This window comes from Actinophytocola sediminis, from assembly GCF_054779715.1.
The window spans coordinates 1-55,570 of record NZ_BAAGXS010000028.1 but is presented as its reverse complement, the minus strand read 5'-3'; the positions used below and the strand labels follow the sequence as shown (position 1 = coordinate 55,570).

Here is a 55,570-nt window from a genome sequence, read left to right as displayed (position 1 = left end):
GAGCAGGTCGGCCATGGCGAGCGCGGCCCGCCGGCCGGCGGCGAGGAACTCACCGAGACCGGCCATGGTCGGCGGGATCACCTGGAAGGTCAGCCACAGCGCCGCGGCCGCGGCGCCCGCCCGGGAGCACTCCAGGCTGATCTCGCCGAGGTGCAGGTCGCCGTCGGTGAAGTAGGTGTAGGGCGAGTCGTGCCGGTAGAACCGTTCGACGGCCGGGTCGGCGAACAGCACCGCGCCGCAGCCGTAGGGCTGGAGGCCGTGCTTGTGTGGGTCGACCACCACCGAGTCGCAGGACGCGATGGCCCGCCACGGCCGGGGGTCGATGAGGGTGTCGTTGCCGGCCAGCAGGGTGAAGAATCCGCCGTAGGCGGCGTCGACGTGCAGCCGCACGCCGTAGCGCTCGCGCAGGGCGAGCGCGTCGTGGATCGGGTCGACCGCGCCGAGGGCGGTGGTGCCCGCGGTGAGCACGACCGTGCCGACCGTGCCGGTGGCGAGCAGGTCGGCGAGGGCGTCGAGGTCCATCCGGCCGGCGGCGTCGACCGGCACCTGGTGGCCGGTCAGGCCGAGCAGGTGGCACATCCTGGCGTGGGTGTAGTGGCTCTCGGTGCTGAACGCCACGCCCTTGCCCGGGTGGGACTCGCGCGCGACGAACAGTGCCTCCAGGTTGGCCACGGTGCCGCCGCCGGTGAGGTGGCCGAGGTGGTCGTCGAAGCCGAACATCGTGGCGAGGGCGGCGACCGCCTCGCGTTCCATGGTGGCGGTGGCCGGGCCGCCGTCCAGTGCGTGGTTGTTCGGGTTGACCAACATGGTGGTCAGGTAGCCGGCGACCGCGACCGGATGGGGTGGCTTGAGCATCTGGCCGGCGTAGTCGGGGTGGAAGTACGGGTAGTTGTCGGTCAGCCGGGTGGTGAGCTCGGCGAACGCGGTCTGGAAGCGGTCGGGGTCGATCTGCTGGGCGGGATGCTCCTGGTAGCCGGGAAAGCCGCGCTGCCAGCCGTCGATCGCCTCGACACCCTGACGCAGCCAGCCAGCGAGATCGTTCATGGGCCAACAATCGCACGGACCCGGCGAAGGGCGTCTCCCGCAGGTGGGAGACGCCCTTCGCGATCAACTGGGCGGGTCGGCCGGGTGGGTCAGCGGCGAGCGCCGCGGCGGCGCAGCAGGACCAGGAGCGAGCCGCCGCCGAGGAGCAGGGCTGTGCTGAGGAGCACGAGCCAGCCGACGGGGCCACCGGTCTGCGCCAGTCCGGGGGCGGCGGGCGGCGGGCCGCCCTGCGGGCCCGGGCTCGTCGTGCTGTGGCTGGCCGGCGGGGTGCTCGTCGAGCTGTCCGGCGACGTGCTGGACGAACTGCTGGACGACGTGCTGGACGAGGTCGTGGACGAGGTCGTCTCGGTGGTTGACGTGGTCTTCGTCGGCGACGTGGTCGTCGTGGTCGTCGGCGACGTCGTGGTCGTCGTGGTCGGCGATGTCGTCGTCGTGGTCGTCGGTGACGTCGTGGTGGTCGTCGGCTTCGTCGACGTCGTAGTCGTCGTGGTCTTGGTCGGCGACGTGGTGGTCGTCGTCGGCTTCGTCGTGGTCGTGGTCGTCTTGGTCGGCGTGGTCGTCGTCGTGGTGGTCGGCGACGTCGTGGTGGTCGGCGTCGTCGGTGTCGTCGGTGACGTCGTCGTCTGCGAGGTTGTCCTCGTCGGCGAGGTCGTCGTGGTCTGCGAGGACGTCGGCGAGGTCGTCGTCTCCGACGACGTCCAGGTCGGCGACGTCGTCTGCGAGGACGTCCAGGTCGGTGAGGTCGTGGTCTCCGAGGACGTCCACGTCGGTGAGGTCGTGGTCAGCGTCGTCGGCTGCTTCGGCGACGTCGTGTTTCCCGCTGGCCCCTCAACACCGGGGGCGGTGCCAGTAACGCCGAACAACACCACGGCCGCGAAGCCCGTGACGGCAACCGCTCTGGTGGCAATGAGAAACCGGCTCATTTTTAGCTCTCCGCTGTGTGGGTGAACTCAACGGCCCTTTCTAGCACCGGCCGAAATGATTCCTCATTTCAGAAGTCCACTATGTACACAGAAGGATGAACTACCGATCAGACCACGCAGAACTCATTGCCCTCCGGGTCGGCCATCAGGTAATGGTCGGCGCGCCCACTGTCGTCCTCCACGATGCGGCTGACCGTCGCGCCGGCCGCGGTCAGCCGTTCGACCGCGGCGAGTACCTTGGGCCACCGCTGCTCCCACGGGGTCTGCCGGCCACCGCCCACCTTGAGGTCGATGTGCACCCGGTTCTTGACCACCTTGCCCTCGGGCACCTTGACCAACGACAACGTCGGCCCGGTGCCGTCCGGGTCGGACAGGTACGCGCCGTCGTCCCATTCCTCTTCCGGGACACCGAGCTCGGTCAACCAGTCGGCCATGGTCGCGTAGCCGGCCGGCACCGGCATCTCGACATAGCCGAGCGCGAACGACCAGAATTTCGCCAACTCGCCCGGATGGGCGCAGTCAATCGCCAAACCCCATGTGACCTGCATGAATCCAGGCTAGCTCAGGGGTCCGACAATTCACGCCGGCCAGCGGCGCGCGGCCTCGGTGAGCGCGGCGCGCGCCCCGGCGCCGAGTTCGGCCACCAGGTCGGCGGCGGGAATCTCCCTGGCGAACTCGTGCGCCTGGCCCGCCCACAGCGACATCGCCTCCGGGTCGCCGGCCTGGCGCAGCCCCTTGGTCAGGTGGTGCACGTGCGGGTAGGCGGCCGGCGCGGCCGAGGAGTGTTCGGTGATGAACCGGTTGACCAGCCCGCGCGCCGGCCGGCCGGTGAACGCGCGGGTCACCGCCGTCGGCCGCTCGCCGGCCAGCGCCGCCCGGTGTGGCGGGTTCGTGCCGGCCTCCGGGCACGCCAGGAACATCGTGCCCAGCTGCGCCGCCCGCGCGCCGGCGACGAGCACGGCGGCCACGTCCCGGCCGCCGGACAGCCCGCCGGCCGCGATCAGCGGCACGGTCACCGCGGCGGAGATCTTGCGCAGCAACGGAAGCAGCGCGGTGTCGTCGATCGGGTCGGTGTTGTGGAAGGTGCCCCGGTGACCACCGGCCTCGGTGCCCTGCACGCACAACGCGTCCGCGCCGGCGGCGGCCGCGGTCAGCGCCTCGCCGGCGGAGGTCACCGTGACCACGGTGGCGCAGCCGGCCTCCCGCAGTTCGCTCAGCACCGTCGGATCCGGGCAGCCGAAGGTGAAGCTGACCACCGGCACCCGCTCCTCGCGCACCAGCGCGAGCTTGCCGGTCCAGCCGTCGTCGTCGTCCGACGGGTCGGCCAGGGTCACCCGGTAGCGCCGCGCCTCGGCGGCCAGCCGCTCCCGGTAGCCGGCGAGCGCCTTGCCGTCCACAGTGGAGGTGTCGGGGACGAAGATGTTGACCCCGAACGGCTTGCCGGTCAGCTCCCTGGTGGCGCCGATCTGCGCGCGGACGGCGTCCGCGGTGCGGTAGCCGGCGGCGAGGAAGCCGAGCCCGCCCGCGTTGGACACGGCGGCGGCCAGCTCGGGGGTCGACCCGCCACCGGCCATCGGCGCCTGCACGATCGGTTGGGACAACTCGTCAAGGATCATTCAGGGAACTCCTGGTCCAACAGCCTGAGCAGCGGGGTGGCCTTCACCGCGGTCTCGGCGACCTCGCTGTCCGGTTCGGACAGTGCGATGATCGCACCACCGATGCCGTAGGACACTCTGTCCGGCTCGACCACGAGCGTACGGATGACAATACTGAAGTCCGCCGCGCCGTTCGCGGAGAAGTACCCCAACGCGCCCGAGTACACGCCCCGAGGGCCACCCTCGAGCCGGTCGATGATCTCCATCGTGCGGATCTTGGGTGCTCCGGTCATGGATCCACCGGGGAAGGCCGCCCGCACACAGTCCACCGCGCCCCGGTCGGCGCGCAGCCGCGCACGGACCGTGGACACGAGCTGATGCACGGTCGGATGCGATTCCACCGCGAACAGCTCGGTCACGGTCACCGAGCCCAACTCGGCGACCGTGCCGAGATCGTTGCGCACCAGGTCGACGATCATCAGGTTCTCCGCCCGGTCCTTGGCGCTCGCCGCGAGCTCTGCCCGCAGCCGCTGATCGTCTACTTCGGAGTCACCGCGCGGCCGGGTGCCCTTGATCGGTCGCGACTCGACGAGCCCGTCGGGCCACACCCGCAGGAACCGCTCCGGGGACGCGCTGAGCACACTGCGCTCGCCGAGGCGCAGCAGCGCGGCGAACGGTTCCGGGTGCTGGCGGCGCAACCGGCGGTAGGCGGGCCACGGGTCGAGCTTGCCGTCGGCGACGAGTTGGTTGGTGAGGCAGATCTCGTAGCTCTCGCCGGCGGTGATCTCCTGCTGGCACCTGGCGATCAGCCGCTCGTACTCGGCCCGCTCGTGCCGTAGCCGTAACTCGCCGAGCTCGGGGACGGCCGGGTCGTCGCGCAGTGGCCGCAGCCCGCGCAGGGTGGCCTCGGTGTCCGCCAGCCAGGCGAGATTGTCGTTGTGTGCCAAGGCGAGCAGGTGGACCGTGCGTTCCTGGTGGTCGATGACGACCGCCCGGTCCGGGGAGATCATCGCCGCGTCCGGCTGCTCGGCGCGGTGGGCGTTGTCCGCCCCGCACTCGGCTTTCAGCTCGTAGCCGAGGTAGCCGACCCAGCCCAGCGCGAAGTCGAACGGCAGGCCGGGCGGCAGGGTGCTCGGGTGCGCGGCGAGATCGGCGGCCACCCAGTCCACAAAGGATCCGGTGACGACCGTGTCGCCGGCGGCCGAGCGGACGGTGACCTCCCCGGCGGAGACGTCGGCGGTGGCCACCCTGGCGCGCGGACCGCTGGCGTCACCGAGGAAGGAGAACCGCCCGCCGCCCGCGCTGTCGAGCCAGAAGGCCCACGCGGACTCCCGGTACAGCGCGTCGAACACCGCCTCGGCGTCCACGTCCACCGCGATCCGCCGGTGGTGCAACGTGGGCGCCGGTAACGCGGCCGGCCGGGTGCCCGCGGTGATCCGGCCGCGGGTGCCGAGGAAGTTCGCCAGCAGGCGGTGTCCGTGGTCGGTCCGGATCGACTCCGGGTGGAACTGCACCCCCCACTGCGGCCGGGAACGGTGCCCAACGGCCATCAGCACGCCGTCCTCCGCGGTCGCGAGGCCCGTCAGCTCGCCGGGTAACCGGTGCACGGCGAGCGAGTGGTACCTGACCGCGTCGAACGGCGAGGGTAAGCCGGCTAAGATGCCATCGCCGGTGTGCGTGATCCGGGAGACCAACCCGTGGCGCACCTCGGTCGCCGGGCCGACCTCGCCGCCGTAGGCGTGGCAGATCCCCTGGTGCCCAAGGCAGACACCGAGCAGCGGGATGGTCGCCGCGCGGATGATGTCGCCGCACCTGCCGAAGTCCGCGACCCGCTCCGGCCGGCCGGGCCCCGGCGAGATGATCACGTTGTCGTAGTCGGCGAGGTCGCCAAGCGCCCAGCCCGGCTCGTCGTTGCGCACCACGACCGGCCGCACACCGGTGACGGACCCGACGAGGTGGCACAGGTTGAACGTGAACGAGTCGTAGTTGTCGACTATCAGGGTGCGCATCAAGCACGGAGCCTGACCGATCGCCGGTGGTCGCGCAAGGATCCGGACCACACTTGGGCGTGGGACTGGCCGATGACGTGGGCCACCGCTCCCGTCACCGGCCAGGATGGTTCCATGGTGCGGGTCGCCGGGAGGCCAGACAACATCACTCGACCACGGCTCGATGCGGGCGAACCTCAGCGCCGAGCGACAGCCAAGAACAGCGGTAGCGCGACGAACAGCCGACCACGCCGCGCCCGGTCCCGCTGCTCGGCCAGCCAGTGCTCCGGCGCACCGAGCCTGGCCAGCAACGCAAGCCCGGAGGAGTCGGTGTGCACCGCGGTGTGCACCTCGACCACCGGGTCGCTGAAACCCGCGTCCAGCAACAGGTTCCGGTAGGCCCGCGCCGCCCTGGGCGAGGCGATGGTGTCCGCCTTGGCCGCGAGCACCCGCCGGGTGGTCTCGGCGTCGTCGGCGTCGACGACGATGGCGTCCCAGTCCTGCCCGACCAGCACGGCCCGGCCGCCGGGCGCGAGCACCCGTCGGGCCTCCAGCAGGGCGTCCACCGGCCGTTCCAGCACGTGCAGCACCTTGTCCGCCCGGTAGCCCGCGACGCTTCCGTCCGCGAACGGCAGCGCCAGCGCGCTGCCCGGCCGGAAGTCCGCCCCGGCCCACCGCTCGCGCGCCGCCGCGAGCATGTCGGAGTCGACGTCGACGCCCACCGCGACCGCGCCGCGCTCCTCCAGCTCGGCCACCGCCCGGCCGCCGCCGCAGCCAACGTCGACCACGAGTTGCCCGCGCACGTCGCCGAGGAGTTCGTAAGTCCGGTTGCGCAGGTCGGTGGCCCAGGGAAGGCCGTCGATCGCGTCAAGTACCGCCAGCAGGTTCGACATGCCGGCCATGGTGCGACTTAATGTCGACATGAAGTCAAGCGCGCTGACTATCGGCGAGGTGGCGGCCCACTTCGCCCTCCCAACCCATGTGCTGCGCCACTGGGAGTCCGTTGGTCTGCTGGCCCCGGCCAGATCCGCCAGCACCCATCGCCGCTACACCACCGAGGACCTGTACCGGGTCGCCACGATCCTGCGGACCAAGGAGGTCGGCTTCTCCCTGGCCGACATCCGGGAGTTCCTCGCGCCGGCGAGCCCGCCGGCCAGAAAGGAGGTCCTGGCACGCCACCGCGAGTCGCTGCGCGCCCGGCTGGCCGAGCTGCGGTCGGCGATGGACCTCGTGGACAACGCCATCGCCTGCACCCACGAGGACATCACGACCTGCCCCAACTACCGGGCCCACCTGGAAGAACGGCTCAGGACACCGGCCCGTCATAGGTCAGGGTGAGCGCGCGGTCGGGCCCCAGCGTGATGCTCCTGGGCCGGGCCCTCGGCGTCGGCCGGAACCGGTCCCTGTCCGACATCGAGAACCTGGCGGCGCTGACCAGCGTGCCCAGCACGACGCGCAGCTCGTACTCCCCGAACGCGGCACCGACACAGCGCCGGTGCCCGCCGCCGAACGGGGCGTACTCGTGTGGTCGCGGCTTGCGGTCGACGAACCGGTCCGGCCGGAACGCGAACGGCTCGTCCCACACGTCCGGGTTGTGGTGCAGCAACGAGGTGGCGACCGCGGCGGTGTCGCCGGGGACCAGGTGCACACCGAGGAACCGCCAGTCGGTCACCAGCTGGCGCGCGATCATCGGCACCACCGGATGCAGTCGCAGCGTCTCCTGGCACACCGCGCCGAGCAGTGGCAGCTCGGCCAGTTCGGCCGGTGCCGGGCGCGCGCCGAGCGCGGCCACCTCGTCGATCACCCGCCGCGCCAGGCCCGGCTCGCGGTAGAGGTGGTAGAGCGCCCAGCCGAGCGAGGTGGCCGTGGTCTCGTGGCCGGCGACGACCATGGTCCGCAGCTCGTCCAGCAGCTCGGTGCCCGCCAGCGTCGACCCGTCGTCGTACCGGGTGGACAGCAGCAGTGACAGGATGTCCTCCCGGCCGGTCAGCCCCTGCGCGTGCCGGTGGTCGATCTCCGCGCGCAGCAACGCGTCGAACTCGGCCAGCCGCCGCCGCAGCCGGGTCACCGGGCCGAGCCTGCCCACCGTCTGCCGGTAGGCCGGCATGGTGAGCATGGCGGTGTACCCGGCGAACAATCTGGTCGTGGCGGCGGCGAACCGGTCGCCTCTGGTGTCGTCGTCCACGCCGAAGATCGCCCGCACGATCACCCGCAGCGTGATCGCGTGCCCCAGTTTCTGGGTGTCGACGACCTGGCCCGGCCGCCAGCCGCCGATCTGGTCGAGGGTCGCCTCCCGCATGACCGTGCCGTAGGCGCGCATCCGCTCGCCGTGGAACATCGGCGTGAGCAGCCGCCGCTCGCGCCGGTGCCGGTCGCCGTCGACCATGATCAGCGAGCCGGGGCCGAGCAGCGGTTCGACCATGTTCGGCCGCGCGACCTCGAACGCGTCGACCGGTCCGGAGAACAGCTCCCGCGCCCCCTCCGGATCGCCGGTGATCACCATCCGCCCGGATCCCCCTGGTGGCGAGACGATCACCGGATCGCCACCCCGGAGACGCCGCCTGCGCAGGTAGCCTTCTGGATCGAATGGCGCGGTGGCGGTGTTCAACGCGGCGGCGACTGTTCCGCCGACGTCGCGGATCAGGTTCATGGCCCCATCGTGCCCGAACGCGCACGTCCTGGGGGAAGGAGACGCCGGTGACCGCGTTACGACCGGGTGATCCGGGGCGGATCGGCGATTACACCACGCTGAGCCGCCTCGGCAACGGCGCCATGGGCACCGTCTTCCTCGCCAGGTCACCGGGTGGGCGGCTGGTGGCGGTGAAGGTCATCCGGGCGGAGCTGGCCGACGACGACGGTTTCCGCGAACGCTTCCGCCAGGAGGTGGCGGCGATGCGCGCGGTCGGCGGCTTCTGGACCGCCGCGGTCGTGGATGCCGACCCGGACGCGGCCGTCCCGTGGCTGGCCACCGAGTACGTCGCCGGCCCGACCCTCAAGGACGCGGTCGCCACGCACGGGCCGCTGTCCCCGGCGCAGGCCCGGGCGCTGGCCGCCGGGCTCGCCGAGGCGTTGCGCGTGGTGCACAAGACCGGCCTGGTGCACCGGGATCTCAAGCCGGCCAACGTGTTGCTGGCCGGCGACGGCCCGAGGGTGATCGACTTCGGCATCGCGCGGACGCTGGAGGGCACCGGGCTCACGGCGACCGGCATGATCGTCGGCACCCCCAGTTTCCTGTCCCCAGAACAGCTCGACGGCCGGGAGATCACGCCGGCCAGCGACGTGTTCGCGCTGGGCGCGGTCCTGGTCTACGCCACCACCGGCGACGGCCCGTTCGGCACCGGCACGCTCCCCGCGCTGGTCTACCGGGTGGTGCACGGCGAGCCGAACCTGGACCGGGTGCCGGCCGAACTGCGCCACCTGGTGGCCAGGTGCCTGGACCGCGACCCCGCCGCCCGGCCGACCCCCACCGAGCTGCTGACCGAGCTCAGCGCGGGCGGTCACGCCCACTGGGCGCCCCCGCCGGCCGCCGAGGTCGCCCAGCCGGCGACCCCGCCGGTTACCGAGGTCGCCCGGCCGACGACCCCGCGCACACCGACGAGGGCCTACTCCGCGACCCCGTCGGGCGAGGGCCCCGTGGTCTTCCGCGTCCGTGGCCGGCCGTGGGCGGCCGTCTCGTTCCTCGTCCTGGCCCCGTGCGCGCTGCTGTTCACCGCGATGGGCGCGCCGGTGTTCTGGAGCCAGGACGCCGTCGGCATCGCGCTGTTCTCGCTCATCCTGCTGCTGTTCGCGGTGCCGGCGGTGCGCAACTTCTGGCGGCTGGTCCGCCCGCGACGCTGGCTGGAGGTGTCCCGCACCGGCCTCACCCTCGGCCACGGCCGGCGGCAACACGCCCTGGGGTGGTCGGAGATCGCCAGAGCCCGCGTGGTGGCGCACAAGAAGCGGCCGTGGCTGGTCGTGTCCCTCCCCGCCGGGGTGTCCCGGGCCGGCCTCGGCGCCGAGGCCAACGGCGGGCTGCGCGCCTTCCCCGTCGCCCACGACGTCGGCTACCGCACCCGCGAACGTGAACTGGCCGACCTGCGGGCCGCGCTGAGCTGGTACGGCCCCACCGTCTACGACCCGAGCCCGTGAACGGGGGCGTGGCAAAATCGCCCGCGTGCTGATCGGGATGCTGGGACCGTTCGAGGTTCGCGCGGACGACGGCACCACCGTCGACGTGCCGGGCGCCCGGCTGCGGGCACTGCTGGTCGCCCTCGCGCTCGACGCCGGCCGGGTGGTCCCCAAGGCGACGCTCGTCGACTGGATCTGGGGCGAGCACCCGCCGGCCGACGCGGCCAACGCCCTGCAACGGCTGGCTTCCCGGCTGCGCAAGGCGCTGCCTGGCGGGCTGGTCGACGGACACCCGAACGGCTACCGGCTGGTGGTCGACCCCGACGTGGTGGACGCCGTGCGGTTCGAACGCCTCGTCGGCCAGGCCAGGGACGCCGACGGCCCGGCGCGGGTGGCGCTGCTGCGGGAGGCGGGCGCGCTGTGGCGCGGGGACGCCATGCGGGAGGTCGGCCTGCCAGACAGCGCGGCGTTCGCCGCGGCGGCCACCCGGCTCGACGAGCTCCGGCTGACCGCGCTGGAGGACCGGTTCGCCGCCGAGGCAGCCCCCGGCCACGAGGTGGCGTTGGCGGAGCTGACCGACCTGGTGACCGCGCACCCGACCCGCGAACGGCTGGTCACCGCGCTGATGCGGGCGCTGGTCGCGGCCGGGCGGGACACCGAGGCACTGCGGGTCTACCAGCGCACCCGGGACGCGCTGGCCGACGCGCTCGGCGTCGACCCGTCGCCGGAGCTGTCCGCGCTGCACGTGGCGCTGCTGCGCGGCGAGGTGGCCCGGCCGGCGACCGACCGGCAGACCAACCTGCGGGCCGAGCTGACCAGCTTCGTCGGCAAGGACGCCGACCTCGCCGCGGTCCGCGACCTGGTCACCCAGCACCGGCTGAGCACGCTGATCGGGCCGGGCGGGGCCGGCAAGACCAGGCTGGCCACCGAGACCGCGCGCACCATGGTCGACGACCTGCCAGACGGGGTCTGGCTGGTGGAGCTCGCGGCCATCGGCGCGGACGGCGACGTGGCGCAGGCGACGCTCGGCGCGCTCGGGGTGCGCGACGCGCTGCTCGGCGACACGTCGAACCTGGAGCCGACCGACCGGCTGATCGCCGCGATCCGCGAGCGGGACGCGGTGCTCATCCTGGACAACTGTGAGCACGTGATCGAGTCGGCGGCGACGTTCGCGCATCGCCTGCTCGGCGAGTGCCGGCGGCTGCGGATCCTCGCGACCAGCCGGGAGCCGCTCGGCATCACCGGTGAGGCACTCTGGCCGGTGGTGCCCCTCGGGCTGCCGGGCGGCGACGCGGACGCAGGCGAGATCGAGTCCTCGCCGGCCGTGCGGCTGCTGTGGGACCGGGCCAGCGCGGTGCGCACGGACCTGCGGGTCGACGCGGACACGCTGGCGACGATGGCGCGGGTCTGCCGGGCGCTGGACGGGATGCCGCTGGCCATCGAGCTGGCCGCGGCCCGGTTGCGCACCATGTCCATCGACCAGCTCGCCAGCCGCCTTGCCGACCGGTTCCGGCTGCTGACCGGCGGCAGCCGTACCGCGCTGCCCCGCCACCGCACGCTGCGCGCGATGGTCGACTGGAGCTGGGAGCTGCTCACCGACGCCGAACGGGTCGTCCTGCGCCGGCTGTCGGTGTTCGCCGGCGGGGCCGGGCTGGAGGCCGCCGAGCACGTCTGCGCCGGCGACGCCGGCGAGCGGGAGCGGGTGCTGGAGCTGCTCACCGCGCTGACCGAGAAGTCGCTGCTGGTCGCCGGGGGCGCGGGCGCCCCGCGGTACCGGATGCTCGGCACGATCAAGGAGTACGCCGACCAGCGCCTGGCCGAGGCGGGCGAGACGGAGCTGGCCCGCAGGGCGCACCTGGCCTACTTCACCGAGTTCACCGAGGCCGTCGAGCCCCGGCTGCGGCGCGGCGAGCAGCTGGTGTGGCTGGCCGCGCTCAAGGTCGAGCACGACAACATCGGCGCCGCGATGCGGGGCGCGCTCGCGGCCGGGGACGCGCCGGCGGCGATGCGGCTGGCGATGGGCGCCGCCTGGTACTGGTGGCTCAGCGGGCGGAAGGCCGAGGGCATGGAGCTGCTCACGGCGGCCACCGAGACGCCGGGCGAGGTGCCGGACGAGGTCCGGGCCACCGTGTACGGCCTCATCTCGATGTTCGTGAACTCCGCGCCGGTGGACGTGCACGCGGCGCGGAAGTGGATCCACGAGGCCTACCGGCTCGGCCGCCACCACCAGCACTTCCACCCGGCGCTGCGGCTGGCCGTCCCGCTGGAACGCATGCTGTGGGACCCCGAGGAGATCGTGCCGGCGTGGGAGTCGCTGCTGGCCGACGAGGAACCCTGGGTCCGCGCGATCAGCGCGCTGCACCTTGGCAAGATCCTGATCGGGCTCGGCCGGGGCGGCTACGAGGTGGACGCCTACCTGGAGACGGCCCTCGCCGGGTTCCAGGCGATCGGCGAGCGGTTCGGCATCGCGTTCGCGCTGTCCGAGCTGGCCGACCGGATCGCCATGCGCGGCGAGTTCGCCCGCGCGTGCGAGTACTACGAACAGGCGGTCGCGGTGGTCACCGAGATCGGCGCGGTCGACGACGTCATCCAGCAACGGTCCCGGCAGGTGCGGGTGTACTGGCTGCTCGGCGACCAGGACGCCGCCGAGACCGCGCTGGCCGAGGCGCAGCGCTACGCCGAACGGGACACCTGGCCGGGCACGCTGGCCCAGCTGGCCATAACGCGGGCGAAGCTGGCCAACCTGCGCGGCGACGCCACGGAGGTGTCCGAACAGCTCGACGTCGCGACCGCCCTGCTCGGCGACGAGGCGGGGCGGCCGCACGTGCGGTGGCTGACCCATCAGCTGCGCGCCGGGGTCGCCGAGGATCTCGACGAGGCCCGCGCCCACCGCGTGGCCGCCTACCGGGCGGCGACCGAGACCGACGACGCGTCGATCATCGCCGAGGCGATCGTCGGGATCGCGGACCTGGCGGCGCGCCAGGGCGAGTACGAGCAGGCCGCGCGGCTGCTCGGGGCGAGCACCGGCGTACGCGGGCTGCTCGACCACGCCAACCCGGACCTGGCCAGGATCGGGCGGACAGCGCGCAGCCGCCTCGGCGAACCGTTGTTCGCCGAGGCGGCTGGGGCAGGGTCGGAGACGAGCTGGCGGGAGCTGGTCGAGGTCACGCTCGCTTCGTGAACGTGCGCCGTGAGCGCGTCTCAGGTAGGGACTACGACCGGGTTAACCGATCGCTCTTGATCGCGCCAAGGAACGCGAGCCCGTGCTGGGCGGTCAGGGCGAGCACGGCAGCACTGGCGTTCTTGGAGTCCCGGACGCCGAACGCGGCATCGGTGTGCGCCAGTTCGACGCAGTCGCCGGTATCGGTGGAGCGGCTGGATTTCCGCCACCTCGCTCCGGCGAAGTCGTTGCTAGTCGTCATTCGATCTCCTTCCTGATCTGGTCGATCAACCGGACGGATTCCTCCGGTGACCGGGCCTGAACCCGGAGGTGGTTCATCACCTGCCGGTACTCCCGCACCTCGTTGGGCTCCTCGAAGACCAGTCCAGCATGACCCACCTCCGGGACGCCGTGCTGGCCATGCTCAGCACGTAGGCCGGGATCGAACAGCAGGTAAAGCCGCCTCGGCGAAGCGCTGTTCGCCGAGGCGGCTCTGGTCTGCATGCCGACAGGCCGGAATGAGCTGGTCACGCTCGCTTCGTGAACGTGGCCCGTGCCCACAGGTACCCGACGAGCGCGATGCCGACACACCAGGCGACGGCGGTGATCGCGTCGCCGGTGTCCGGCGCGCCGGCGAACAGCCCGCGCATGGTCTCGATGATCGGCGTGAACGGCTGGTACTCGGCGAACTCCCGCAGGCCGGGCCCCATCTTGTCCGCCGGCACGATCGCGCTGCTGAAGAACGGCAGCATGACCAGCGGCACGGCGGCGATCCCCGCGGTCTCCGGTGACTTGGCCGCCAGGCCCAGCGCGACGGTGAGCCAGCCGGCCGCGAAGCTGAGCAGCACGATGATGCCGGCCACGCCGAGCCACTCCAGCGGACCGGCCGCCGGGCGGAAGCCGAGCAGGAAGGCCACCGCGAGCAGGCCGACGATGGCGATCAGGTTGGTCAGCACGCTGGCGACCACGTGCCCGGTCAGCACCGCGCCCCGGGAGACGTCCATGACCTTGAACCGGTTGATGATGCCCTTGGTCATGTCGGCGTTCACCGACGTCGCGGCGGCGCCGAGGCCGTAGCAGACGGCCAGCAGCATCAGTCCGGGCGTCACGTAGTCGACGTAGTCGACACCGACGTCGAACGCGTCGCCCATCATGTAGACGAACATCAGCATGATGATGATCGGCATCAGCACCGCGTTGAACACCGAGGTCGGGTTCCTGGTGATGTGTTTGACGTTGCGGCGCAACATGACCATCGAGGGGGACTTGGCGCTCATTTCCCGACCTCCGCCGTGTCGTGGCCGGTGAGGGCGAGGAAGACGTCGTCGAGGTCGGGGGTGTGCACGGAGAACGCCTCGGCGCTGACCGAGTACTCGTCGAGCCGGTCCAGCAGCGCGCGCAACGACCTGGTGCCGCCGTCGCCGGGCACCCGCAGGGTGAGCGCCTCGTCGTCGCGCGTCGCGTCCGCGATCACCCGCGCGGCCGCGTCGAGCTCGTCGGCGCTGGCGAACCGGAGCCGCACGTGCGTGCCGGGGAGCTGGCGCTTGAGCTCGTCCGGCGTGCCCTGGGCGACCAGTTTGCCCTGGTCGAGCACCGCGACCCGGTCGGCGAGCTGGTCGGCCTCCTCCAGGTACTGGGTGGTGAGGAAGATGGTCACGCCGTCGGCCACCAGCTCGCGGATGATCGTCCACATGGTGCGCCGGCTGCGCGGGTCCAGCCCGGTCGTCGGCTCGTCAAGGAAGATGATCCGCGGGTTGCCGACCAGCGTCATCGCCAGGTCCAGCTTGCGGCGCATGCCCCCGGAGTAGGTCGACACCGACTCGCCGGCCGCCTCCGCCAGGTCGAACCGGGCCAGCAGGCCGGCGACGACCCGATCGCCGTCGCCGACACCCGCCCTGGCCAGGTCGACCATCAACCGCAGGTTCTCCTGCCCGGTCAACAGCTCGTCCACGGCGGCGAACTGACCGGTGACCCCGATCGCCGCGCGCACCGCCCTGGCCTCGGACACGCTGTCGTGTCCGGCGACCAGCACCGTTCCCCCGTCGGCCTTCATCAACGTGGTCAGCACGTTGACCGTGGTGGTCTTGCCGGCCCCGTTCGGGCCGAGCAGCGAGAACACCGAGCCCGCCGCCACCTCAAGGTCGATGCCGTCGAGCACCACCTTGTCCCCGAAGGACTTGCGCAGTCCCGAAACGCTGATCGCTGAACTTCTCATGCGCCAACCATCGACGCCCGGCCGGACACGCCCCTGTCACGCCGCTGACACCGTGGCTGACACGGCTTACGCCACCAATGGTTCTACAGTGGATCCACACTCACGGGCACGGCACGCACTACGTCAGCGGTCGACGCCGCCCATCACCGGGTCGATGGAGGCCAACGCGGCGATGGCGTCCGCGACCAGCGAGCCCTCGGCCATGGCCGGCAGCGACTGCAGGTTGACGAAGCTTGGGTCACGCACGTGGACGCGCATCGGCCGGGTGCCGCCGTCGGACACGACGTGGTAGCCCAGTTCGCCGCGCGGCGACTCGACGGGCACGTACACCTGCCCGGCGGGCACCGAGAAGCCCTCGGTCACCAGCTTGAAGTGGTGGATGAGCGACTCCATCGACTGGCCCATGATCTTGCGGACGTGGTCGAGCGAGTTGCCCATGCCGTCGGAGCCGATGCTCAGCCGCGCCGGCCAGGCGATCTTGCCGTCCTCGACCATGACCGGGCCGGGCTCCTTGAGCCGCCGGACGCACTGCTTGATGATCCGCAGCGACTGGCGCATCTCCTCGACCCGCAGCAGGTAGCGGGCGAACGCGTCGGCCTGGTTGGAGGTCGGCACCTCGAAGTCGTAGTCCTCGTAACCGCAGGTCGGCTCGATCTTGCGCAGGTCCCATGGCAGGCCGGCCGAGCGCAGCACCGGGCCGGTGGCGCCCATGGCCAGGCACGCGTCCAGCGGCAGGTAGCCGATGCCCTCGAGCCGGTTGCGCCAGATGGGCTGGCCGGTGAGCAGCTTGTCGAAGTCGGGCAGCCGCTGGTTCATCACCTTGAGGAACTGGTTGATGTGTTCGGCGGCGTCCTCCGGCAGGTCCTGGGCGACCCCGCCCGGCCGGATGAACGCGTGGTTCATCCGCAGCCCGGTGAGGTGCTCGAGCAGGTGCAGGACCTCCTCGCGCTCACGGAAGCCGATGGTCATCGCGGTGATCGCGCCGAGCTCCATGCCACCGGCGCCGATGGACACCAGGTGGGAGCCGATCCGGCTGATCTCCATCAGCAGCACGCGGATGACCTGGGCGCGCGCGGGCGCCTCGATGCCGAGCAGCTTCTCCACGCCAAGGCAGTAGGCGGTCTCGTTGTGCAGCGGGGACAGGTAGTCCATGCGGGTCACGAAGGTGACCCCCTGGGTCCACGAGCGGTACTCGAGGTTCTTCTCGATGCCCGTGTGCAGGTAGCCGATGACCAGCCGGCACTGCGTCACGGTCTCGCCCTCGAGCTCCATGACCATGCGCAGCACGCCGTGTGAGGACGGGTGGATCGGCCCCATGTTGATCACGATGCGGCCGTCGTCGATATGCTCGGTGTCAGCGAAGTCTTCCCAGTCGGCGACGCTGTGCACCGGTCCCTCGGTGGTCATCCGGGCAGGCGCGTAGGCCCCTCCGGTTCCCGGCGTCTCCGCCTGGTCCACGACCTCCGCGATCTTTTCACCCATGCCGCGATGGTAACGAACCCCGGTAACGGCCTGCGGCGACGTCCGGCCTGACGGTTCGCTGCCACCGAGGGTGCGCGACCGGTGACCCTGAGACACCTCCACCGTGCGTTGTGGACACCCACGGCTCACACCGGCGCCGGATTCAACCGCGCGAACCCTTCCTGGCGCCGATAGGGGAAGTACGGGTAGGGCGCCGTCCGCACACTCACCGCATCGAGCCGAGCGACCTGGTCCGCGGTCAACGCCCAGCCGACCGCACCGAGGTTCTGCCGCAACTGCGCCTCGTTCCGCGCACCGATGATCACCGACGAGACCGTCGGCCGCCCCAGCAACCAGTTGATCGCGATCTGCGGAACGGTCCGCCCCGTCTCCGCCGCGATCTCGTCAAGCACATCAACCACCCGAAAAAGAAGCTCGTCCGCCACCGGCGGGCCAAAGTCAGCGGTCTGATGTAGACGACTGGTCACCGGCAACGGCTGCCCCCGACGCACCTTCCCGGTAAGCCGCCCCCACCCCAGTGGACTCCAGACCAGCGCACCAACACCCTGATCAAGCCCGAGTGGCATCAGCTCCCACTCATAGTCCCGACCAACCAACGAGTAGTACACCTGATGAGCGACATAACGCGGCAGCCCAAGCCTTTCCGCACTGCCAAGGGACTTCATCAACTGCCACCCCGAGAAGTTGGAGACCCCGACATAACGCAGCTTGCCCGCCCGCACAAGATCCCCAAGCGTGCCCAACACCTCCTCCACCGGTGTCCCAGCATCAAAGGCATGCAACTGAAACAGATCAAGATAATCGGTCCCCAGCCGTCGAAGCGCGTCCTCACACACCCTGATCAGCCGCGACCGGGACGACCCGGCGTCCTGGGGCCCATCCCCCATCGGCAGGCTCGCCTTCGTCGACAACAACACCCGGTCCCGCCGCCCCTTCACCGCCGCACCAAGCACCTCCTCCGACCCGCCACCGGAGTAGACATCCGCGGTATCGAACATCGTGACCCCCGCGTCCAGACACACGTCAACCAGCCGCCGCGCCTCCGCGACACCGGTACTACCCCAAGCACCGAACAACGGCCCACTACCAGCGAACGTCCCCGCCCCAAAACTCAACACCGGCACCCTCAGCCCAGAAGCACCCAACGACCTGAACTCCACACCACACCTCACTAATGGGTCTCAAGTTCCGTTAACGTCACCACGGTAACATCAACACCCCCTAAAGGAACGGGAGACCCGTTATGGACGAGGAGTCAGTCCCGGGCACCGTGCGCCCCGGGGGCAGAACGGCCCGAGTGCGGACCGCCGTACTGCGGGCCGCCGGCGACGCCCTGGCGGAAGTCGGCTTCGCCCACCTCGACCTCACCGACATCGCCCGCCGCGCCAACGTCGGCAAAACCACCGTCTACCGCCGCTGGTCCACCGTGCCCGGCCTGGTAGCGGACCTACTGACCGACATGGCCGAACAGTCCCTACCCCGCACCGAAACCGGCACCCTCCTAGGCGACCTACAAGCCAACGCCCGACTGGTCCAACGCACCCTGTCCGACCCCCGCCAGGGCGCACTCTTCAAGGCCGTGATCGCAGCCGCCACCAGCGACCCAAAAACAGCCGAAGCCCTACACCACTTCTACGAAACCAGAATCACCGAATGGTCCCCCTGCATCCAGCACGCCATCAACCGAGGCGAGGTGCCCCCCAACACCAACCCCCACGAAGTAATCCGCGCCGTCTCCGCCCCCCTCTACTACCGCCTACTAACCAGCAACGCCCCCCTGGACAAAGCCACCGCAGACCAAGCAGCCCAAGCCGCCACCACAGCAGCCCAAGCCGGCATCTACACCTGACCAACCAGCACCCACACCCACACCCAAAAACCAATCAGCAAAAGAACCAATCAGTAAAGAACCACACCATCCACATCGCCCAAACACCCAACAACCCCACCCACAACCCTCACCACAACCGACAGCACCACAAGCCCGGGGGTTCGGGGGCTGGCCCCCGAGCGGGGTTTGGGGGTTGCACCCCCAATGTAAAGGCGAAACGCAAAAGGCCCGCGCCCTCCGCGGGCACGGGCCACCTATGCGTGGAGCTGCGGGGAATCGAACCCCGGACCTCCTCGATGCGAACGAGGCGCGCTACCAACTGCGCTACAGCCCCTGACGGTGCCGCGCCAGCGTATCAGGCGCGTTACTCGCCCACCGCGCGCCGGTAGGGCAACGACCCCGGCTCCTCCAGTTCGTCGAACATCGGGTCCTCGTCGTCGACCTCGACCATGACCGCGCCGGCCCTGGTGACCTGCGGCATCGACGGCCCGTCGGCGACCCGCTCCCTCGGCCCGTGGTCCTGCTCGGGGTCGTACGGCTCGTAGGGCTCCTCGTAGCCCGCCTCGTCCGCGTACTCCTCGACCGGGGCGTACTCGTCGACCTCGACCTCGTCCGCATAGGCGGGCTCGACCGGCCGGGCGCGCGCGGCGACGGCCTGCGCCCGCCGGACGCGCTGCATCCGCGCCAGCCTGCGCTCCCGGATCTCGGTCTCGATCCGCACCTGCCGCCGCAGGTACACCAGATAGGAGACCAGCACCACGTCGAGCGCCCCGTGCGCCCACCACAGCATGGGGAAGGCGGCGGCCGCGACCACCGCCGAGACCACGGCGCCGATGAGCATGGCGAGCACGACCCGCTGCCGGAAGGCGTACTTGGCCCGCGCGATGATGGCCGCCGCCTCCGGGTCGAAGCCGCCGCGGCCGGGGCGGTAACGACTCGGATACGGCTGGTCCGCCTCGTCGTAGTACCGGGCGGTCATGTCCACACCCTCGGCATCATGGGCGGCAACCTCCGGGGCGTCGTCGACGACATTGTCGTCCACCGGGGCGTCGTCGTGGTCGACTTCCTGCGAGTCGGCCACATTCTCGGCGAAATCCTCGTCCATCCCGGCCGGATCGCGCATGGCGGCCTCCTCTTCGGCCTCGGCCTCACCGCTCCCGCTGCGCACCACCCTCGCCGCCAGCTCCGAGTCCGCCGTCTTGGCGACCTCCTGACGCTTGCGCACGATCATCGGCACGAGCACGACGAGCCATGCCAGCACGAGCGCGACCACAACCAGTGAGCTCGGCATGCCTCGACACCTCCCCCGTGACGATTCCCGGCAACTCGTCGCCACGTTAGTCACAACAGTCACATCAGTGTCGGAGGCGCGCCGTAGTCACCCCGGCGATGATCACATCGCCTCGGCCCGTCCGTCAGCGATCAGACCTGCGACAAGTCCATTCGGAACGTCCTCTGTGGTCAGTGCCAAACACAGGTGGTCGCGCCAACTTCCGGCAACATCGAGGTAACGGCGAAACATGCCCTCTTCGCGAAAGCCAAGTTTTCCGAGCACCCGCAGGCTGGCCTGGTTCTCCGGCCGCACGGTCGCCTCCAGCCGGTGCAGCCCCCCGTGCCGGAAACTGTGGTCGGCCACCAGCGCCACCGCCCCGGTCGCCACGCCGCCCGCGGTCACGTGCGTGCCGACCCAGTACCCGATCCAGGCCGAGCACAGCGACCCGCGCACCACGTTGCCCACGGTGACCTGCCCGGCCAACTCGCCGTCCACCATGATCATGAACGGCAGCGACATCCCGCGTTTGCCGAGCCCACGCAGGGTGGACCACTGGCCGGGCCAGGCGAACGGCCCGTTGTTGTCCGACCAGTTGCCGGGCACGGTCGGCTCCCAGCTCTCCAGGTGCAGCCGATCCCGCCGCCGCACCCGGCTCCACGCCGACCCGTCCAACAACCGTGGCGCCCGCACCTCCACCACACCGGCCGGCACGCGTAACGGCCCGAGCCACGCCGGCCAACCAGGATGCCGCCCCTGCGGCACCGACCAACTCACCCCGTGAGCCGTCCCTTCAGCCACGTTGCGCCAGGAAACTGACCTGCACCTCTTCACCGACGACGATCTCGGTGGTCTCCTCGTCCACCAGGATCAGACAGTTCGCCTCCGCCAGCGAGGCCAGCAGGTGGGAACCCGACATGCCAAGCGGTTGGGCGAGGTACTCGCCGTTGCTCTCGTCGCGCAGCAGCTGCCCGCGCAGGAAACCCTTGCGGCCCTTGACCGACATGATCGGCGACAGTAGCCGTGCGGTGATCTGCCGCCGCTGCGGGTTGCGTTTGCCCTGCGCGGCCCGGATCAGCGGGCGCACCATCACCTCGAACACGACCAGCGCGCTCATCGGGTTGGACGGCAACAGGAACGTCGGCACCGCGTCCGGACCCAGCCGGCCGAAGCCCTGTACCGAGCCGGGATGCATGGCCACCCTGGCCATGTCGATGTCGCCGAGCTCGGTCAGCGTCGAGCGGATCTCCTCGGCCAGCTCGCCACCGACCCCGCCGGCGATCACCACGATCTCCGACAGCAGCAGCCGTCCCTCGATCAGTTCCCGCAGCCGGCGCGGATCGCTCGGCACGATGCCGACCCGGTTCACCTCGGCGCCGGCATCGCGCGCGGCGGCGGCCAACGAGTAGGAGTTGACGTCGTAGACCTGCCCCTGGCCGGGCGTGCGATCGATGTCGATCAGCTCGTCGCCGAGCGAGATGACCGAGACCCTCGGCCTCGGGTACACCAACACCTTGGCCCTGCCCACCGCGGCGAGCAGCCCGACCTGGGCCGAGCCGATCGGCGAGCCCCGGCGCACGGCGACGTCACCGGTCTGCACGTCCTCCCCGGTGCGCCGGACGAACGCGGCCGACGGCACCGGCTGGGCCACCGCGACCCTGGCGTGGTGACCGTCGGTGTAGCCCAGCGGCACGACCGCGTCGGCCAGCGTCGGCAGCGGCGCGCCGGTGTCCACGCGGACCGCCTGGCCCGGCTGCAGCCTGCGCGGCTGGCGCGAACCGGCCGGGATCTCCCCGACGACCGGCAGCACCACGGGCTCGGTGCCGGCGGCCTGCACATCGACGCTGCGCACCGCGTATCCGTCGACCGCCGCCTGGTCGAACCCGGGCAACGCTCGCTCCGCGACGACCTCCTCGGCGCAGAGCAGACCCTGCGCCTCGGAGATGGCCACCCGCACCGGCGCAGGCCGGACGGCCGCGGCAAGCGCCCGGCCGAGCTGCTCGTCGACTGACCTCATTCCCGACCCCGCCTTGTGTCGCTATTCCTCCACGCGCCCGCGCAGCCACGCGCGCAGGTCCGGCCCATACTCCGGGTGAGCAAGCGCGAAGTCCACGGCGGCACGCAGGAAACCCCCAGGATTGCCCAGGTCGTGACGTCCGCCGCGGTGCACCACCACGTGCACCGGGTGGCCTTCGGCGATCAACAGCGCGATGGCGTCGGTCAGCTGCAACTCCCCGCCCGCACCCGGCGTGATCCGCTTGATCGCGTCGAACACCGCCCGGTCGAGCAGGTAGCGCCCGGCCGCGGCGAAGGTCGACGGGGCGTCCTCCTGCTTCGGCTTCTCCACCATGCCGGTGACCTGCTTGACGTCCGGGTCGCCGGTGTCCTCGACGGCGAACACGCCGTAGGCGGAGATCTGCTCCTTGGGGATGTCGAACGCGCAGAGCACGGTGCCGCCGTGTTCGGCGCGGGCGCGGGCCATCCGGCCGAGCACGCCGGTGGGCAGCACCAGGTCGTCGGGCAGCAGCACGGCGACCACGTCGTCGTCGGCGTCGAGGTTGGCCTCCGCGCAGCCGACCGCGTGGCCGAGGCCGAGCGCCTCCTCCTGGACCGCGGTCTCGACCGCGAGCAGCTCCGACGCGCGGCGTACCTTTGCCAGCAGCTCGGTCTTGCCGCGCTGTTCGAGGGTGCGTTCTAGCTCGGGGTGGGGCTGGAAGTACTGTGCGACGGCGTCCTTGCCCGGCGAGGTGATGATGATCAGCCGCCGGGCGCCCGCCTCGGCGGCCTCGGCCGCGACGTACTCGATGCCCGGAGTGTCCACGACAGGCAGCAGTTCCTTGGGTACTGCCTTGGTCGTCGGCAGAAACCTGGTACCCAGTCCGGCGGCCGGCACGATGGCCGTTCTGATGCCGCTCACGGACGCGGAACCGGGGTCGGAACTGACTGCGGTAGAAGGCGCCATGGACAGCCAGCCTAACCTCATGTCGTGGCCCGGCCTGGGAGTGATCGAGAACCGACAGCCGCGTTGACGAAATGGCGGTGGCGCAAGGAGCTGCTCTCCGAGCGCCGCCGGGTACCGGCGAGCGTGCGGTTCGCCGAGGCGATCTCCCTGTCCGGTCATCTCACCAGCGGGCGGGTCGTGCGGCCGGGTCAGACCGTGTGCGCGTTCGTGCCGATCGCCTCCGAGCCGGGCTCGGTCCAGATGCTCGACGAGTTGAACGACTACGGCGCGCGGGTGTTGCTGCCGGTGGTCACCAACCAAGGTCCACTCGAGTGGGGCTGGTACGCGGGTAAGGACTCGCTGGTGCCCGGACCATACGGGTTGCGGGAGCCGAATGGCGAACTGCTGGGCGTGGCCGCGCTGCGGATCGCGGACATGGTGCTCGTGCCGGCGCTCGCGGTCGACCGCAACGGCGTGCGTCTCGGCCGGGGCGCCGGGCACTACGACCAGTCGTTACCGCTGGCCTCGATCGGTACCGAGCTGGTGGCGATCGTCCGTGACCAGGAGATCTTCGAGGCGTTGCCGAGCGAGCCGCACGACGTGCGGATGACCGCGGTGCTCACCCCGAACCGGGGTCTACTCCGGTTCGTGTGATATCGGCGGGATCGCTCGAGGACGTTTGCGCTCCGGGCGTGGCCTGGCGCAGAATGGCTTGGCACTCTCATCGCCAGAGTGCCAGGAACCGGGGAGAGGAACGGCCCGTGCCCACCTACCAGTACGCCTGCAAGGCCTGCGAGCACCGCTTCGAGGCCGTGCAGTCCTTCACCGACTCGTCGCTGACCGAGTGTCCGGAGTGCTCCGGACAGTTGCGCAAGCTCTACGGCTCGGTTGGCGTGGTGTTCAAGGGTAGTGGCTTCTACCGCAACGACAGCCGTTCGGAGTCCACATCGACCTCCGCGAAGTCGGAGTCCGATTCGGCTTCTTCTTCCACGACGTCGTCGTCCGACAGCAAGTCGGACACCAAGTCGGCGAGCAAGTCCGAGTCGACCTCGTCGTCGTCTTCTTCGGACTCGTCCTCGTCGTCTTCTTCGTCGTCTTCTTCGTCGTCGTCTTCTCCGTCGAAGTCCACCTCGTCGGCCGGCAGCACTACCACAAGCAAGACCGCCGTCGCCTCCTGAACCCCCGAGTTATCCACAACTCGTTCGGTTGTCCACAGTTCGCGACCGGTCCCCGGCACCCCTGGCATTTCCCTCGTAGCGTCGTGGCATGCCCGACCCCATCACGCCCCTGACCCGTGACCGCCTACGACAGCTGTTCGCCAGACGCGGCTTCCCGCGCCTGCTCGTGCTACGCCGGGTAGCCGCCGCGCTGCTGGTCCTGCTGGCACTCGCGCTGGCCATCCGGCCGCCGCCGACCGCCGCCGGCGAGCAGACGGTGCCGATGCTGGTCACCGCGCGCGACCTGCCCCCTGGCGCGAGCCTGCGCCCGGACGACGTGCGCGTCGTACCCGCCCCGGCGTCGTTACGGCCCGCCGCCGCGCTCACCGCGCCCGACCAGGCGTCCGGCCGGGTGCTGGCCGGTGCCGCGTCCCGGGGTGAGCCGATCACCCAGGTCAGGCTCGTCGGCCGCGAGCACAGCCGGCTGGCCACCGGCGACCCGGCCACGGTCGCCGTGCCGGTGCGGCTGGCCGATCCCGAGGTGGCCGCGTTACTCACGCCCGGCGCGCGGGTGGACGTGGTGACGGTGTCGCCCGACGACGCGGTCGCGGGGGTGGTGCTGGCGGCCGACGCCACGGTGGTCACCGTGCGCGCGGCGACCGACCAGCCGGGCAGGCTCGTGGTGATCGCCGTCCCCCGAGACACGGCGACCAGGCTCGCGTCCGTCTCCTTGGGACAGCCGGTTGCCATTACGCTTCGCTGACTCAGCGCACCCGACAGGAGGAGTGACGTGCTCAAAGGCTTCAAAGATTTCCTGATGCGCGGCAACGTGGTCGATCTCGCGGTGGCGGTGGTCATCGGCACCGCGTTCACCGCGATCATCACCTCGATCACCGAGCACCTGATCCAGCCGCTGATCGCGGCGATCGGCGGCACGAACATCAAGGGCCTGTCGTGGACGATCGTCGAGGGCAACGACAAGTCGACCATCGACTTCGCCGCGGTGATCACGGCCGGGATCAACTTCCTGATCGTCGCGGCGGTCGTGTACTTCATCCTGGTCTTCCCGCTCAAGAAGCTCCAGGAGCGCCGTCGCCGGGGACAGGAACCCGGCCCGGCCGAACCGACGGACGTGGAGTTGCTGATGGAGATCCGCGACCTGCTGCGCCAGCAACAACGCCCGATGGGCGGCCAGGGACAGCAGCCGCCGCTCGGCCAGCAGTACCCGCCCCAGCAGCCGCCGCACCAACCCCCGCCCGGCCCCGGCTTCCCGCAGGGACCGAGCTACTGACCACCACCAGCCACCCCACCCACCAGAAAGGAGGCGCCCCCACCGCCACCGGAAGCCGAACCGTGCCACCAGGCTCCGACCTGGTCCGACCGGCGGCCGTCGATCCGGGCCGTGTCGATGCGGGCCGAGTCGATACGGGCCGAGTCGATACGGGACAGGTGCGGGACGATGGAGTCGTGACCGACGAGCCTGACGACCGGGCTGACCAGCCAGGCCAGCCCGACCCAGCCGACCGCACCGGCCCCGATGGCCCCAACGGCCCGACCGGTCCCCACGGCCGGCCTGACAGCCGGGCACGCCGGCGCGGGCCGAGCCTGGACGAGATCTTCGGCGACGTGCTTCCGGCCACCACCTCGGACGAGCGCGATCCGGAAGGGCCCAGCGGCGACACCGACTCCTGGTACGAGCGCAACCGCCCGCCCCACCACGACCGGGACTAGGCGGCCGGCGCGCTCGGCCGGGGTGGGCTTGGCTGGAGTGGGCTTGGCCGCGTGGGCGGGGTCAGTTGTCCAGGCCGGACAGTTGGTCGATGACGTAGGGCACCAGTGAGGACAGCGTCGCCATGCCGTCGCGGACCGCGGCGCGGGAGCCGGCCAGGTTGACCACCAGCGTGCTGCCGGAGATGCCGACCAGGCCGCGCGAGATGCCACCGTCCACCGCGCCCGCGGCCAGGCCGGACGAGCGGATCGCCTCGGCGATGCCGGGGATCGGCCGGTCCAGCACGCCCTGCGTGGCGTCCGGGGTCACGTCGCGCGGCGACACCCCGGTGCCGCCGACGGTGATCACCAGGTCGGCACCGCCGATCACGGCGGTGTTCAACGCGTTCCGAATGTCCACGGTCTCGCCGGCCACCGCGACGATGCCGTCCACGATGAACCCAGCCTCCTCGAGCAGCTCGGTGACCAGCGAGCCGACGGAGTCCTCGTGCTCCCCATGGGCAACCCGGTCGTCGACGATCACGATGAGGGCCCTGCCGAGCCGCTGCGCGCTGCGTTCCATGCCTGCCACCGTAGCCGGATCGCCGATCGGGGCGGGCGGACGGTCCTACGCCCGAGTTCTGACGATTCGGTGACGGCCACCGCCTCGACCACCGCCGCGGCCCGTCGCCGGGCCTACCGTCGGGCGCATGCGAGTCCTCATCACCGGTGCCGCCGGGTTCATCGGGTCCCACATCGCCGACGTGCTCGCCGATCGCGGCCACGACACCGTCCTGCTGGACAACCTGCTGCCCCAGGCGCACGGTCCACACAGGACTGATCCGCGGCTGGTCGTCGGCGATGTCCGGGACGCCGGCCTGCTGGCCGGCCTCCTGCGCGACGTGGACGTGGTCTGCCACCAGGCCGCCATGGTCGGCCACGGCCTCGACCCGTCGGACGCACCCGACTACGCCCAGCACAACGACTACGGCACGGCCGTCCTGCTCGCCCAGCTGCACCGGGCCGGCGTGCGGCGCCTGGTGCTGGCCTCGTCGATGGTCGTCTACGGCGAAGGGCGCTACCTGTGCCCCGAGCACGGCGTGGTCCGCCCCGGCCAGCGCCGGCAGGCCGACCTCGACCTCGGCCGCTACGAGCCGCCGTGCCCGGTCTGTGGTGCCGAACTGACCTCGGCCCTGGTCGGCGAGGACGCGCCGATCGACCCGAGAAGCACCTACGCCGCCACCAAAGCCGCCCAGGAGCACCTGGCCTCGGCCTGGGCCAGGCAGACCGGCGGCGACGTGTGGGCCCTGCGCTACCACAACGTCTACGGCCCGCGCATGCCCCGCGACACCCCCTACGCCGGGGTGGCGTCGCTGTTCCGGTCGGCGCTGCGGCGCGGCGAGGCCCCGACCGTGCTGGAGGACGGCCGCCAACGCCGCGACTTCGTCCACGTCACCGACATCGCCATGGCCAACGCGCTGGCCGTGGAGACCGCCGCCCCGCCGGCCGCGCTGACGCCGGTGAACATCTGCTCCGGCGAGCAGCGCACCGTGCTCGACCTGGCGAGCACGCTGGCCACGGCCTGCGCCGGGCCGCCACCGCGGGTGGTCGGCGGCGCCCGTCCCGGCGACGTGCGCCACGTGGTCGCCGACCCGGCCAGGGCGGCGGAACTGCTCGGGTTCACCGCGACGGTGCCGTTCGCCAAGGGCATCGCCGAGTTCGCCGACGCCCCACTGCGCGCCCCGGCGGCCGTGAGCTGAGCACGAGCCCCGACAATCGCGCCGCCAGCAGCGCGCGGCCGCCGGCTAGACCGCCAGGGGGAGGCGTACCTCGAACCGGCAGCCGGGGCCGTGGTTGCTGGCGCCGATCCGGCCGCGGTGCGCCTCCACCAGGCCCTTGGCGATCGCCAGGCCGAGGCCGCCGCCGACCTGCTCATCGCCACCACGGCTCGGGGTCCGCGCCGCCGACCCGCGAAACGCCACGTCGAACACCCTGGTCAGCTCCCCGTCCGGGATGCCGCCGCACGCGTCGTCCACGGCGAGCACCGCGTCCTGGCCGTCGACGCCGATCTGGACGGCCACCGTGCCGTCCGGGGGCGTGTGCCGGATCGCGTTGGACACCAGGTTGCGCACCACCCTGGCGAGTTCCGGGTCACTGCCGAGCACGATCGGCGCGTCGCCGGCGTCGGCGAGCACGGTGACCCGCTTGCGCCGCGCCACCGGCAGCTGCGCGGCGAGCACGTCGCTCACCACCTCGCGCAGCGCCACCTGCGACATCGTCAGCCGCAGCGCGCCGGCGGTGATCCTGGACAGCTCGAACAGGTCGTCGACCATGCCGGACAGTCGTTTGCTCTCCGTGCCGATCCGGTTCGCGTAGCCGGCGACCTCCGCCGGCGAGGACACCACGCCGTCGGCCAGTGCCTCGGCCATCGCGCGGATGCCGGCCAGCGGGGTGCGCAGGTCGTGGCTGATCCAGGCCACCAGCTCGCGCCGGGACGCCTCGGCCGCGCGCTCCCGCTCCCTGGCCTCCCGCTCCCAGACGCTGCGGCGGGCGATCAGCCGCCCCAGCAGCAGCGCCACCGGCAGGGTCACCGCCACCACCAGCAGGCACACCATGGCCACCGTGGTCAGCGTCGCGTTGAACATGAAGCCGCTGACGCCGAGCACCCCGCTCAGCATCGCCACCACCGGCACCAGCACCAACACGGTCATCGTCGTGGCCAGCGAGCCGCGGCGCACCAGGTACAGCACCAGCACCCCGAGCGCGACCGAGGGCGCCACCAGCGCGAGCGCCACCGGCAGGATGTGCCAGACGTGGGTGAGCATCTCCCCGAACGACTCGCCGGGGTCGATCAGCTGGCTAGGCCGTGGCGTCATACCGGTACCCCACTCCCCACACGGTCGCGATCCTGGTCGGTTTCGCCGGCGCCAGCTCGATCTTCTCCCTCAACCGTCGCACGTGGACGGTCACAGTGGACTGATCGCCGAAGTCCCAGCCCCACACCCGTTCCAGCAGCTGCTCACGGGTGAACGCCTCGCCGGGATGGCCGAGGAAGAACGCAAGCAGGTCGAACTCGCGGGTGGTCAGCGCCAGCTCCACCCCGCGCGCGCTCGCGGTCCTGGCGGCGAGGTCGATGCGCAGGTCGCCGTCGGTCAGCACCCTGGCGACCGCAGGCTGGGCCGCCGCGCCCGCCCGGCGCAGCACCGAGGACACCCGCAACGCCAGCTCGCGGGGACTGAACGGCTTGGTCACGTAGTCGTCGGCGCCCAGCTGCAGGCCGGCGATGCGGTTCTCCTCCTCGCCCAGCGCGGTCAGCATGACCACCGGGACCGCGCTGGTCCGACGCAGTCGCCGGCACACCTCCAGCCCGTCGATGCCCGGCAGCATCAGGTCGAGCACCACCAGGTCCGGCTCGTGGTCGGCGATCCAGGCCAGCGCGTCCTCGCCGTTGTCCGCGAGCGCCACCTGGTGGCCCGCCAGCTCGAGGTAGCGGCGCACCACGTCCCGAACGGTCAGGTCGTCGTCCACGACCAGTACGCGTGCCGGCGCGGCCGGTTGGTTCATCTCGATCACCAGTTCGTCAGCAGTAGGTGGTTCACCACGATGGCGGTCGCGGCCTGCGCGGCCAGCCACCACCGCCGCGACGCGCGCGGCAGCAGAGCGGCGGCCAGCACCAGCCACACCGCGAACGGTAGCCAAATTCGCTCGGTCTCGGCCTTGGAAAGGCCGGACAGGTCCGCGGTGAGCACCGCGAGCGCGGCGCCGCGCACCAACGCGACCACCGGTGACGGGCGCCAGGCAAGGAACTCCGGCGCGGCGCGGCGTAGCCCGGCGGCCGCGGCCGGGCCGATGACCAGCGCGAGGCAGGCCAGGTTCGCCCACACCCAGTACCAGTAGGGCCGGACCGCACCGATGCCCTCGTAGTAGCGCGCCACCACCAGCTCATAGCCGTCCAGCCACCAGAACCCGGCGAGCGCGAACACCCCGGCGACCGCGAGCGCCGCCGGCACCGCGTAGGCCAGCGCCCGCCAGCACCGGGTCACCAGCACCACCGCGAACGCGACCGGCGCCATCAGCAACAGCCCGTAGGACAGGAAGATCGACCAGCCGAGCACCGCCCCACCCGCCGCGCAGCACACCATCGCGCCCCTGGCCGCGCCGATGGCGACCAGCATCACGCCGACCGCCGCGACCCCGGCGAACAGCGCGTCCGCGGACACCCCGAGCCACACCGCGCCGGGCAGCAGGCAGACGAACGGGACCGCCGCGCGCGCGAGGTCGACCCGGCCCAGCGCGGCCACGGTGACCGGCACGGCGACCGCGACCAGTCCGCCTACCGCGACACAGCACAGCGCGGCCACCGTCGGGCCGCCGAGCCCGATCCGGTCCAGCCAGACGAACGTCAGGGTGGCGCCCGGCGGGTGACCGGACACGTGTGTGGTCCAGGAATCCGGTTGCAGGGACAGGATCCTGGTGGTGAACGTGCGCAGCATCGCCGGGATGTCGGTGATGCCGGGGACCTCGTGCAGGTACTCGTCGCGGGTCGCCATCCGGTGCACGACGCCCTGCCGCCAGCCGTCGACCATGGCCAGCGCGAGGATCCAGCCGACCGAGGTCAGGTAGGCCAGCGCCAGCACCGCCCGCCACCGCAGCCGCTCGGCCAGCCCTGGTCCCCAGGCGACCACGGCGACCGCGAGCAGCACCGCCAGCAGGGTGCCCGGCCCGACGTGCGGCGCGAGGTGCGCGAGAACCGGATACTCACCGAACCGAGGAGACGCGTTGGGAAACCACGCGCCGCCGTACAGCCGGGCGCCGGTCGCCATGCCGACCACGACGGCGACGGCCACCAGCAGCGGCACGGCCGCGCCGGCGACGACGTCGGCCCTGGCCGGGGTGGCGGTTTCCTCGTCCTGGCGGGTGATCACAGTGGACACGGTCGGACGGTAGGCCCGGTCAAGGACACTCGCGGCATCGACCGGGGATCCGTCAGCACACCGTAAGAACTCCACCGACGTCATAATTCGGTAAGCGCCCCAAGGGTTTCCGCGGGGCCCCAGCCGGACCTAGCTTCCTGGCATGACCCCAGTTGACGTGGTGCTGCCCTGTCTCGACGAGGCCGGCGCACTGCCCGGCGTGCTGGCCGCGATGCCACCCGGCTACCGGCCGATCGTGGTGGACAACGGCTCCACCGACGGCTCCCCCGCGATCGCCGCCGCCAACGGCGCGACCGTCGTGCGCGAACCGCGAACGGGCTACGGCGCGGCCGTCCACACCGGACTCCTGCACGCCACCACCGACATCGTCTGTTTCCTGGACGCCGACGGCTCCCTCGACCCCGGCGCGCTCGTCGACCTCGTCGCCGCCCTCGACGCCGGCACCCGGCTGGCCGTCGGCAGACGCGTGCCGACCGAGCACGGCGTGTGGCCATGGCACGCGCGCCTTGGCAACCGGGTACTGGCAAGCCTGCTGCGCCGCCGGGGGCTGCCGGTGTCCGACATCGCGCCGATCCGCGCGGTGCGCCGACTGGACCTGCTCGACCTCGGCGTGACCGACCGGGCGTTCGGCTACCCGCTGGAACTGTTGCTGCGCGCGGCCGGCGCCCGCTGGTCGGTGACCGAGCTGGACGTGACCTACCGGCCGCGCGCGGCCGGCACCAGATCGAAGGTGTCCGGCTCGGTGCGCGGCACCGCGCGCGCGGTGCGGGACATGGCGGCGGTGCTGCGATGACCGCCAATGCCTGCCTGCTCGTGGTGGCCAAGGCGCCGGTCGCCGGGCTGGCCAAGACCCGCCTGGCCCGCACGATCGGCGTCCGGCCGGCCGCCAGACTGGCCGCCGCGGCGTTGCTCGACACGCTCGCCGCGGTGCGCGCGGTGCCCGGCGCGATCCCCGTGGTGGCACTCACCGGCAGCCTGCCGGCGGCCGAACACGCCACCGAACTGGCCGACGCGTTGGCCGCCTGCACGGTCATCGCCCAGTACGGCGACGACTTCGCCACCCGGCTCGCCAACGCGCACGCCGAGGTCGGCGCCCGTTTCCCCGGGATGCCGGTGTTCCAGATCGGCATGGACACCCCGCAGCTGAGCGCGGAGCTGCTGACCGGCGCGGTGGTCCGGCTGCTCGCCGAGGACACCGAGGCCGTGCTCGGCCCGGCGACCGACGGCGGCTGGTGGGGCCTCGGCCTGCGCCGCCCGGCCGACGCCTCGGTACTGCGCGGCGTGCCGATGTCCCGGTCGGACACCGGCACCAGAACCCTGTTCGCGTTGCGCGGCAGAGGTCTTCGGGTGGCACACCTGCTCCAGTTGTCCGATGTGGACACCATGGCGGACGCGGCCAGGGTGGCCACGATCGCCCCGGACAGCCGCTTCGCCCGCGCGTTCGCGGAGGTGACCGGGTGACCGTCGTCGACGAGTTCGCACCCGGGCTGCTCGGCCGGCCATGCTGGCTGGAGCTGACCAGCGGCGAACGGCTGGCACTGCCGACCGACCGCTGGCGGGCCGCGCCCGCCGATGGCGACGAGCTGTTGTTGGCCCACTGCACCGGTCCGACGCTGGACATCGGCTGCGGCCCCGGCCGGCTGACCGCCGCGCTGCTCGCCCGGGGCGTGCCGGCGCTGGGCACCGACGTGTCCCCGGTCGCGGTCCGGCTGGCGGTCGCGGCGGGTGCCCGCGCGGTGTGCCGGGACGTGTTCGCGCCGCAGCCAGGTGAGGGGTCCTGGCGGCACGCGCTGCTCGCCGACGGCAACATCGGCATCGGTGGCGACCCGGTACGGCTGCTGCGCCGAGTACGCGAGTTGTTGTGCACCAACGGAAGCGCGCTGATCGAGGTGGACAGGCCCGGCGGCGGCGTTCGGCACGGCCAGGTACGCGTGACCACCGCGGGCTCTGGCGGCGGCTGGTTCGACTGGGCCTGGCTGGCCGCGGACGCGGTGGCCGAGGTGGCCGCCGAGGCCGGCCTGTCGACCGGCTGGGTCCGCGAGGCGGGCGGCCGGTGGTTCGCGGAGGTGCTGGCATGAAACCACGCCCACCGCGGGAGCAGGACTTCCGCTCCGCCGCGCACGACGAGCGGGTGACCGCCAGGATCGGGCTGTGGCTGGGGATCGCGTTCGGCCTCTGTTTCCTCACCGGTCTGCTGAGCCACCTCGCCCAGCGCCAACCGTGGTTCCACTGGCCGTCGGCGCCGGTCGACCTCTACCTGATCACCCAGGGCACGCACGTGGTCGCCGGCATCGCCTCGATTCCCCTGCTGGCGGCCAAACTGTGGAGCGTCTACCCGAAGCTGTTCGCCCGGCCGGCGGTGCGCTCGCTGCCGCACGCGATCGAGCGCGGATCGATCCTGGTGCTGTCCGGCGCGGCGTTCTTCGAGGTCGTGACCGGGTTGTTCAACGTCGCGCAGAACTACCTGTGGGGCTTCAACTTCCCCGCCGCGCACTTCGTCGCCGGGTGGCTGGCGATCGGCTCGATCCTGGTGCACGTCGCGGTGAAGCTGCCGGTGATCCGCCGCGCGCTCGCCCGCCTTGACCAGGAGCCGGCGACCGAGGGCGTGTTGTCCCGCCGGGGTTTCCTGCGCACCACCTGGCTCACCACCGGGGTCGCGGTGGCGGCCACCGCGGGCGCCACGGTGCCCTGGCTGCGCGGGGTGTCGCCGCTGTCGTGGCGCTCGGACCGCGGTCCACAGGGAGTGCCGGTGAACCGCACCGCGCGGGCGGCCGGCGTGACCCCGGTCGACGACGCGTGGCGGCTCACCGTGCGGACCCCCGCCGGCACGCGCGCGTTCTCCCTCGCCCAACTGCGCGCACTGCCGCAGACCACGGCGTCGCTGCCGATCGCCTGCGTCGAAGGCTGGAACCAGACGGCGTCCTGGACCGGGGTCCCGGTCGCCGACCTGCTGCGCCTGGCGGGCGCCGAACCCGGGTCACCGGTACGGGTGACCTCGCTGGAACGGCGCGGCGCCTACCGGGCCAGCACGCTGCCCGGCCAGCACGCGGCCGACCCGAGGACGCTGCTCGCGCTGCGACTCGGGGACGAGCCGCTGGCGCTCGACCACGGCTACCCGTGCCGGCTGATCGCGCCCAGCCGACCGGGGGTGACCCAGACGAAATGGGTCACCGAACTGGCGGTGACGGTCTGATGCGGGCGGTGTTCGCGCTTACCGGGCTGGCCGCGCTGGCCTGGGGTGGCTGGCTGGCGCTGGAGTTCGCCCTCGGCTCCCGCAACGCGGTCCAGGCGCTGTTCTGGTTCGCCGGCGGGCCGCTGGTGCACGACCTCGTGGTGGCCCCCGCCGTCGGCCTGCTCGGGCTGGCGCTGGTGCGGGTCGTGCCGGTGGCGTGGCGGGCGCCGGTGGCGGTCGGCGCGGTGGTCAGCGCGGTGCTGGCCCTGCTGGCGGTGCCGTTGCTGTGGCGCCCGTTCGGGGTGGCGACCAACCCCGGCCTGCACGACGCCGACTACCTGCCTCGGCTGGCGGTCACGCTCGGCGTGGTGTGGGTGGCGGTCCTGCTCACCGGGCTGGCCAGACGACGTCGTCGAGGAAGTCCTCCACCGCCGTGACCACCCGGCCGAGTTGGCCGGGCACCGAAAAGGGCACCGCACGCGGGCGAGCGAGGGGATATCCGTCCGCGTGCGGTGCCATTCTCAGAGCCCCTCGCGGAGCTCTCCCGGCCCGGGGGCATCGAGCCGGAGGTTGGTCTCGGCCCCTTCCTGGGGCCGAGCGTTCTGGGTTCAGACAGTTGTCCCGCTAATCATTCTGTTTCAACCGGCTGTCCGGCAAGTGTCGCGCCAACTGTGCGCGAACCGTTGCTCAACTCGAGATTGACCTTGTCGTCGGGTTTGTGCGAGCGCACCGCGGCGACCAGGGCGTCGGAGGTGTCTATGCGGCGTTCGTCCAGTTTGACCACCACGTCGCCCTGCTTCAGGCCCGCCTTCGCGCCGGGACCGTCCGGGGTGACCTCGACGATCAGCGCGCCGCCATCCTCGTTGTCCCGCACGGTGACCCCGAGGATGGTCTGGGTCGCCTTGCCGGTCTTGACGATCTCGTCGGCGGTGCGGCGGGCCTGGTCGATCGGGATGGCGAAGCCGATGCCGACCGAGCCGCTCTGGGTGGGGCTGTAGATGGCCGAGTTGATGCCGATGACCTGGCCCCGCATGTTCACCAGCGGGCCGCCCGAGTTGCCGGGGTTGATGGCCGCGTCGGTCTGGATGGCGTCCATGACCGTGGCCTGCGAGCCGTCCCCGCCGCCTGCCCGCTGCGGGCGCTGCAGCGCGCTGACGATGCCCGAGGTCACGGTGCCCGACAGCTCGAACGGCGAGCCGAAGGCCACCACGCCCTCGCCGACCCGCAGGTCGTCGGAGCGCCCGAGGTCGCTGACCGCCAGCCCGGTCTTGTCGGCCCGCACCACGGCCACGTCCGAGGTCGGGTCCCGCCCGACGATCTCGGCCGACGCGGTGCTGCCGTCGTGGAACACGGCGACGATCTCGCCGTCCCGCGCGGCCGCCTCGACCACGTGGTTGTTGGTGACGATCAGCCCGTCCGAGCTGATCACGAAGCCAGACCCCTCCCCTGCGGAGCCCTGGCCACGCACCTGCAACTGCACCACGGTCGGCAGCACCTTCTCGGCCACCTGCTCGACGGTCCCGTCGGCCGCGGCCGAGGTCTGTTCGGACGGCGGCGGCCGGTCGAGCGCGTTCGCGACCGGGCCGCTGGACACCTTGTTGTCCGCGACGAGGTAGCCGCCGACCGCGCCCGCTCCGCCGCCGACCAGCAGCGCGAGCACGGTGAGCCCGGCGACCAGGCCGGTGCGCCGCCGGGGCGGCTGACCGGGCGGGGTCGTGGACTGGCCGCCGGCGGCCGGCGGCGGGGACAGCGAGGGGTAGGCCCCGGTACGCGGTGGGGTGCCGAGGCCCGGCTGGGTGAAGGCCGTGCCGTAGAGCACGCGGTCGCCCTGGGCCGGTGGCGCGGGGTAGCCCCGGGGTGGGGTGTCCTCGGACGAGCCGGCGAAGGAGCCGCCGGGCGGGGCGGTGTAGGGCGCCTGGCTCCCGAAGGCCGGGGCGCCCGCGGACTGGCCCGCATAGGGTGACACTCCCCCGGGTGACTGGTCGCCGTAGCTCGGGGCGGCGGGCGGGGCGCTGTACGGCGACACGCCGGCCGCTGGGGGCGGGGAGAGCTCGTCGGGGGCGGTGGGCGGCTGGTCCGCGCCGGCGCCGGAGTCGGACCGAGCGGCGGGGGGAGCGCCGTCGCGCCCCTCGTCCGCCGCCGGCGCCTCCGGTCGAGCCGGCTCCTCGGGGTTCGTGTCCCGGTTGTCCTCGGTCATGTCATCACCTTGCGTGCTCGTCCTGAGAACGGCCTGAGACCAACCTATGGGGACCCGGAGAGTTCAGCTCGCCGAGGGAGCTCCCGGCAACCGGATCGCCATCAACGCGCCCCCGTCAGCCGACCGGCCGGCATACACCGCACCCCCGTGCCGCTCGACCGCGCTCTTCACGATAGCCAGTCCCAACCCCGATCCGGGCAATGTCCGTGCCTCGTCCGAGCGATAGAACCGGTTGAACACGTACGGAAGGTCACTGTCCTTGATCCCCGGCCCGGCGTCGGCGACCTGCAGGAACGCGTAGCCGTGGCCCGCCGGGCGCAGGTCGACGCGCACGGTGCCTCCCGACGGGCTGAACTTCACCGCGTTGTCCAGCAGGTTCAGCACCGCCCGCTCCAGCGCCCCCGGGTCACCGAGCAGGAACCACGGCTGCAGGTCCACCTCGAAGTGCACGTCCCCGGCCCGCCGGCGCGCCCGGTCGAGCGCCTGCTCGGCGATCTCCACCATGTCCACCCGCTCCCTGGTCTGCCCCGGCCCGTCCTCGCGCGCCAGCTCGACCAGGTCGCCGATCAGCTGGGTCAGCTCGTCGAGCTGGCCCCGCAGGTCGGCATGGATCTCCGTTCTGTCCACTTCGGACAGATCGGGGGCGTCCGGCTTCTCCGCGGCCAGCAGCAGTTCCAGGTTGGTACGCAAGGAGGTCAGCGGGGTGCGCAGCTCGTGCCCGGCGTCGCCGACGAGTTGCCGCTGCCGGTCCTGGGCGTCGGCCACCGCGGCCAGCATCATGTTGAAACTGTGGGACAGCCTGGCCAGCTCGTCATCGCCGTCGACCTGGATCGGGCGCAGGTCACCGGTCTGCGCGACCCGTTCGGTCGCCCTGGTCAGCCGTTGCACCGGCCGCAGCCCGGTCCGCGCGACGGCGGTCCCGGCGACGGCGGCGACCAGCACCCCGCCACCGCCGATCAGCAGCAGCACCAGCGCCAGGTCGGCGAGCTGCTGTTTGGTCGGCCGCAGCGACTGGGCGAGCACCAACGCCTCGCCCTGGCGGTAGGGCACCGACAGCACCCGGGAGTCCGACCGCAGATCGGTGCGGATCGCGCCGGGATCCTCGCCGCGGGCCACCGCCAGCTCGGTGTCGCCGATCGGCGGCAGGTCGGCGGCGGGGAAGATCGTCTGGCCGTTCGCGTTGACCACCGCGAACTGCACGTCGCTCAGCCGCAGGAACGCGGCCGGGAACGACCCGCTCGGGGTCTCGGCCACCGCGTCCGAGCGGACCGTCTCCCGCGCCTTGCGGGCCAGCGCGGTGTCGATCTGGGCGTAGAGGTTCTCCTTGACCGTCAGGTAGGCACCGAGGGAGACGAGCGCGACCGCGCCGGCGACACAGGTCGCGACGAGCCAGGTCACCCTGGAACGCAACGACACCCGCTGTCGGCTGATGATGGTCGCCGCGGAGGTCACGGAGGCGTCTCCCGCAGCACGTAGCCGATGCCGCGCACGGTGTGGATCAGTCTCGGCTCGCCGTCGGCCTCGGTCTTGCGGCGCAGGTAGCCGATGTAGACCTCCAGGGCGTTGCCCGAGGTCGGGAAGTCGTAGCCCCACACCTCCTCGAGGATGCGGCTGCGGGTGAGCACCTGCTTGGGGTGCGCGAGCAGCAGCTCCAGCAGCGCGAACTCGGTGCGGGTCAGGCTGATCCGCCGCTCGTCCCGGCTGACCTCGCGGGTGCCCGGATCCAGTTCGAGCCCGGCGAAGGACAGCACCTGCGGCTCCGGCCCGCCAGCCGGGTCGACGGTGCGCCGGCGCAGCAGCGCGCGCAGCCGGGCGAGCAGTTCCTCCAACGCGAACGGCTTTGGCAGGTAGTCGTCGGCGCCCGCGTCCAGCCCGGCGACCCGGTCGGAGACCGTGTCGCGCGCGGTGAGCACGAGGATCGGCAGGTCGTCGCCGGTGCCCCGCAGGCGCCGGCACACCTCGAGACCGTCCACCCTCGGCATCATCACGTCCAGCACCATCGCGTCCGGCCGGTCGGCGACGATCACCTCCAGCGCCTGCCCGCCGTCGCTGGCCAGGTCGACCTGATAGCCGTTGAACTGCAGTGACCGCCGCAGCGACTCCCGAACGGCCCGGTCGTCGTCGACAACGAGGATGCGCATGCGGTCAGTGTCGCCCCCGCTGCTGAGACGCGCCTGAGAAGGCCCGCCCAGGCCTGGAGACAACCACCACACTCACCTCCTGGGGACTAACCTGGCCATGACCGGGCGGTCGGGGCCGAGGGTGATCAGCGGCTTGGGGGCGATCGGGGTCTCGTCGACCAGCTCGATCCGGTACCGCTGCAGGGTGGTCGAGAGGATCAGCAGCATCTCGGTCAACGCGAACTGGTTGCCGATACACAGATGATGCCCAGAACCGAAGGGGATGTAGGAGCTGCGGTCGCGCCGGGCGACCTCCTCCGAGGTGAACCGCTCCGGCCGGAAGCTGTCCGGGTCGTCCCAGAAGTCGCGGTGCCGGTGCAGGTGGTAGGGGCTGTAGAAGATGTCGGTGCCGGCCGGGATCCGGTAGCCGCCGATCTCGTCCTCCTCGATGCACCGCCGCCAGCCCTGCCACTGCTGCGGGTACATCCGCAGGGCCTCGTCGATCACCAGGCGGGTGTACACCAGCTTGGTGGTGTCGGCCAGCGTCGGCGTCCGGCCGTCCAACTCGTGGTCGACCTCCTGCTGGACCCGTTTCTGGATATCCGGGTGGATGCCGAGCCGGTAGAACACCCAGGTGAGGATGTTCGCGCCGGTCTCGTGGCCGGCGAAGAGCATGGTGAAGACCTCGTCGCGCAGCTGGTGCTCGTTCATCCGCTCGCCGGTGTCCTCATCCTCGGTCTGGATGAGCATGGACAGCAGGTCGCCCCAGTCGCGGTCGTCCACCATGTGCTCGGTGATCACGTAGTCGATGATCTCCTCGACGATCTGCTGGCTGGCGTGGAACCGGCGGTGCCCCGCGGTCGGCACGGACAGCGGCAGCAGCGGGAAGCGCATGTACGCGGTCAGCTCCTGGTCGAGCGTCTCGATCGCGTGCGCGAACCGGTCGACGACCGCGTCCTCCTCGAGGGCGAACAGCGCGCGGGCCACCACGCGCAGGGTGAGCCTGCGCATCTGGTCGTTGACGTCGATGGCCTCACCGGTGGCCGCCAACTGCTCCCACTGCTCCATCCTGGTGTTGATCACCGCGATCATGTGGTCGCTCATCGACGCGACCCGCTGGTAGTGGAAGGACGGTTGCATGAGCCTGCGCTGCTGGCGCCACTCCGGCCCACCCTCCATCGTCGACAGCCCGTTGCCGAAGATGTTGCGGGCCATCTTGTGCGCGGTGGTGCTCCGGGTGTAGTTGCCGGCGCGCTGCTGGAGCACGTGCTTGACATGGTGCGGGTGGGACAGTGCCACGACCTTGTTGGCCGCCAACCGAAACGTGCAGATGTCGCCGTAGGAGCCGAACAGGTCGCCGAGAAAATCCAGTGGAGACCGTTGGAAGGTCAACGTGGACTTCACGAAGTTGCCGGAACCTGGCAGCGCCGCTCGCGGCTTCGGATCGTCCGTGGACACCTGGCCAGGCATGGCAACGCCACCCTTCCCCGCTGGCCGGCACTGCTGCCGACACGTGTATGCGCCATCATGCCAGTAACCAACCGACTACAGTGCCGAGTGGCAGGTGAAGTCGTTGGCACAACAGGATTTTCCTGGTCAGTGCCGGTGCGCGGGGTGCTGACCAGTACTTATGGGCAGGATTGCGCGGTCCAGTATGTTCTGTGCGCAGCCAAGACTGAGGATGATCGCAATGCCAGCACGAGCGTCAGTTTCTGAACGATCCCAACGCTCTTCGATGACTGATGCGTTATTCGCCCTGCTCGTCGTGGTTGTGGGTGCCGGTGCGGCAACGGTGTGGGCGACCGTCCAGGTGCCCGTGGACCATCGGCTGCTGGTGGCCGTGGTGAGTGGCGCGCTGTCGCTCGCCTTGGCCGTCGCGGCCGCCAGCGCGGTCTACGCCGCCGGCCGGATCCGGGTACACCGCGCCCGGCTGCGGGCACTGGAGCAGGAGAGCGCGAAGCTGGTCAACGACGTGGTCCCGGCCGCGGCCAGCCGGGTCCGCGCAGGCGTGTCGGCCAACAGCGTGCTCGCCGAGTTCCCCCGCCAGACCAACGTGGTGCACCGCGAGCTGCTGCGCACCGTCACCCGCGAGATCGGGGTCAGCGAGCGCCAGCGCGCGGCCGTGATGGCCGCGTGCGCGAACGCCGCCGGACGCGTGCAGGCGATGGCCACCAGCATGCTCGCCGAGTTACGCGAGATGGAGGGCCGCCACTCCGAGGAGGTGCTCGGCGACCTCCTCAAGCTCGACCACAGCACCGCCCAGACCGGCCGGCTCGCGGACAGCATCGCCGTGCTCACCGGCGCCCGGTCCGGCAGGCGCTGGACCAGGCCGATCGTGATGGAGAGCATCCTGCGCGGCGCGATGGGCCGCATCCGCGCCTACCAGCGGGTACGCGTGCACGCCAGCACCGACACCGCGATCGTCGGCTACGCCGCCGAGGACGTCATGCACGCGCTGGCCGAGCTGATGGACAACGCCACCCGGTTCTCCGCGCCGACCGAGGAGGTGCACGTCTACGTCGAGGAGCTGCACAGCGGCGTGGTGGTGACCATCGAGGACGGCGGGCTCGGGATGAAGCCGCAGGCGCTCGAACGGGCCGAGACGGTCGTGTCCACCTCCACGCCGCTGGACCTCGCGCGGCTGTCGGGCACCCGGCTCGGGCTGGTCGTGGTGGGCGCCCTGGCGCGCAAGCACAAACTGCACGTGTACTTCCGGCCGTCCTCACGCGGCGGCACCGGAGTGGTGGTGCGGCTGCCCAACCAGCTCGTGGTCCACCCCCGCGAGGAGGACGACCCGACGACGACCTCGGCCGTGCTGCCGACCGAGCCGCGCCGGCCCACCCGCGTGTCCCGCCGGGTGCCGCCCCGGCAGGACACCGCAGCCGGCACGGCGACGGCGGTGCTGGACCCAGTGCTGGACACCGAGCGGGACACCGAGCGGGACACGGAACAGGACGAGGTTCGGGAGACGGAACGGGACAGCAAACCAGACACCAAGCAGGAGAGCGACGAGCCACCGGAGACGCTCGAGGAGCTGCCGAAACGGCCACGAGGACACACCCTCGCGGCCGCGCAGGCGACCAGCGGTCCACCGGTGGCCCCGCGCGCCAAGCCCCGTACCGATCTCGCCGCCCGGTTCAGCGCCTTCCAACAGGGCAGCCGAACCACCAAGCCCCCGGACGGTGGCCGGGCCACCGATCCGTCCGCAGGTCCTGCCCCCGCTGGAGAGGATGATCCCCGATGACCGGCCCGACACAGATGGCCACCGACGCCAACCTCAAGTGGCTGCTGGAGAGCCTGGTGTCCGACACCGCGGGCGCCACCCACGTGCTCGTACTGTCCCGGGACGGGCTGAAGCTGTGCCACACCGACGGTCTCACCATCGACCAGGCCGACCAGCTGGCCGCCATCGCCGCCGGGGTGCAGGCGCTGTCCCAGGGCGCGTCGGTCGAGTTCGGCGACGGCACCGGCGGCGTTCGGCAGTCGATGACCGAGTTCCACGGCGGCATCCTGTTCATCGTCGAGGCCGGTGAGGGCGCGCATCTGGCGGTGCTGGCCGCCGCGGAGGCGGACGTTGGCCTGATCGGTCACCGGATGAACGAACTGGTCGAGCAGATCGGCGAGTTCCTGATCGCGCCGCCGCGCCGTCCGCACAGCCAGTCGGCATGACCCGCCGCCATCTCGACAGCGAGGGCCCGGACCGGCTCTACACGCTGACCAGGGGACGCAGCCGCTCGCAGGACCCGAACCTGGATCTGGTCACGCTGATCGTCAGCAACGCCGAGCCGGAGCCGGGGATGCAGTCCGAGTACGTCAAGATCCTGCGGATGTGCCGGGCGCCGGCGGCGGTGGTCGAGGTCTCGGCCGAGCTCGGCCTGCCTGTCGGGGTGGTGAAGATCCTGCTGGCCGACCTGATCGCCACCGGCAAGGTGACCGCACGCAACCCGTCCACGAACCGCGCGACCGCGCAGCTACCCGATGCCGCGATTTTGAAGAAGGTGCTCGTTGGACTCAAAAATCTCTGACCGGGAAGCGCGCACACCACTGGCCAGCACCATGACCGAGGGCCTGAAGATCGTGGTCGTCGGTGGGTTCGGGGTCGGCAAGACCACTCTGGTCCGCTCGGTGAGCGAGATTCGCCCGCTGAGTACCGAGGAGACCATGACCCAGGCCGGGGTCGGGGTCGACGACAACGCCGACGCCGGCAAGACGACCACCACGGTCGCCTTCGACTTCGGCCGGATCAGCCTGAACGAGCAGATGGTGCTCTACCTGTTCGGCGCGCCCGGCCAGCAACGGTTCTGGTTCCTGTGGGACCGGCTGTTCGCCGGCACGCTCGGCGCGGTCGTGCTCGTGGACACCCGCAGGCTGGCCGACTCCTGGTACGCCATCGACCGGCTGGAACACCACGGCACGCCGTTCATCGTGGCGCGCAACAACTTCCTCCCCGACCGCGCGCACGATCTGGAGACGGTGCGCGAGGCGTTGTCGCTCGGCGACGACGTGCCGCTGATCGACTGCGACGCGCGGGACCGGGACTCGGCCAAGCGGGTGCTGATCACGCTCGTGGACCACCTGTACGAGATGACGACCGGGCAGTCGGCCATGTCCGCCGCGGGGGAGGTCATGTCGTGACCGACGCCGAGGGGCTGGCCAAGCTGTACGGGCCGCAGTTCCAGCGGGACCCGGCGGCGCTGTACGCCGACATCCGCGGCCGGTACGGGCCGGTCGCGCCGATCCTGCTCGAGGGCGACGTGCCGGCGTGGTTCGTCTGCGGGTACCGGGAGCTGCACCAGGTCACCACCGACGCCCAGCTGTTCGCCAGGGACACCCGGCGGTGGAACGCGTGGGACCGGATCCCCGACGACTGGCCGCTGTTGGCCCATGTCGTGCACAACCGGTCGGTGATGTTCACCGAGGGGCCGGAGCACCGGCGGCGGGCCACCGCGATCAGCGAGGCGCTGGCCGAGGTCGACCAGTTCGACCTCGGCGCGCACTGCGAGCGGATCGCCGACCAGCTGATCGACAAGTTCGCCGGCAGCGGCGAGGCCGAGCTGATGTCGCAGTACGTCGAGCGGATCCCGTTGCAGGCGGCGGCGATCATGTGTGGCATGGCGGAGTCCGACACGCCCGGCCTGGTGGCCGAGCTGGTCGCCTCGCTGGACTCGACCGGCGCGAACTCGCTGGAGGCCTTCGACCGGGTGCAGGAGTCCATGCGGCTGCTGGTCGAGGACAAGCGGGAGTTCCCCGGCGCGGATGTGCCCAGCCACCTGCTGGCCGACCCGGCGAACCTGTCCGGGGAGGAGATCCGGCTGGACCTGCAGGTCGTGTTGACCGCGGCGCATCAGCACACCACGAACTGGATCGGCAACACGATCCGGCTGATGCTCACCGACGACCGGTTCGCGACCAGCCTGTCCGGCGGCCGGGCCAGTGTCGGGGACGCGCTCAACGAGGTGCTCTGGCACGACACGCCGACGCAGAACTACATCGGCCGGATCGCGACCAGGGACACCCGGCTTGGCGGCCAGCGCATCCGGGCCGGGGACATGCTGGTCCTCGGGCTGGCGGCGGCCAACGCGGATCCACACGTGCGCACCGAGGACCCGGGCGCGGGCGGCAACCGGGCGCAGATGTCGTTCGGGCACGGGGAGCACGGCTGCCCGTACCCGGCGCCGGAGCTGGCCGAGGCGATCGCCAAGACCAGCGTCGAGGTGCTCCTCGACCGCCTCCCCGACCTGACCCTCGCGGTCCCGCAGGAGGCCCTCGACTGGCGCGCCTCCGTCTGGATGCGCGCCCTGACCCACCTCCCCGTCACCTTCACCCCGACGTACGTGCCGTAAACGCAGCGAAGGGTCCCTTCGCTGCGTCCAGTGCAGCGAAGGGACCCTTCGCTGCGGTCAGAACGCGTTGGCCATGCGGCAGGGGTGGGGGGCGCCGGTGAGGATGTCGAGGGGGCGGGCGTCGGTGGGGGTGGCGTCGAGGAGGCCGGCGCGGCGGAGCATCGCGGTGTCGGCGGAGCCGGCGTACCACGGGCCGAGGGCGCGAGCCTGTATCCGGACAGCGCCGGTGCCGCCCGGCTCGCAGGTCACCGTGCCGCCGTCGACCACCAGCCGGTGGCGGCCTGCCTGCCACGGCGCGTGCTCGTCGGTCACGTCGAGGTCCACGGTGAACGAGGTCAGGTGCTCTGCGGCCGGCCAGCCGCGCGCGGCGACCGCGGCCGGCAGGTCGACCACGCGCAGCATCCACGGGTGGTTGGTCACGTCGTGCATGACCGGCATGGTCACCAGCAGCTGCCACCACGCCTGGTCCACGAGCCGCAGCGAGACCTCCTCCAGGATCCCGGTCCAGCGGCCGAGGTAGGCGAGCAGGCCGAGCGCGGTCTCCCGGTCGCGGGCGATCAGGTCGTGGCAGTCGAGCTTCCCGCCGTCGGGCCGGGTGGCGACGACGTAGCCGAGTACCGAGTCGTCCGGCCCGGGGACGATGTCCACGATGTCGAAGAGGTCCAGGACCTTCTCCGGCTGGAACGCCGCGCTCGCCCTGTCCAGCATTCCGTCCACTGTGGACGCCACGCTGAGGTAGGCGTCGAGCACGGCCGGCAGGTCCTCCTCGGCGGCGCGGCGCAGCCGGGGGCGGGTCGCCGGCTTGGGCAGCCGGGCGAGCGTCTCGGCGCGCAGGGTGGTGTGCAGGTAGTCGCCGGTCTGCTCCCAGCCCCGGCCGCGGTAGAGGGCGGGCACCGACGGGTACAGCGCGGAGATCACCTGGCCGTGCTCGCGCATGAGGCCGAGCGCGGCGTCGAGCATCGCGGTGGCCACGCCGTGGCCGCGCGCGTGCGGGTGCACGGCCACGTTGGCCACCCCACCCATCGGCACGGCCACGCCGCCGAAGAACTGCCGGTAGTCCCAGACCTTGATGCTGCCGACCAGCCCGCCGTCGTGCTCGGCGACCAGGCCGCGCCAGCCGGGTTGGGCCGACCAGAACTCCTGCGGCCCGGCGGGCTCGCGCGGCCCGCCGAACGCCAGCCTGGCCAACTGGTACAGGTCGGCGTCGTCGTCCGCCTGGTAGGGCCGAACCCGCATGCGTGCAACCCCCTAGGGCCAGTCGAAGAATCCCCGGCCAGTCTTGCGACCGAGCTCGCCGCGCGCCACCTTGTTTCGCAGCAGCTCCGGCGGGGCGAACCGCGCCCCGAGCGTCCGCTCGAGATGCTCGGCGATCGACAGCCGGACGTCGAGGCCGACCAGATCGGTCAGCCGCAGCGGCCCCATCGGCCAGCCGTAGCCGAGGCGCATCCCGGTGTCGATGTCCTCGGCGGAGGCGACGTCGTCGGCGAGCATCCGGATCGCCTCCAGCCCGACGGCCACGCCGAGCCGGGAGGTGGCGAACCCCGGCGAGTCGCGGACCTCGATCACCGTCTTGCCCAGCGCCTCGGCGAAGCCGCGCACCCTGGCGACGGTGTCGGCCGCGAGCCCGGCGTGGGTGACCAGCTCGACCAGCGCCTGCACCGGCACCGGGTTGAAGAAGTGCATGCCGATGACCCGCTCGCCGGGCAGCCCGTCGGCCAGCCCGGTGATCGACAGCGACGAGGTGTTCGACGCGAGCACCGCGTCCTGGCAGACCCGGGCGGCGTGGCCGAGCACGCGGCGCTTGAGCGCGAGGTCCTCCGGCACGGCCTCCACCACCAGCTCCGCGTCCGGCGGCAGCGCGTCGAGCGCGTCGACCACCGACAGCCGGGCGCGCAGCCGGGCCACCTCGGCGTCGAGCCTGCCCCGCTCCCGCGCCTTGGTCAGCGACCGGGTGACGGTGTCCCCGGCGGCACCGGCCCTGGCCGGGTCCGTCTCGGCGAGGGTCACCGTGGTCCCGGCGGCGAGCAGGATGTGCGCGATGCCCGCGCCCATGGTGCCGCCGCCGATCACCGCGGCGGTGCGCGGAGCGGTCACTCGACGACCTCGGCGGCGAACATCGAGACCAGGTCCATGCCGCCGATCTCGCTCAGGTTCGCGCCGGCCGCCTGCCACTCCGGCGAGCGCAGCGCGGTCTTCATGGCGTCGGTGGACTCGAAGTACAGCTCGGCGATCAGGTACGGCTCGGCCTCCCCGAGCATGCCCGGCACGAACGTCCGCGTGACCTTGCCGATCTCCTGGCGGACCAGCCCCGGCACGGCGTCGACGAGCGGCTTGTGCGACTCGAAGTACGCCTGGTCGAACGCGTCGGCGTCGGCCGGTGCCCGGTACAACGCGATGTACTTGATCATGTGACACTCCTCGTCTAAGCCAGCGCAAGCACTGTAATAGCCACCGACCGTGCACGATACGGTCGTGCGGATCATCCTGCTGCGGCACGCGGAAAGCCTGGGCAACGTCGACGAGCTGGCGTACACCAGGACGCCCGACCACGCGCTCCCCCTGACCGCGCGCGGCGAGGAGCAGGCCCGACTGGCCGGCCGCCCGCTGCGCGAGCTGCTGGTGGCGCCGGCCATCGCGTACGTCAGCCCCTACGTGCGGGCGACCCGGACCCTGGCGCTGCTCGGCCTGGACGACCGCCTGACGCGGACCGTGCCGGAGCCGAGGCTGCGCGAACAGGACTGGGGCAACCTGCAGGACCCGGTCGAGCAGGAGGTGCAGAAGCGCAAACGGCACGAGTTCGGGCACTTCTACTACCGGCTGGCCCACGGCGAGTCCGGTGCCGACGTCGACGACCGGGTGGCGAGCTTCCTCAACGAGCTGGCACAGCGCGTCGCCAAGGACCACGGACATCCGGACACGGTGCTGGTGGTGTCCCACGGCCTGACGATGCGCCTGCTGTGCCGGCGGCTGTTCGAGTGGAGCGTGGACCTGTTCGAGTCGCTGTCCAACCCCGAGCACTGCGCCCACCGCGTCCTCACCCACGCGGACGACCGCTGGCACCTGGACCGCCCGTTCACCCAGTGGCGCAACTCCCCTGACGGCACGACCCAGCTTGCGCGGACTTCTGAATAAGTTCAGAATTGAGCCATGGCGACCGAGGTGCAGTGGAGCGAGTTGCAGCGCGACCCCAAGGCGGTCGCCGCGCTCGCCGACCAGGGCGAGGTCCACGTGCGCCGACGTGACGGCGCCGCGCTGTTGCTCATGCGCGCGGACCGGGCGACCAAGTCCGCGGCCGGGGCCGTGCAGGCCGCGCGTGCCCTGCGCAGCCTCCTCCTCCACCTCACCCCGGAAGCGCAGGAGGCCGCCGCACGCTCGCTGGTTGACGAGTTCCCGTGGGTCGACGTGTTACCCGCCGCTGATCGGCGCCAGTTCATCGCCGACTTCTCCCGCGCGTTCCAGGCATCCGCGGAGCTGGGCCAGTGGTCCCCCCTCGAGGAGACGATCCACGAGTGGCGCGCCACGGCCGCCATACACGCCGACCCGGAACTCGCCACCGACCTCAGCCAACCGGTTGACGATGACTTCGGCCCGGTACCCAGCCCCTCGGAGACCTGACCCATGCCAGCCAGACGCGGCGACCGAGTAGCTCCGCCACGTCGACCCGGCGGTTGGGAGGCTCGCTTCGCCACCAACGACGCGGCGAAGGGGTGGGACAGCCTGTGCCAGACGGCTCGGTCGAACACCTGGGAAGCCTGGATCATCCTCACGGAGCGACCATGTTCCCCGGAGAACCCCGCACGGCAACACCGACTACGAGGTGCGCTTGGCAGCCGTGACGTTCGGGGACTGACCTTGGAGCAATGGCAGTACGAGGTCACCGCCGGCGGTCGAATCTGGTACTGCCCGGACCCGGACAGTCGAATCGTGTGGGTCGTGCGGGCGGACCCCGCTCATCCGAAGGTCACCGAGTAGCCAGCCATCAGCGGGCGTCCAGGATGACGATGGTCGAGCCGTCGCTGGTGAAGCGGGCCAGTTCGCGGTGTTCGGCGAACAGGCGCTCGTAGGCGGCCTGTTCGGCGGGATAGTCGCCGGTCAGGTAGCGGCCGTACATGCCTTCGGCCGCCACCAGGTAGTCCGTCCCCGGTGGCACGTCGCCGTCGATCAGGCGGGTGCGGCCGATGATCCGGTGCCGGGCCGGGTCGGCGTACGGGCCGTAGGCCTCCACCAGCAGCGTCGTGTCCGGGCGCGCCGACAGCCACTCCCGCGCCCTGGCCCAGGCGGTCGGCCCGGTCGCCGGCCACGACGTCAGTGCGACCACCGCCGCGAGTCCGACCGTGATCGGGACCCGGCCGCGCAGCCGCTCCACCAGGAACGCGGCGAGCACCGCGAGCGGCGGCAGGATCAGCATGATCGTCCGGTCGTTGCGCACGGTCTGCAGCCCGACCGCCACCCCGTAGACCACCGGGAACGCCAACAGGATCACGGCGACCGGCCACCGGTCACGCATTGTGATAGCGAGCGCGACCAGACCGGCCACCGCCAGCCCGAGCAACGCCCACTCACGACTGGCCAGCAGCTCGAGGTAGAACTCGACGGTGTCGCCCTCCATACCGTGGTGGCCCGTCGCGTAGTGCGCGCGCTCGAATTCCAGACCGGCCAGGAACGCCTCCCGGTCCAGCAGGGCGAACGGGGTGCTCAGCAGGAACGCGCCCACCGCGACGACCCCGGCGACGGGAAGTCGATACCACCCCGCCCGCCTTTTCCCGAGCACCGCGGCCACGACCACCGGCACCGCCACGAGTACCGCGGTGTATTTCGCCCCGGCCGCCAGTCCGACCACCGAACCGGCCACCAGATAGGAGACCCAGGAACCACGCTGGAATACCCACACCGCGCACAGCACACCGACCCCGACGAGCAACGCGGCCACCATGTCCGGCGTGACCAGTTTCGAATGCGCGACCAGGGTCGGCGAACACGCGAGCACCACCGAGGTGACCGCGGGCGCGACCACCCCACCGGCCACCCTGCGCGCGGTGAACCAGCCGGCCACGACCACGCCGACACCGCACGCCACGGTGACCAACCGGTGCAGCACAACCGATCCCGTGGTCGGCGCGAACCCGACACCGGTCAGCGGCGTGCCGCTCGAGGTCGCCGCGGTGACCGGCGCCAGCTCACCGAGACCGGGCAGCCAGCCGAGCAGCGGCCCGTCGAGATGGACCGCCGAATGCAGGTAGAGAAACAGGCTCGGATAGTTGAAAAAATGTGGGTTCGGGTCGCCGTTGACCACCATCTTGTCCACGACGCGCAAATTTGTCGGCTCGTCGGGATGGTGCATGAATGGCAGGTCGGCGACCATTCCGGCAACCCGAAAAAGGCATGACAAAGCCACGACAGCTGCCAGCACAAACCACAGGCATAATCCGGTGTCGCGGCCCGTGGTTGTGGGCCTCACACCCCTATCACGTTCGGCCGAACCCAAAGGTTGACGCTGACGGGGAAGAATTTTTTGGTTGCCAGCGGCCTGGGAAATTGACCTAACCGTGATCGTTGTCCTACCGTGCCCGAACGAACTCACGGAGGGAAGCACGTGCGCAAGCTGACGTTGTCGCAGCTCGAGCGGCACCTGTTCACCGCAACGGATATTTTGCGCGGCACGATGGACGCGTCCGAGTACAAGGACGTCATCTTCGGGATGCTGTTCCTCAAGCGGGCCTCCGACGAGTTCGCCGCCGGCGACCAGACCGCCGACCAGACCGGCACCCTCTACGTCCACCCGCACGCCCGCTGGGCCCACCTCCGCGAGCTGCGCACCGCGATCGGCCCCGCGCTCAACCACGCGCTGGCCCGGCTCGGCGAGCTCAACCCCGCCCTGACCGGCGTCTTCCGGCACATCGACTTCGGCGCGGCCGCCGGCGGCCGGCCACGGCTGTCCGACCGGCAGCTGCGCGAGCTGATCCGGCACTTCGACCGCTACCGGCTGCGCAACGAGGACTTCGAGTTCCCGGACCTGCTCGGCGCCGCCTACGAGTACCTGATCGGCGAGTTCGCCGACAGCGCCGGCAAGAAGGGCGGCGAGTTCTACACCCCGCGCGCGGTGGTGCGGATGATGGTCCGCCTGGTCGAGCCGAGGGAGGGCATGACGGTCTACGACCCGTGCGCCGGCTCGGGCGGCATGCTCATCCTGGCCGGGGAGTACGTCGCGCAGAACGGCGAGAACGCCAGCGACCTGCGGTTACACGGCCAGGAGTCCAACGGCGCGACCTGGGCCTGCGCCAGCATGAACATGCTGCTGCACGGAGTGGCCGACGCCCGGATCGCGCACGGCGACGTGCTCACCGAACCGGCCGCCGCCGCTGACGGGTCGCTGCGCCGCCACGACCGGATCCTGTCCAACCCGCCGTTCGGGCTGAACTACAGCACCGACGGCATGACCCACCCCGAGCGGTTCCGCTGGGGCTGGGCGCCGAAAACCGGCAAGAAGGCCGATCTGATGTTCCTGCAGCACATGGTGTCCGTGCTCACCGACGACGGGATCGCGGCCACCGTGATGCCGCACGGGGTGCTGTTCCGCGGCGGTGCCGAACGGGCGATCCGCACCAGGCTGCTGGACGACGACGTGCTCGACGCGGTCATCGGTCTGGCGCCCAACCTGTTCTACGGCACCGGCATCCCCGCCTGTGTGCTGGTCGTCCGCGCCCCCGGCGGCAAACCGCCCGCCCGCCGGGGCACGGTGCTGTTCGTCAACGCCGACCGCGAGTTCGCCGCCGGCCGCGCCCAGCACCAGCTGCTCCCCGAGCACTACGAGAAGATCGTCGCCGCCTACCACGGGTTCGCCGACCTCCCCGGCTACGCCCGCGTGGTCACCCGCGCCGAGCTGGCCGCCAACGACGACAACCTCAACATCCGCCGCTACGCCGACAACGCGCCGCCGCCCGAGCGCCACGACGTGCGCGCCCACCTGCACGGCGGCGTGCCGCTGGCCGAGGTGGCGGCGCGCGCGGAGCTGTTCGCCGGCCACGGCTTCAGCACGGCGGCGGTACTGGTCGACCGCGACCCCGGCTACCTCGACTTCGCCCCCGGCGTCGACCGGGCCGCGCTCGCCGAGCTGGTCGCCGGGCAGCCGGGCGTGCACCGCCGGGAGGCCGCCGTGCGTGCCGCGGTGGACGCGTGGTGGCGGGCGCACGCCGCCGGCCTGGACGCCATCGCCGGCGGCGGCACGCTGATGAAGACCCGCCGGGACCTGCTCGACAGCTTCATCGAGACGGTCACGCCGATCGGCCTGCTCGACCGGTTCCAGACCGCCGGCGTGATCGTCCGCTGGTGGGACGCGGTGCAGTTCGACCTGCGCACGCTGGCCGCCGGCGGTTTCGGCGCGGTCGTCGACGGCTGGCGCACCACCGGCGAGGTGCCTCCAGGCGTCGCCGACGACCGCGAGCTGGTGCTGGCGACCCTGCGCGCCAGGGTCACCGGCGAGGTCGAGGCCAAGGTCGCCGCCCACCGCAGGCTGATCGTCGCCGCGCTGGAGACCTGGTGGGACAAGTACGCCACGTCGCTGCGCCAGCTGGAACACGACCGCGACCACGCCGCCGGCCAGCTCACCGCGTTCCTCGAGGAACTGGGCTATGCCTAGGCCAAGCGCCCCGCTCGGCGAGCTGGCGGCCGTCCGCGCGCGCATCGGCTGGCGGGGCCTGGCCGCCAACGAGTACACCGAGACCGGCCCGTACCTGGTCGCCGGCCGGCACGTGGTCGCCGGCCGGGTCGACTGGCAGCGGTGTGACCACCTGCCGGGACACCGGTACCGGGAGTCGATGGAGATCGCGCTGGCGCCCGGCGACGTGATCCTGTCCAAGGACGGCACGCTGGGCCGGGTCGCGCGCATCGACACGCTGCCGGGGCCGGCCACGATCAACAGCACCATGATGCTGGTGCGCTGCGGGCCGCGGCTGGACCACCGCTACCTGCAGCACTACCTGGACGGGCCGAGGTTCCAGCGGCTGATCGCCGACCGGATGTCGGGCAGCTCCATCCCGCACCTGTTCCAGCGTGACCTGGTCGACCTGCCGACCCCGGTGCCCGACCTCGCCGAGCAGCGCCGGGTCGCGGAGATCCTGGACGCGGCCGACGACGCGATCCGCGCGACCGAGCGGGTGGTCGCCAAGCTGGAGCTGACCCGCCACGGGCTGGCCGCCGATCTGGTCGACCGGCCGGGCGACCCGGTCGCGCGGCTGGCGGACGTGGTGATGAGCGCGGTGATCGGCCCGTTCGGCAGCGACCTGACCGCGGCCGACTACCGCGCCACCGGTGTCCCGGTGATCTTCGTCCGGGACGTCCGGGCGGCGGGGGTGCGCCGGGTCAGCGACGTGCACGTCGACCCGGCCAAGGCGGCCGCGCTGGCCGCGCACGACGTGGCGCCGGGCGATGTCGTGGTCACCAAGATGGGCCTGCCGCCGGGCGTCGCCGCGGTCTACCCCGACGACCTGGTGCCCGGGCTGATCACCGCGGACCTCGTGCGCCTGCGGCCCGACCCCGCCAAGGTCCTGCCGGAATGGCTCGCCGCCTGGGTCAACTCGGCCGGCGGGCAGGCACAGGTGCGCGCGATCACCGCCGGCGTGACCCGAGCCAAAATCACCCTGCGCGACTTCCGCGAACTGCGGATCCGCGTCCCCCCGCTGCCCGAGCAGCACCGAGTACACGCCGCCCTGCACGCCAACACCCGCACCATCACCACCACCCGCGACCAGCTGGCGAAACTCGCCGTCCTCAAGCAGGCCCTGCTGTCCGACCTGCTCTGAGGCGCGGCGAAGTCAGGCGATCAGGCCGCCGCGGTAGGCGACCAGCGCCGCCTGCACCCGGTTCACCGCGCCGATCTTGCCGAGCACCGCGGACACGTAGCCCTTGACGGTGGCCTCGGACAGATGCAGCGCGCTGCCGATCTCGGCGTTGGACATGCCCTGCCCGATCAGCGCGACGACCTCACGCTCCCGGTCCGACAGCGAGGCCAACAGCCGGCGCGCCGGCTCGGCCGCGCGCTCACCGTCGGCGACCGCGGACAGCACCCGCGCGGCGACCTTCGGGTCGAGCACGGCGCCGCCACGGGCCAGGTCCCGCACGGCCTTGATGAGCATCGCCGGTTCGGTGTCCTTGAGCAGGAAGCCGCTCGCGCCGATGCGCAGTGCCTCCTGGACGTACTCGTCGACGTCGAAGGTCGTCAGCATGGCGACCACCGGCGGTTCCGGCAGGCTGCGTAGGCGCCGGAGCGCGACGATGCCGTCGGCCGAGCGCATGCGGATGTCAAGCAGGACGACGTGCGGACGGTGCTGACGGGCCAGGTCGGCCACGTGCAGCCCGTCATCACATTCGGCGACAACCTCGATGTCGCCGGAGCTGGACAGGATAGTGCGGAGTCCCGAGCGGACGAGGTCTTCGTCGTCCGCGAGAAGCACCTTGATCACGAACGCCTCCCCGACAGTGGGCGGTCATGCGGGCTTGCTTGCGGCGATAGGCGGAAGCGCTACCACGTGTTCGAGGAGATCGTACCTGGTCGCGGTGGGTGATCAGGTCTCATGCCGTTCTCAACGCGTCACGCAGTTTGACCCGGGAGCCGCTGCGCATGACCGCGTTGGCATAGATCCGCCCGGCGAGCCAGACCAACACCGGGATCAACACGACGACCAGACCGACCGAGACGGCCGCCTCCCAGGCCGGCACGCCGCCCATCGCCAGCCGCATCGGCATCAGCGTCGGCGCGAACAGCGGGATGATCGACAGCACCGCGATCAGCGTGTTGTCCGGGTCGGCCGGCAGGACGGAGATGCCGAGGATGTAGCCGACGATCACGAACATCAGCGCGGGCGAGATCACCCCACCGACGTCCTCCTGCCGGGACACGAGCGCCGCGAGCCCGGCGAAGATCAGCGAGTACATCAGGAAACCGAGGACGAACCAGACAACGAGCCAGATGACCGTGCCGATGGCGGTGGACACGGCGATGGTGAGCACGTCGAACGCCAGCGCCGCGGCGATGCCGATCCCGCCGATCACGACCATCTGGACAAGCCCGACAAAGCCGATGCCCAGCACCTTGCCCGCCATGAGCTGGGCCGGCCGGATCGTCGACAGCAGCAGCTCGACGACGCGGCTGGACTTCTCCTCGACCACCCCGGTGGCCACCAGCTGCCCGTTGAGCAGCAGGGACATATAGATCAGGATGCCCGCGACCGCGCCGAGCAGCAGCTGCTGGCCCTCATACGGAAAGGGCTCCTCCAACGGCTCGACCTCGACGCCGGCCGCCGCGACCGCGGCGCTGATCCGCGCGGGGTCCTCACCGAGCTCGACGATCTCGTTGTTGAGCGCGAGCTGGCCGGCGAGCACGTTGAGCGCGTTGCGCAGGTTGTCGTCGAGGTCCTTCTTGACCACGACCCGGACTTCCCGCCCGTCGCCGACCAGCAGCGCGTCCAGGGACTCGTCCGCGACCTGCGCCCGACCGTCCGACTCGGAGACGGTGCGGGTGTCCAGGTCCTCACCGATCGTGCCGGCCGCGGCCTGCAGTGGTTTGGCCAACGCGGTCGTCTGGTCGGTGACGCCGATGGTGGCGTCCGAGCCACCGCTGATGAGCTTCATCACCAGCGCGAACCCGACGAGCAGGAGCACGGTGGCCGCGGTGGTGATGAGGAAGGCCTTGGACCGGAGCTTCGTGGACACCTCACGGCGAGCGACGAGGTTGACGGCCTGCCAGGAGCCGAGCCGGACGTCGGGCTGCGGGCCGCTCATGTCTTCTCCTCCTCCTGGGTGACCACGGTGCGGTAAAGCTCGGTGAGCGACTGCCGCCGGCGACTGAACTCCGTGACCGGCCCAGTGGCCAGCGCGGCGGCCAGCACCGCCTGGTCGTCGGCGTCGTCACTGAGCGCGAGCACGGTGCGCTCCCCGTCATGACTGCGCGTGGTGACGCCGGGGATGCCGTGCGCCCAGTTCACCGGCGCGCGGGGCGCCTCGACGACGATCTCCGTCGAGCCCGTCGACCGCAGCTCGTCCACCGTGCCGATGGCGACCATCTGGCCGGCGCGGATGATGCCGACCCGGTGGCACAGACGTTCGACCAGTTCGAGCTGATGGCTGGAGAAGACGACCGGGATGCCCTCGGCGGCCTTGTCCAGCAGGACTTTGCTCATCACCTCGACCGCGATGGGGTCGAGCCCGGAGAAGGGTTCGTCGAGGACCAGGATGCCGGGGTTGTGCACGAGCGCGGCGGCGAGCTGGACGCGTTGCTGGTTGCCCAGGCTGAGGTTCTGCACGTCATCGCCGCGGCGGGAGTCGACGCCGAGGCGTTCGGTCCATTCCATCATCGAGCGGGTGGCCTCGGCGGCGGACAGCCCGTGCAGGCGGGCGAGGTAGACCAGCTGCTCGCCGACCTTCATCTTCGGGTAGAGCCCGCGCTCCTCCGGCATGTAGCCGATGTGCCGGCGGGTCTCCAGGGTGATCGGTTGCCCGTCCCACCGGACCTGCCCGGCGTCGGCGGCGAGCACCCCCAGCGTGATCCGCATGGTGGTGGTCTTCCCGGCACCGTTCCCGCCGACGAACCCGAACAGCTCACCCGCCCGGACGTCGAACGTGGTCTCCCGCAGGGCGACCACGTCGCCGAACCGCTTGGAGACCGCGTCGATCTCGAGCCGCCCGTCGCCCATGTAGACCCCTCCCCCTCGCCGCGGCTTTCGCCGCGACCCTATCTCGCGGTGCGCTCGAGACGCCCGCGCGCCACCGTTGGGCCCGCCACCATTCCGCTGCGGAACCGGCGCCCGCTACCCTGTCCGGGTAGCCCTCGTAGCTCAGGGGATAGAGCGTCCGCCTCCTAAGCGGCAGGTCGCAGGTTCGAATCCTGCCG

56 protein-coding genes, 1 tRNA gene and 1 pseudogene (1 of these 58 cut by a window edge) are annotated in these 55,570 nt (G+C 71.5%); 25 read left to right on the top strand and 33 right to left on the bottom strand.

Annotated elements, in window-relative coordinates; genetic code table 11:
• A protein-coding gene (locus tag ACYVIP_RS18005) for a pyridoxal phosphate-dependent decarboxylase family protein (protein WP_460397654.1) crosses the window boundary here: on the bottom strand, positions 1-1,044 show its 5' portion. 300 nt of this gene lie to the left of the window's left edge; the window shows 1,044 of its 1,344 coding nt (coding positions 1-1,044); the start codon lies at positions 1,042-1,044; the stop codon falls past the left edge of the window.
• Positions 1,045-1,290: 246 nt separating this feature from the next.
• Here ACYVIP_RS18005 and ACYVIP_RS18000 point away from each other — a divergent pair, with 246 nt between their 5' ends.
• Positions 1,291-1,992, top strand: coding sequence for a hypothetical protein (locus ACYVIP_RS18000; protein ID WP_460397652.1), 702 nt, complete (start codon positions 1,291-1,293; stop codon positions 1,990-1,992).
• A gap of 82 nt (positions 1,993-2,074) precedes the next feature.
• Here ACYVIP_RS18000 and ACYVIP_RS17995 read toward each other — a convergent pair whose 3' ends face one another.
• The 4 genes from ACYVIP_RS17995 to ACYVIP_RS17980 all read right to left on the bottom strand — a co-directional run bounded on the left by ACYVIP_RS17995 (position 2,075) and on the right by ACYVIP_RS17980 (position 6,443).
• Entirely contained in the window at positions 2,075-2,515 is a 441-nt protein-coding gene (locus tag ACYVIP_RS17995) for a VOC family protein (protein WP_460397650.1), read from the bottom strand.
• Between the two features lie 30 nt (positions 2,516-2,545).
• On the bottom strand, positions 2,546-3,580 hold the full coding sequence (locus ACYVIP_RS17990) for a nitronate monooxygenase (protein ID WP_460398199.1): 1,035 nt from the start codon (positions 3,578-3,580) through the stop codon (positions 2,546-2,548).
• Positions 3,580-5,571: an aminodeoxychorismate synthase component I gene (pabB, locus tag ACYVIP_RS17985; protein WP_460397648.1), complete on the bottom strand. Its 1,992-nt coding sequence runs from the start codon at positions 5,569-5,571 to the stop codon at positions 3,580-3,582. The genes ACYVIP_RS17990 and pabB overlap by 1 nt, the downstream gene beginning before the upstream one ends.
• Positions 5,572-5,747: 176 nt before the next feature.
• Positions 5,748-6,443, bottom strand: coding sequence for a methyltransferase domain-containing protein (locus ACYVIP_RS17980; RefSeq protein ID WP_460397646.1), 696 nt, complete (start codon positions 6,441-6,443; stop codon positions 5,748-5,750).
• A gap of 28 nt (positions 6,444-6,471) precedes the next feature.
• Between ACYVIP_RS17980 and ACYVIP_RS17975 the strand changes: the two genes are divergently transcribed.
• Positions 6,472-6,888 carry a MerR family transcriptional regulator gene (locus ACYVIP_RS17975; RefSeq protein WP_460397644.1) on the top strand — a complete coding sequence of 139 codons (417 nt, stop codon included), beginning with the start codon at positions 6,472-6,474 and terminating at the stop codon, positions 6,886-6,888.
• Here the strand turns inward: ACYVIP_RS17975 and ACYVIP_RS17970 are convergent.
• On the bottom strand, positions 6,857-8,200 hold the full coding sequence (locus ACYVIP_RS17970) for a cytochrome P450 (RefSeq protein ID WP_460397642.1): 1,344 nt from the start codon (positions 8,198-8,200) through the stop codon (positions 6,857-6,859). The genes ACYVIP_RS17975 and ACYVIP_RS17970 overlap by 32 nt on opposite strands.
• Before the next feature lie 47 nt (positions 8,201-8,247).
• Between ACYVIP_RS17970 and ACYVIP_RS17965 the strand changes: the two genes are divergently transcribed.
• Entirely contained in the window at positions 8,248-9,678 is a 1,431-nt protein-coding gene (locus ACYVIP_RS17965) for a serine/threonine-protein kinase (RefSeq protein ID WP_460397640.1), read from the top strand.
• A 25-nt stretch (positions 9,679-9,703) separates the two neighbouring features.
• Positions 9,704-12,838: an ATP-binding protein gene (locus tag ACYVIP_RS17960; RefSeq protein WP_460397638.1), complete on the top strand. Its 3,135-nt coding sequence runs from the start codon at positions 9,704-9,706 to the stop codon at positions 12,836-12,838.
• A 31-nt stretch (positions 12,839-12,869) separates the two neighbouring features.
• On the opposite strand, the gene ACYVIP_RS17955 is transcribed toward ACYVIP_RS17960, so the two are convergent.
• From ACYVIP_RS17955 to ACYVIP_RS17930, 6 genes are all read right to left on the bottom strand, one after another.
• Positions 12,870-13,079, bottom strand: a complete 210-nt coding sequence (locus ACYVIP_RS17955) for a DUF397 domain-containing protein (RefSeq protein WP_460397636.1) — start codon at positions 13,077-13,079, stop codon at positions 12,870-12,872.
• A complete protein-coding gene (locus ACYVIP_RS17950) occupies positions 13,076-13,348 on the bottom strand; it encodes a Scr1 family TA system antitoxin-like transcriptional regulator (protein WP_460397634.1) in 273 nt (90 codons plus the stop codon). Before ACYVIP_RS17950 ends, ACYVIP_RS17955 begins: the two co-directional genes overlap by 4 nt.
• Positions 13,345-14,094, bottom strand: coding sequence for an ABC transporter permease (locus ACYVIP_RS17945; RefSeq protein ID WP_460397632.1), 750 nt, complete (start codon positions 14,092-14,094; stop codon positions 13,345-13,347). Before ACYVIP_RS17945 ends, ACYVIP_RS17950 begins: the two co-directional genes overlap by 4 nt.
• Entirely contained in the window at positions 14,091-15,032 is a 942-nt protein-coding gene (locus ACYVIP_RS17940) for an ATP-binding cassette domain-containing protein (protein ID WP_460397630.1), read from the bottom strand. Before ACYVIP_RS17940 ends, ACYVIP_RS17945 begins: the two co-directional genes overlap by 4 nt.
• Before the next feature lie 123 nt (positions 15,033-15,155).
• Entirely contained in the window at positions 15,156-16,514 is a 1,359-nt protein-coding gene (locus ACYVIP_RS17935) for an NADH-quinone oxidoreductase subunit D (RefSeq protein ID WP_460397628.1), read from the bottom strand.
• Positions 16,515-16,639: 125 nt separating this feature from the next.
• Positions 16,640-17,632 carry an aldo/keto reductase gene (locus tag ACYVIP_RS17930; RefSeq protein WP_460398196.1) on the bottom strand — a complete coding sequence of 331 codons (993 nt, stop codon included), beginning with the start codon at positions 17,630-17,632 and terminating at the stop codon, positions 16,640-16,642.
• Between the two features lie 179 nt (positions 17,633-17,811).
• Between ACYVIP_RS17930 and ACYVIP_RS17925 the strand changes: the two genes are divergently transcribed.
• Complete coding sequence (locus ACYVIP_RS17925; RefSeq protein ID WP_460397626.1) at positions 17,812-18,363, top strand: TetR/AcrR family transcriptional regulator; 552 nt, start codon at positions 17,812-17,814, stop codon at positions 18,361-18,363.
• Positions 18,364-18,606: 243 nt separating this feature from the next.
• Here the strand turns inward: ACYVIP_RS17925 and ACYVIP_RS17920 are convergent.
• The 5 genes from ACYVIP_RS17920 to ACYVIP_RS17900 all read right to left on the bottom strand — a co-directional run bounded on the left by ACYVIP_RS17920 (position 18,607) and on the right by ACYVIP_RS17900 (position 22,532).
• Positions 18,607-18,679 (bottom strand) — tRNA-Ala (locus ACYVIP_RS17920).
• A gap of 30 nt (positions 18,680-18,709) precedes the next feature.
• A complete protein-coding gene (gene sepX, locus ACYVIP_RS17915) occupies positions 18,710-19,636 on the bottom strand; it encodes a divisome protein SepX/GlpR (protein WP_460397624.1) in 927 nt (308 codons plus the stop codon).
• Between the two features lie 102 nt (positions 19,637-19,738).
• Positions 19,739-20,392 (bottom strand): GNAT family N-acetyltransferase, encoded by a 654-nt coding sequence (locus ACYVIP_RS17910; RefSeq protein WP_460397622.1) that lies wholly within the window; start codon positions 20,390-20,392, stop codon positions 19,739-19,741.
• A gap of 16 nt (positions 20,393-20,408) precedes the next feature.
• Positions 20,409-21,632, bottom strand: a complete 1,224-nt coding sequence (gene glp / locus ACYVIP_RS17905) for a molybdotransferase-like divisome protein Glp (protein WP_460397620.1) — start codon at positions 21,630-21,632, stop codon at positions 20,409-20,411.
• A 21-nt stretch (positions 21,633-21,653) separates the two neighbouring features.
• Positions 21,654-22,532: a UTP--glucose-1-phosphate uridylyltransferase gene (locus tag ACYVIP_RS17900; RefSeq protein ID WP_460397618.1), complete on the bottom strand. Its 879-nt coding sequence runs from the start codon at positions 22,530-22,532 to the stop codon at positions 21,654-21,656.
• 69 nt (positions 22,533-22,601) lie between these two features.
• On the opposite strand from ACYVIP_RS17900, the gene ACYVIP_RS17895 reads away from it, so the two are divergent.
• Together ACYVIP_RS17895 and ACYVIP_RS17890 are read left to right on the top strand one after the other, a co-directional pair.
• Positions 22,602-23,210, top strand: coding sequence for a 5-formyltetrahydrofolate cyclo-ligase (locus tag ACYVIP_RS17895; RefSeq protein WP_460397616.1), 609 nt, complete (start codon positions 22,602-22,604; stop codon positions 23,208-23,210).
• A 53-nt stretch (positions 23,211-23,263) separates the two neighbouring features.
• Positions 23,264-23,458, top strand: a pseudogene (locus ACYVIP_RS17890) (FmdB family zinc ribbon protein); the annotation flags it as partial.
• 14 nt (positions 23,459-23,472) lie between these two features.
• Here the strand turns inward: ACYVIP_RS17890 and ACYVIP_RS17885 are convergent.
• Entirely contained in the window at positions 23,473-23,793 is a 321-nt protein-coding gene (locus ACYVIP_RS17885; protein ID WP_460398254.1) for a hypothetical protein, read from the bottom strand.
• A 29-nt stretch (positions 23,794-23,822) separates the two neighbouring features.
• Here ACYVIP_RS17885 and ACYVIP_RS17880 point away from each other — a divergent pair, with 29 nt between their 5' ends.
• The 3 genes from ACYVIP_RS17880 (at position 23,823) to ACYVIP_RS17870 (ending at position 25,444) form a co-directional block, all read left to right on the top strand.
• Complete coding sequence (locus ACYVIP_RS17880) at positions 23,823-24,476, top strand: SAF domain-containing protein (protein ID WP_460397614.1); 654 nt, start codon at positions 23,823-23,825, stop codon at positions 24,474-24,476.
• A 27-nt stretch (positions 24,477-24,503) separates the two neighbouring features.
• Positions 24,504-25,004, top strand: a complete 501-nt coding sequence (gene mscL, locus ACYVIP_RS17875) for a large-conductance mechanosensitive channel protein MscL (RefSeq protein WP_460397612.1) — start codon at positions 24,504-24,506, stop codon at positions 25,002-25,004.
• 176 nt (positions 25,005-25,180) lie between these two features.
• A complete protein-coding gene (locus tag ACYVIP_RS17870) occupies positions 25,181-25,444 on the top strand; it encodes a hypothetical protein (protein WP_460397610.1) in 264 nt (87 codons plus the stop codon).
• 61 nt (positions 25,445-25,505) lie between these two features.
• Here the strand turns inward: ACYVIP_RS17870 and ACYVIP_RS17865 are convergent, their stop codons facing one another.
• A complete protein-coding gene (locus ACYVIP_RS17865; RefSeq protein WP_460397608.1) occupies positions 25,506-26,003 on the bottom strand; it encodes a MogA/MoaB family molybdenum cofactor biosynthesis protein in 498 nt (165 codons plus the stop codon).
• A 127-nt stretch (positions 26,004-26,130) separates the two neighbouring features.
• On the opposite strand from ACYVIP_RS17865, the gene ACYVIP_RS17860 reads away from it, so the two are divergent.
• Complete coding sequence (locus tag ACYVIP_RS17860) at positions 26,131-27,180, top strand: NAD-dependent epimerase/dehydratase family protein (RefSeq protein WP_460397606.1); 1,050 nt, start codon at positions 26,131-26,133, stop codon at positions 27,178-27,180.
• Positions 27,181-27,225: 45 nt separating this feature from the next.
• Here the strand turns inward: ACYVIP_RS17860 and ACYVIP_RS17855 are convergent, their stop codons facing one another.
• Genes ACYVIP_RS17855 through ACYVIP_RS17845 form a run of 3 tightly spaced genes read right to left on the bottom strand, consistent with a single transcriptional unit; the run spans position 27,226 to position 30,354 of the window.
• Positions 27,226-28,275 carry a sensor histidine kinase gene (locus tag ACYVIP_RS17855; protein ID WP_460398194.1) on the bottom strand — a complete coding sequence of 350 codons (1,050 nt, stop codon included), beginning with the start codon at positions 28,273-28,275 and terminating at the stop codon, positions 27,226-27,228.
• A gap of 4 nt (positions 28,276-28,279) precedes the next feature.
• Positions 28,280-28,984 carry a response regulator transcription factor gene (locus tag ACYVIP_RS17850; protein ID WP_460397604.1) on the bottom strand — a complete coding sequence of 235 codons (705 nt, stop codon included), beginning with the start codon at positions 28,982-28,984 and terminating at the stop codon, positions 28,280-28,282.
• A 5-nt stretch (positions 28,985-28,989) separates the two neighbouring features.
• On the bottom strand, positions 28,990-30,354 hold the full coding sequence (locus ACYVIP_RS17845) for a hypothetical protein (RefSeq protein WP_460397602.1): 1,365 nt from the start codon (positions 30,352-30,354) through the stop codon (positions 28,990-28,992).
• A 142-nt stretch (positions 30,355-30,496) separates the two neighbouring features.
• Here ACYVIP_RS17845 and ACYVIP_RS17840 point away from each other — a divergent pair, with 142 nt between their 5' ends.
• From ACYVIP_RS17840 to ACYVIP_RS17820, 5 genes are read left to right on the top strand one after another with little or no spacing between them, the layout of a single operon-like run.
• The gene (locus ACYVIP_RS17840; protein ID WP_460397600.1) at positions 30,497-31,147 is read left to right on the top strand and encodes a glycosyltransferase family 2 protein; all 651 of its coding nucleotides are present in this window, start codon (positions 30,497-30,499) and stop codon (positions 31,145-31,147) included.
• Positions 31,144-31,815, top strand: a complete 672-nt coding sequence (locus ACYVIP_RS17835) for a TIGR04282 family arsenosugar biosynthesis glycosyltransferase (protein WP_460397598.1) — start codon at positions 31,144-31,146, stop codon at positions 31,813-31,815. Before ACYVIP_RS17840 ends, ACYVIP_RS17835 begins: the two co-directional genes overlap by 4 nt.
• The gene (locus ACYVIP_RS17830) at positions 31,812-32,432 is read left to right on the top strand and encodes a class I SAM-dependent methyltransferase (RefSeq protein WP_460397596.1); all 621 of its coding nucleotides are present in this window, start codon (positions 31,812-31,814) and stop codon (positions 32,430-32,432) included. Before ACYVIP_RS17835 ends, ACYVIP_RS17830 begins: the two co-directional genes overlap by 4 nt.
• Entirely contained in the window at positions 32,429-33,547 is a 1,119-nt protein-coding gene (locus ACYVIP_RS17825) for a molybdopterin-dependent oxidoreductase (protein ID WP_460397594.1), read from the top strand. The genes ACYVIP_RS17830 and ACYVIP_RS17825 overlap by 4 nt, the downstream gene beginning before the upstream one ends.
• On the top strand, positions 33,547-33,963 hold the full coding sequence (locus ACYVIP_RS17820; RefSeq protein ID WP_460397592.1) for a hypothetical protein: 417 nt from the start codon (positions 33,547-33,549) through the stop codon (positions 33,961-33,963). The genes ACYVIP_RS17825 and ACYVIP_RS17820 overlap by 1 nt, the downstream gene beginning before the upstream one ends.
• Before the next feature lie 191 nt (positions 33,964-34,154).
• On the opposite strand, the gene ACYVIP_RS17815 is transcribed toward ACYVIP_RS17820, so the two are convergent.
• From ACYVIP_RS17815 to ACYVIP_RS17800, 4 genes are all read right to left on the bottom strand, one after another.
• Positions 34,155-35,723: a S1C family serine protease gene (locus ACYVIP_RS17815; protein WP_460397590.1), complete on the bottom strand. Its 1,569-nt coding sequence runs from the start codon at positions 35,721-35,723 to the stop codon at positions 34,155-34,157.
• Between the two features lie 63 nt (positions 35,724-35,786).
• The gene (locus ACYVIP_RS17810; protein WP_460397588.1) at positions 35,787-37,175 is read right to left on the bottom strand and encodes a HAMP domain-containing sensor histidine kinase; all 1,389 of its coding nucleotides are present in this window, start codon (positions 37,173-37,175) and stop codon (positions 35,787-35,789) included.
• The gene (locus ACYVIP_RS17805; RefSeq protein WP_460397586.1) at positions 37,172-37,864 is read right to left on the bottom strand and encodes a response regulator transcription factor; all 693 of its coding nucleotides are present in this window, start codon (positions 37,862-37,864) and stop codon (positions 37,172-37,174) included. The genes ACYVIP_RS17810 and ACYVIP_RS17805 overlap by 4 nt, the downstream gene beginning before the upstream one ends.
• Positions 37,865-37,936: 72 nt before the next feature.
• Positions 37,937-39,313 (bottom strand): cytochrome P450, encoded by a 1,377-nt coding sequence (locus ACYVIP_RS17800; protein ID WP_460397584.1) that lies wholly within the window; start codon positions 39,311-39,313, stop codon positions 37,937-37,939.
• 265 nt (positions 39,314-39,578) lie between these two features.
• On the opposite strand from ACYVIP_RS17800, the gene ACYVIP_RS17795 reads away from it, so the two are divergent.
• Genes ACYVIP_RS17795 through ACYVIP_RS17775 form a run of 5 tightly spaced genes read left to right on the top strand, consistent with a single transcriptional unit; the run spans position 39,579 to position 43,686 of the window.
• Positions 39,579-41,087, top strand: coding sequence for a sensor histidine kinase (locus ACYVIP_RS17795; RefSeq protein WP_460397582.1), 1,509 nt, complete (start codon positions 39,579-39,581; stop codon positions 41,085-41,087).
• The gene (locus ACYVIP_RS17790; RefSeq protein ID WP_460397580.1) at positions 41,084-41,512 is read left to right on the top strand and encodes a roadblock/LC7 domain-containing protein; all 429 of its coding nucleotides are present in this window, start codon (positions 41,084-41,086) and stop codon (positions 41,510-41,512) included. The genes ACYVIP_RS17795 and ACYVIP_RS17790 overlap by 4 nt, the downstream gene beginning before the upstream one ends.
• A complete protein-coding gene (locus tag ACYVIP_RS17785; RefSeq protein ID WP_460397578.1) occupies positions 41,509-41,868 on the top strand; it encodes a DUF742 domain-containing protein in 360 nt (119 codons plus the stop codon). The genes ACYVIP_RS17790 and ACYVIP_RS17785 overlap by 4 nt, the downstream gene beginning before the upstream one ends.
• Positions 41,849-42,478: a GTP-binding protein gene (locus ACYVIP_RS17780; RefSeq protein ID WP_460397576.1), complete on the top strand. Its 630-nt coding sequence runs from the start codon at positions 41,849-41,851 to the stop codon at positions 42,476-42,478. The genes ACYVIP_RS17785 and ACYVIP_RS17780 overlap by 20 nt, the downstream gene beginning before the upstream one ends.
• Complete coding sequence (locus ACYVIP_RS17775; RefSeq protein ID WP_460397574.1) at positions 42,475-43,686, top strand: cytochrome P450; 1,212 nt, start codon at positions 42,475-42,477, stop codon at positions 43,684-43,686. The genes ACYVIP_RS17780 and ACYVIP_RS17775 overlap by 4 nt, the downstream gene beginning before the upstream one ends.
• A gap of 57 nt (positions 43,687-43,743) precedes the next feature.
• On the opposite strand, the gene ACYVIP_RS17770 is transcribed toward ACYVIP_RS17775, so the two are convergent.
• From ACYVIP_RS17770 to ACYVIP_RS17760, 3 genes are read right to left on the bottom strand one after another with little or no spacing between them, the layout of a single operon-like run.
• Positions 43,744-44,922, bottom strand: coding sequence for a GNAT family N-acetyltransferase (locus tag ACYVIP_RS17770; RefSeq protein WP_460397572.1), 1,179 nt, complete (start codon positions 44,920-44,922; stop codon positions 43,744-43,746).
• A 12-nt stretch (positions 44,923-44,934) separates the two neighbouring features.
• Positions 44,935-45,780 (bottom strand): 3-hydroxyacyl-CoA dehydrogenase family protein, encoded by an 846-nt coding sequence (locus tag ACYVIP_RS17765; RefSeq protein WP_460397570.1) that lies wholly within the window; start codon positions 45,778-45,780, stop codon positions 44,935-44,937.
• Positions 45,777-46,094, bottom strand: coding sequence for an EthD family reductase (locus tag ACYVIP_RS17760; protein ID WP_460397568.1), 318 nt, complete (start codon positions 46,092-46,094; stop codon positions 45,777-45,779). Before ACYVIP_RS17760 ends, ACYVIP_RS17765 begins: the two co-directional genes overlap by 4 nt.
• 64 nt (positions 46,095-46,158) lie before the next feature.
• Between ACYVIP_RS17760 and ACYVIP_RS17755 the strand changes: the two genes are divergently transcribed.
• Together ACYVIP_RS17755 and ACYVIP_RS17750 are read left to right on the top strand one after the other, a co-directional pair.
• Positions 46,159-46,818, top strand: a complete 660-nt coding sequence (locus tag ACYVIP_RS17755) for a histidine phosphatase family protein (RefSeq protein WP_460398192.1) — start codon at positions 46,159-46,161, stop codon at positions 46,816-46,818.
• 15 nt (positions 46,819-46,833) lie between these two features.
• The gene (locus ACYVIP_RS17750) at positions 46,834-47,301 is read left to right on the top strand and encodes a DUF6247 family protein (RefSeq protein WP_460397566.1); all 468 of its coding nucleotides are present in this window, start codon (positions 46,834-46,836) and stop codon (positions 47,299-47,301) included.
• A gap of 364 nt (positions 47,302-47,665) precedes the next feature.
• Here ACYVIP_RS17750 and ACYVIP_RS17745 read toward each other — a convergent pair whose 3' ends face one another.
• Positions 47,666-49,048 (bottom strand): ArnT family glycosyltransferase, encoded by a 1,383-nt coding sequence (locus ACYVIP_RS17745; RefSeq protein ID WP_460397564.1) that lies wholly within the window; start codon positions 49,046-49,048, stop codon positions 47,666-47,668.
• A 231-nt stretch (positions 49,049-49,279) separates the two neighbouring features.
• On the opposite strand from ACYVIP_RS17745, the gene ACYVIP_RS17740 reads away from it, so the two are divergent.
• Positions 49,280-51,322, top strand: a complete 2,043-nt coding sequence (locus ACYVIP_RS17740) for a type I restriction-modification system subunit M (protein WP_460397562.1) — start codon at positions 49,280-49,282, stop codon at positions 51,320-51,322.
• The gene (locus ACYVIP_RS17735) at positions 51,315-52,484 is read left to right on the top strand and encodes a restriction endonuclease subunit S (RefSeq protein WP_460397560.1); all 1,170 of its coding nucleotides are present in this window, start codon (positions 51,315-51,317) and stop codon (positions 52,482-52,484) included. Before ACYVIP_RS17740 ends, ACYVIP_RS17735 begins: the two co-directional genes overlap by 8 nt.
• A 12-nt stretch (positions 52,485-52,496) precedes the next feature.
• On the opposite strand, the gene ACYVIP_RS17730 is transcribed toward ACYVIP_RS17735, so the two are convergent.
• The 3 genes from ACYVIP_RS17730 to ACYVIP_RS17720 all read right to left on the bottom strand — a co-directional run bounded on the left by ACYVIP_RS17730 (position 52,497) and on the right by ACYVIP_RS17720 (position 55,373).
• The gene (locus ACYVIP_RS17730; RefSeq protein ID WP_460397558.1) at positions 52,497-53,144 is read right to left on the bottom strand and encodes a response regulator; all 648 of its coding nucleotides are present in this window, start codon (positions 53,142-53,144) and stop codon (positions 52,497-52,499) included.
• Between the two features lie 109 nt (positions 53,145-53,253).
• Positions 53,254-54,462, bottom strand: a complete 1,209-nt coding sequence (locus ACYVIP_RS17725) for an ABC transporter permease (protein ID WP_460397556.1) — start codon at positions 54,460-54,462, stop codon at positions 53,254-53,256.
• Positions 54,459-55,373: an ABC transporter ATP-binding protein gene (locus tag ACYVIP_RS17720; protein ID WP_460397554.1), complete on the bottom strand. Its 915-nt coding sequence runs from the start codon at positions 55,371-55,373 to the stop codon at positions 54,459-54,461. The genes ACYVIP_RS17725 and ACYVIP_RS17720 overlap by 4 nt, the downstream gene beginning before the upstream one ends.
• Between the last annotated feature and the right edge of the window lie 197 nt (positions 55,374-55,570).

Excerpts from the sequence above, each read along its gene's own strand:
- ACYVIP_RS17995 (WP_460397650.1), bottom strand. The coding sequence starts at position 2,515 with ATGCAGGTCACATGGGGTTTGGCGATTGACTGCGCCCATCCGGGCGAG.
- pabB (WP_460397648.1), bottom strand. The coding sequence starts at position 5,571 with ATGCGCACCCTGATAGTCGACAACTACGACTCGTTCACGTTCAACCTG.
- ACYVIP_RS17980 (WP_460397646.1), bottom strand. The coding sequence starts at position 6,443 with ATGTCGAACCTGCTGGCGGTACTTGACGCGATCGACGGCCTTCCCTGG.
- ACYVIP_RS17975 (WP_460397644.1), top strand. The coding sequence starts at position 6,472 with ATGAAGTCAAGCGCGCTGACTATCGGCGAGGTGGCGGCCCACTTCGCC.
- ACYVIP_RS17970 (WP_460397642.1), bottom strand. The coding sequence starts at position 8,200 with ATGAACCTGATCCGCGACGTCGGCGGAACAGTCGCCGCCGCGTTGAAC.
- ACYVIP_RS17955 (WP_460397636.1), bottom strand. The coding sequence starts at position 13,079 with ATGACGACTAGCAACGACTTCGCCGGAGCGAGGTGGCGGAAATCCAGC.
- ACYVIP_RS17945 (WP_460397632.1), bottom strand. The coding sequence starts at position 14,094 with ATGAGCGCCAAGTCCCCCTCGATGGTCATGTTGCGCCGCAACGTCAAA.
- ACYVIP_RS17940 (WP_460397630.1), bottom strand. The coding sequence starts at position 15,032 with ATGAGAAGTTCAGCGATCAGCGTTTCGGGACTGCGCAAGTCCTTCGGG.
- ACYVIP_RS17935 (WP_460397628.1), bottom strand. The coding sequence starts at position 16,514 with ATGGGTGAAAAGATCGCGGAGGTCGTGGACCAGGCGGAGACGCCGGGA.
- sepX (WP_460397624.1), bottom strand. The coding sequence starts at position 19,636 with ATGCCGAGCTCACTGGTTGTGGTCGCGCTCGTGCTGGCATGGCTCGTC.
- glp (WP_460397620.1), bottom strand. The coding sequence starts at position 21,632 with ATGAGGTCAGTCGACGAGCAGCTCGGCCGGGCGCTTGCCGCGGCCGTC.
- ACYVIP_RS17880 (WP_460397614.1), top strand. The coding sequence starts at position 23,823 with ATGCCCGACCCCATCACGCCCCTGACCCGTGACCGCCTACGACAGCTG.
- ACYVIP_RS17865 (WP_460397608.1), bottom strand. The coding sequence starts at position 26,003 with ATGGAACGCAGCGCGCAGCGGCTCGGCAGGGCCCTCATCGTGATCGTC.
- ACYVIP_RS17860 (WP_460397606.1), top strand. The coding sequence starts at position 26,131 with ATGCGAGTCCTCATCACCGGTGCCGCCGGGTTCATCGGGTCCCACATC.
- ACYVIP_RS17850 (WP_460397604.1), bottom strand. The coding sequence starts at position 28,984 with ATGAACCAACCGGCCGCGCCGGCACGCGTACTGGTCGTGGACGACGAC.
- ACYVIP_RS17840 (WP_460397600.1), top strand. The coding sequence starts at position 30,497 with ATGACCCCAGTTGACGTGGTGCTGCCCTGTCTCGACGAGGCCGGCGCA.
- ACYVIP_RS17835 (WP_460397598.1), top strand. The coding sequence starts at position 31,144 with ATGACCGCCAATGCCTGCCTGCTCGTGGTGGCCAAGGCGCCGGTCGCC.
- ACYVIP_RS17825 (WP_460397594.1), top strand. The coding sequence starts at position 32,429 with ATGAAACCACGCCCACCGCGGGAGCAGGACTTCCGCTCCGCCGCGCAC.
- ACYVIP_RS17820 (WP_460397592.1), top strand. The coding sequence starts at position 33,547 with ATGCGGGCGGTGTTCGCGCTTACCGGGCTGGCCGCGCTGGCCTGGGGT.
- ACYVIP_RS17815 (WP_460397590.1), bottom strand. The coding sequence starts at position 35,723 with ATGACCGAGGACAACCGGGACACGAACCCCGAGGAGCCGGCTCGACCG.
- ACYVIP_RS17805 (WP_460397586.1), bottom strand. The coding sequence starts at position 37,864 with ATGCGCATCCTCGTTGTCGACGACGACCGGGCCGTTCGGGAGTCGCTG.
- ACYVIP_RS17800 (WP_460397584.1), bottom strand. The coding sequence starts at position 39,313 with ATGCCTGGCCAGGTGTCCACGGACGATCCGAAGCCGCGAGCGGCGCTG.
- ACYVIP_RS17795 (WP_460397582.1), top strand. The coding sequence starts at position 39,579 with ATGACTGATGCGTTATTCGCCCTGCTCGTCGTGGTTGTGGGTGCCGGT.
- ACYVIP_RS17790 (WP_460397580.1), top strand. The coding sequence starts at position 41,084 with ATGACCGGCCCGACACAGATGGCCACCGACGCCAACCTCAAGTGGCTG.
- ACYVIP_RS17785 (WP_460397578.1), top strand. The coding sequence starts at position 41,509 with ATGACCCGCCGCCATCTCGACAGCGAGGGCCCGGACCGGCTCTACACG.
- ACYVIP_RS17770 (WP_460397572.1), bottom strand. The coding sequence starts at position 44,922 with ATGCGGGTTCGGCCCTACCAGGCGGACGACGACGCCGACCTGTACCAG.
- ACYVIP_RS17760 (WP_460397568.1), bottom strand. The coding sequence starts at position 46,094 with ATGATCAAGTACATCGCGTTGTACCGGGCACCGGCCGACGCCGACGCG.
- ACYVIP_RS17750 (WP_460397566.1), top strand. The coding sequence starts at position 46,834 with ATGGCGACCGAGGTGCAGTGGAGCGAGTTGCAGCGCGACCCCAAGGCG.
- ACYVIP_RS17745 (WP_460397564.1), bottom strand. The coding sequence starts at position 49,048 with ATGGTCGCCGACCTGCCATTCATGCACCATCCCGACGAGCCGACAAAT.
- ACYVIP_RS17735 (WP_460397560.1), top strand. The coding sequence starts at position 51,315 with ATGCCTAGGCCAAGCGCCCCGCTCGGCGAGCTGGCGGCCGTCCGCGCG.
- ACYVIP_RS17725 (WP_460397556.1), bottom strand. The coding sequence starts at position 54,462 with ATGAGCGGCCCGCAGCCCGACGTCCGGCTCGGCTCCTGGCAGGCCGTC.
- ACYVIP_RS17720 (WP_460397554.1), bottom strand. The coding sequence starts at position 55,373 with ATGGGCGACGGGCGGCTCGAGATCGACGCGGTCTCCAAGCGGTTCGGC.